The sequence below is a fragment of the Duganella sp. Root198D2 genome (assembly GCF_001428585.1).
GTDB lineage: Bacteria > Pseudomonadota > Gammaproteobacteria > Burkholderiales > Burkholderiaceae_D > Rugamonas.
In genome coordinates this window covers 1-56,761 of sequence record NZ_LMIC01000016.1, presented here as the reverse complement: position 1 = coordinate 56,761, position 56,761 = coordinate 1, and the positions used below count along the sequence as shown (strand labels likewise).

Annotated in this window: 56 protein-coding genes and 1 pseudogene (1 of these 57 cut by a window edge); 42 read left to right on the top strand and 15 right to left on the bottom strand. The window is 62.8% G+C overall.

The window, feature by feature from the left end:
- The 5 genes in view from ptsP to ASE26_RS16095 are tightly spaced (at most 41 nt apart) and all read left to right on the top strand, a layout consistent with a single transcriptional unit that may run on beyond the window.
- Positions 1–275, top strand: partial view of a phosphoenolpyruvate--protein phosphotransferase gene (ptsP, locus tag ASE26_RS16115; RefSeq protein ID WP_055928670.1) — the 3' end only. It extends 1,474 nt beyond the left edge of the window; the window shows 275 of its 1,749 coding nt (coding positions 1,475–1,749); its start codon lies off the left edge, out of view; it ends in the stop codon at positions 273–275.
- Between the two features lie 41 nt (positions 276–316).
- Positions 317–1,474, top strand: a complete 1,158-nt coding sequence (locus tag ASE26_RS16110) for a homoserine O-acetyltransferase (protein WP_082591385.1) — start codon at positions 317–319, stop codon at positions 1,472–1,474.
- Positions 1,471–2,082, top strand: coding sequence for a methionine biosynthesis protein MetW (metW, locus tag ASE26_RS16105; protein WP_055928621.1), 612 nt, complete (start codon positions 1,471–1,473; stop codon positions 2,080–2,082). The genes ASE26_RS16110 and metW overlap by 4 nt, the downstream gene beginning before the upstream one ends.
- A gap of 19 nt (positions 2,083–2,101) precedes the next feature.
- Positions 2,102–2,989 carry a M48 family metallopeptidase gene (locus ASE26_RS16100; RefSeq protein WP_055928618.1) on the top strand — a complete coding sequence of 296 codons (888 nt, stop codon included), beginning with the start codon at positions 2,102–2,104 and terminating at the stop codon, positions 2,987–2,989.
- Between the two features lies 1 nt (position 2,990).
- On the top strand, positions 2,991–3,899 hold the full coding sequence (locus ASE26_RS16095) for a pseudouridine synthase (protein ID WP_055928615.1): 909 nt from the start codon (positions 2,991–2,993) through the stop codon (positions 3,897–3,899).
- Positions 3,900–4,084: 185 nt separating this feature from the next.
- On the opposite strand, the gene ASE26_RS16090 is transcribed toward ASE26_RS16095, so the two are convergent.
- Complete coding sequence (locus ASE26_RS16090) at positions 4,085–4,786, bottom strand: hypothetical protein (RefSeq protein WP_055928612.1); 702 nt, start codon at positions 4,784–4,786, stop codon at positions 4,085–4,087.
- 71 nt (positions 4,787–4,857) lie between these two features.
- Positions 4,858–5,259 carry a hypothetical protein gene (locus tag ASE26_RS16085; protein ID WP_055928609.1) on the bottom strand — a complete coding sequence of 134 codons (402 nt, stop codon included), beginning with the start codon at positions 5,257–5,259 and terminating at the stop codon, positions 4,858–4,860.
- A gap of 205 nt (positions 5,260–5,464) precedes the next feature.
- Between ASE26_RS16085 and ASE26_RS30670 the strand changes: the two genes are divergently transcribed.
- The 5 genes from ASE26_RS30670 to ASE26_RS16070 all read left to right on the top strand — a co-directional run bounded on the left by ASE26_RS30670 (position 5,465) and on the right by ASE26_RS16070 (position 13,146).
- Positions 5,465–5,611, top strand: a complete 147-nt coding sequence (locus tag ASE26_RS30670; RefSeq protein WP_156397943.1) for a hypothetical protein — start codon at positions 5,465–5,467, stop codon at positions 5,609–5,611.
- Between the two features lie 71 nt (positions 5,612–5,682).
- Positions 5,683–5,829 carry a hypothetical protein gene (locus ASE26_RS30665; protein WP_156397942.1) on the top strand — a complete coding sequence of 49 codons (147 nt, stop codon included), beginning with the start codon at positions 5,683–5,685 and terminating at the stop codon, positions 5,827–5,829.
- Positions 5,830–5,907: 78 nt separating this feature from the next.
- Positions 5,908–8,598: a class III lanthionine synthetase LanKC gene (gene lanKC, locus ASE26_RS16080; protein ID WP_057246545.1), complete on the top strand. Its 2,691-nt coding sequence runs from the start codon at positions 5,908–5,910 to the stop codon at positions 8,596–8,598.
- A gap of 50 nt (positions 8,599–8,648) precedes the next feature.
- Positions 8,649–10,340 (top strand): ABC transporter ATP-binding protein, encoded by a 1,692-nt coding sequence (locus ASE26_RS16075; protein ID WP_055928603.1) that lies wholly within the window; start codon positions 8,649–8,651, stop codon positions 10,338–10,340.
- Between the two features lie 16 nt (positions 10,341–10,356).
- Positions 10,357–13,146, top strand: a complete 2,790-nt coding sequence (locus ASE26_RS16070; RefSeq protein ID WP_057246548.1) for a pitrilysin family protein — start codon at positions 10,357–10,359, stop codon at positions 13,144–13,146.
- Here the strand turns inward: ASE26_RS16070 and ASE26_RS16065 are convergent.
- The gene (locus ASE26_RS16065; protein WP_055928600.1) at positions 13,099–13,671 is read right to left on the bottom strand and encodes an acyl-homoserine-lactone synthase; all 573 of its coding nucleotides are present in this window, start codon (positions 13,669–13,671) and stop codon (positions 13,099–13,101) included. The two genes, ASE26_RS16070 and ASE26_RS16065, sit on opposite strands and share 48 nt — an antisense overlap.
- Positions 13,672–13,859: 188 nt before the next feature.
- Between ASE26_RS16065 and ASE26_RS16060 the strand changes: the two genes are divergently transcribed.
- Positions 13,860–14,579: a LuxR family transcriptional regulator gene (locus ASE26_RS16060; RefSeq protein WP_229207109.1), complete on the top strand. Its 720-nt coding sequence runs from the start codon at positions 13,860–13,862 to the stop codon at positions 14,577–14,579.
- Positions 14,580–14,645: 66 nt separating this feature from the next.
- Here ASE26_RS16060 and ASE26_RS32065 read toward each other — a convergent pair.
- A pseudogene (locus tag ASE26_RS32065) lies at positions 14,646–14,819 on the bottom strand (XRE family transcriptional regulator); the annotation flags it as partial.
- 138 nt (positions 14,820–14,957) lie between these two features.
- Here ASE26_RS32065 and ASE26_RS16055 point away from each other — a divergent pair.
- Complete coding sequence (locus tag ASE26_RS16055; RefSeq protein WP_055928596.1) at positions 14,958–15,548, top strand: acyl-homoserine-lactone synthase; 591 nt, start codon at positions 14,958–14,960, stop codon at positions 15,546–15,548.
- A 69-nt stretch (positions 15,549–15,617) separates the two neighbouring features.
- Positions 15,618–17,822 carry a TonB-dependent siderophore receptor gene (locus ASE26_RS16050; RefSeq protein WP_057246544.1) on the top strand — a complete coding sequence of 735 codons (2,205 nt, stop codon included), beginning with the start codon at positions 15,618–15,620 and terminating at the stop codon, positions 17,820–17,822.
- Positions 17,823–17,840: 18 nt separating this feature from the next.
- Here ASE26_RS16050 and ASE26_RS16045 read toward each other — a convergent pair whose 3' ends face one another.
- Complete coding sequence (locus ASE26_RS16045; protein WP_055928590.1) at positions 17,841–18,611, bottom strand: exodeoxyribonuclease III; 771 nt, start codon at positions 18,609–18,611, stop codon at positions 17,841–17,843.
- 48 nt (positions 18,612–18,659) lie between these two features.
- Here ASE26_RS16045 and pyrE point away from each other — a divergent pair, with 48 nt between their 5' ends.
- The 3 genes from pyrE to ASE26_RS16030 all read left to right on the top strand — a co-directional run bounded on the left by pyrE (position 18,660) and on the right by ASE26_RS16030 (position 20,670).
- Positions 18,660–19,316, top strand: a complete 657-nt coding sequence (pyrE, locus tag ASE26_RS16040; protein ID WP_055928587.1) for an orotate phosphoribosyltransferase — start codon at positions 18,660–18,662, stop codon at positions 19,314–19,316.
- 72 nt (positions 19,317–19,388) lie between these two features.
- Positions 19,389–19,763, top strand: coding sequence for a hypothetical protein (locus ASE26_RS16035; protein WP_055928585.1), 375 nt, complete (start codon positions 19,389–19,391; stop codon positions 19,761–19,763).
- A 4-nt stretch (positions 19,764–19,767) separates the two neighbouring features.
- Positions 19,768–20,670, top strand: coding sequence for an alpha/beta fold hydrolase (locus tag ASE26_RS16030; RefSeq protein ID WP_055928582.1), 903 nt, complete (start codon positions 19,768–19,770; stop codon positions 20,668–20,670).
- Between the two features lie 42 nt (positions 20,671–20,712).
- Here ASE26_RS16030 and gatB read toward each other — a convergent pair whose 3' ends face one another.
- The 3 genes from gatB to gatC all read right to left on the bottom strand — a co-directional run bounded on the left by gatB (position 20,713) and on the right by gatC (position 24,120).
- Complete coding sequence (gatB, locus tag ASE26_RS16025) at positions 20,713–22,173, bottom strand: Asp-tRNA(Asn)/Glu-tRNA(Gln) amidotransferase subunit GatB (RefSeq protein WP_055928579.1); 1,461 nt, start codon at positions 22,171–22,173, stop codon at positions 20,713–20,715.
- Positions 22,174–22,331: 158 nt separating this feature from the next.
- On the bottom strand, positions 22,332–23,807 hold the full coding sequence (gatA, locus tag ASE26_RS16020; protein WP_057246543.1) for an Asp-tRNA(Asn)/Glu-tRNA(Gln) amidotransferase subunit GatA: 1,476 nt from the start codon (positions 23,805–23,807) through the stop codon (positions 22,332–22,334).
- Between the two features lie 13 nt (positions 23,808–23,820).
- Complete coding sequence (gene gatC / locus ASE26_RS16015) at positions 23,821–24,120, bottom strand: Asp-tRNA(Asn)/Glu-tRNA(Gln) amidotransferase subunit GatC (RefSeq protein WP_055928573.1); 300 nt, start codon at positions 24,118–24,120, stop codon at positions 23,821–23,823.
- Positions 24,121–24,362: 242 nt separating this feature from the next.
- Here gatC and ASE26_RS16010 point away from each other — a divergent pair, with 242 nt between their 5' ends.
- Genes ASE26_RS16010 through ASE26_RS15985 form a run of 6 tightly spaced genes read left to right on the top strand, consistent with a single transcriptional unit; the run spans position 24,363 to position 31,128 of the window.
- Entirely contained in the window at positions 24,363–25,406 is a 1,044-nt protein-coding gene (locus ASE26_RS16010; protein ID WP_028102363.1) for a rod shape-determining protein, read from the top strand.
- Between the two features lie 46 nt (positions 25,407–25,452).
- On the top strand, positions 25,453–26,421 hold the full coding sequence (gene mreC / locus ASE26_RS16005) for a rod shape-determining protein MreC (protein WP_055928662.1): 969 nt from the start codon (positions 25,453–25,455) through the stop codon (positions 26,419–26,421).
- Complete coding sequence (gene mreD / locus ASE26_RS16000; protein WP_055928570.1) at positions 26,418–26,930, top strand: rod shape-determining protein MreD; 513 nt, start codon at positions 26,418–26,420, stop codon at positions 26,928–26,930. Before mreC ends, mreD begins: the two co-directional genes overlap by 4 nt.
- Positions 26,931–26,932: 2 nt before the next feature.
- Positions 26,933–29,008 carry a penicillin-binding protein 2 gene (gene mrdA, locus ASE26_RS15995; protein WP_055928565.1) on the top strand — a complete coding sequence of 692 codons (2,076 nt, stop codon included), beginning with the start codon at positions 26,933–26,935 and terminating at the stop codon, positions 29,006–29,008.
- A gap of 9 nt (positions 29,009–29,017) precedes the next feature.
- Positions 29,018–30,133 carry a rod shape-determining protein RodA gene (gene rodA, locus ASE26_RS15990; RefSeq protein WP_055928562.1) on the top strand — a complete coding sequence of 372 codons (1,116 nt, stop codon included), beginning with the start codon at positions 29,018–29,020 and terminating at the stop codon, positions 30,131–30,133.
- Positions 30,130–31,128 (top strand): septal ring lytic transglycosylase RlpA family protein, encoded by a 999-nt coding sequence (locus ASE26_RS15985; RefSeq protein ID WP_057246542.1) that lies wholly within the window; start codon positions 30,130–30,132, stop codon positions 31,126–31,128. Before rodA ends, ASE26_RS15985 begins: the two co-directional genes overlap by 4 nt.
- On the opposite strand, the gene ASE26_RS15980 is transcribed toward ASE26_RS15985, so the two are convergent.
- The 7 genes from ASE26_RS15980 to argS are packed head-to-tail and all read right to left on the bottom strand — an operon-like array spanning position 31,115 to position 37,288.
- Positions 31,115–31,807 (bottom strand): SPOR domain-containing protein, encoded by a 693-nt coding sequence (locus ASE26_RS15980; protein ID WP_057246541.1) that lies wholly within the window; start codon positions 31,805–31,807, stop codon positions 31,115–31,117. The two genes, ASE26_RS15985 and ASE26_RS15980, sit on opposite strands and share 14 nt — an antisense overlap.
- Before the next feature lie 16 nt (positions 31,808–31,823).
- The gene (locus ASE26_RS15975; protein WP_055928555.1) at positions 31,824–32,603 is read right to left on the bottom strand and encodes a type III pantothenate kinase; all 780 of its coding nucleotides are present in this window, start codon (positions 32,601–32,603) and stop codon (positions 31,824–31,826) included.
- Complete coding sequence (locus ASE26_RS15970) at positions 32,600–33,412, bottom strand: biotin--[acetyl-CoA-carboxylase] ligase (RefSeq protein ID WP_057246540.1); 813 nt, start codon at positions 33,410–33,412, stop codon at positions 32,600–32,602. The genes ASE26_RS15975 and ASE26_RS15970 overlap by 4 nt, the downstream gene beginning before the upstream one ends.
- Positions 33,409–34,182 (bottom strand): SDR family oxidoreductase, encoded by a 774-nt coding sequence (locus tag ASE26_RS15965; RefSeq protein WP_057246539.1) that lies wholly within the window; start codon positions 34,180–34,182, stop codon positions 33,409–33,411. Before ASE26_RS15965 ends, ASE26_RS15970 begins: the two co-directional genes overlap by 4 nt.
- 4 nt (positions 34,183–34,186) lie before the next feature.
- Positions 34,187–34,855 carry a thiol:disulfide interchange protein DsbA/DsbL gene (locus tag ASE26_RS15960; RefSeq protein ID WP_055928546.1) on the bottom strand — a complete coding sequence of 223 codons (669 nt, stop codon included), beginning with the start codon at positions 34,853–34,855 and terminating at the stop codon, positions 34,187–34,189.
- Positions 34,856–34,869: 14 nt separating this feature from the next.
- The gene (locus tag ASE26_RS15955) at positions 34,870–35,571 is read right to left on the bottom strand and encodes an SPOR domain-containing protein (RefSeq protein ID WP_055928543.1); all 702 of its coding nucleotides are present in this window, start codon (positions 35,569–35,571) and stop codon (positions 34,870–34,872) included.
- A gap of 7 nt (positions 35,572–35,578) precedes the next feature.
- Positions 35,579–37,288: an arginine--tRNA ligase gene (gene argS / locus ASE26_RS15950; RefSeq protein ID WP_055928539.1), complete on the bottom strand. Its 1,710-nt coding sequence runs from the start codon at positions 37,286–37,288 to the stop codon at positions 35,579–35,581.
- 673 nt (positions 37,289–37,961) lie between these two features.
- Here argS and rsmB point away from each other — a divergent pair.
- From rsmB to ASE26_RS15855, 20 genes are all read left to right on the top strand, one after another.
- Complete coding sequence (rsmB, locus tag ASE26_RS15945) at positions 37,962–39,287, top strand: 16S rRNA (cytosine(967)-C(5))-methyltransferase RsmB (protein WP_057246547.1); 1,326 nt, start codon at positions 37,962–37,964, stop codon at positions 39,285–39,287.
- A gap of 64 nt (positions 39,288–39,351) precedes the next feature.
- The gene (locus ASE26_RS15940) at positions 39,352–39,885 is read left to right on the top strand and encodes a DUF4390 domain-containing protein (RefSeq protein WP_229207108.1); all 534 of its coding nucleotides are present in this window, start codon (positions 39,352–39,354) and stop codon (positions 39,883–39,885) included.
- Positions 39,886–42,171: an ATP-binding protein gene (locus tag ASE26_RS15935; protein WP_055928533.1), complete on the top strand. Its 2,286-nt coding sequence runs from the start codon at positions 39,886–39,888 to the stop codon at positions 42,169–42,171.
- 100 nt (positions 42,172–42,271) lie between these two features.
- The gene (locus tag ASE26_RS15930; RefSeq protein ID WP_055928530.1) at positions 42,272–42,985 is read left to right on the top strand and encodes a response regulator; all 714 of its coding nucleotides are present in this window, start codon (positions 42,272–42,274) and stop codon (positions 42,983–42,985) included.
- Positions 42,986–43,235: 250 nt separating this feature from the next.
- Entirely contained in the window at positions 43,236–43,364 is a 129-nt protein-coding gene (locus tag ASE26_RS32005; protein WP_307143689.1) for a hypothetical protein, read from the top strand.
- A 54-nt stretch (positions 43,365–43,418) separates the two neighbouring features.
- The gene (locus ASE26_RS15920; protein WP_055928525.1) at positions 43,419–43,676 is read left to right on the top strand and encodes a DUF3567 domain-containing protein; all 258 of its coding nucleotides are present in this window, start codon (positions 43,419–43,421) and stop codon (positions 43,674–43,676) included.
- 119 nt (positions 43,677–43,795) lie between these two features.
- Positions 43,796–44,455: a suppressor of fused domain protein gene (locus ASE26_RS15915; protein ID WP_055928520.1), complete on the top strand. Its 660-nt coding sequence runs from the start codon at positions 43,796–43,798 to the stop codon at positions 44,453–44,455.
- A gap of 172 nt (positions 44,456–44,627) precedes the next feature.
- On the top strand, positions 44,628–44,816 hold the full coding sequence (locus tag ASE26_RS30655; protein ID WP_156409951.1) for a hypothetical protein: 189 nt from the start codon (positions 44,628–44,630) through the stop codon (positions 44,814–44,816).
- A gap of 49 nt (positions 44,817–44,865) precedes the next feature.
- Positions 44,866–45,255 (top strand): VOC family protein, encoded by a 390-nt coding sequence (locus ASE26_RS15910; RefSeq protein WP_055928518.1) that lies wholly within the window; start codon positions 44,866–44,868, stop codon positions 45,253–45,255.
- A gap of 6 nt (positions 45,256–45,261) precedes the next feature.
- Positions 45,262–45,657, top strand: coding sequence for a hypothetical protein (locus tag ASE26_RS15905; protein WP_055928515.1), 396 nt, complete (start codon positions 45,262–45,264; stop codon positions 45,655–45,657).
- Positions 45,650–46,114 carry a hypothetical protein gene (locus tag ASE26_RS15900; RefSeq protein WP_055928512.1) on the top strand — a complete coding sequence of 155 codons (465 nt, stop codon included), beginning with the start codon at positions 45,650–45,652 and terminating at the stop codon, positions 46,112–46,114. The genes ASE26_RS15905 and ASE26_RS15900 overlap by 8 nt, the downstream gene beginning before the upstream one ends.
- A 181-nt stretch (positions 46,115–46,295) precedes the next feature.
- Entirely contained in the window at positions 46,296–46,679 is a 384-nt protein-coding gene (locus ASE26_RS15895; RefSeq protein ID WP_055928509.1) for a VOC family protein, read from the top strand.
- Between the two features lie 175 nt (positions 46,680–46,854).
- Entirely contained in the window at positions 46,855–47,268 is a 414-nt protein-coding gene (locus ASE26_RS15890) for a hypothetical protein (RefSeq protein ID WP_055928506.1), read from the top strand.
- Between the two features lie 9 nt (positions 47,269–47,277).
- Positions 47,278–48,063, top strand: a complete 786-nt coding sequence (locus ASE26_RS15885) for a class II glutamine amidotransferase (RefSeq protein ID WP_055928502.1) — start codon at positions 47,278–47,280, stop codon at positions 48,061–48,063.
- Positions 48,064–48,117: 54 nt separating this feature from the next.
- Positions 48,118–49,401, top strand: coding sequence for an EAL and HDOD domain-containing protein (locus tag ASE26_RS15880; RefSeq protein WP_055928500.1), 1,284 nt, complete (start codon positions 48,118–48,120; stop codon positions 49,399–49,401).
- Positions 49,402–49,481: 80 nt separating this feature from the next.
- A complete protein-coding gene (locus ASE26_RS15875) occupies positions 49,482–50,402 on the top strand; it encodes an ABC transporter ATP-binding protein (RefSeq protein WP_229207107.1) in 921 nt (306 codons plus the stop codon).
- Positions 50,403–50,411: 9 nt separating this feature from the next.
- Entirely contained in the window at positions 50,412–51,692 is a 1,281-nt protein-coding gene (locus ASE26_RS15870) for an ABC transporter permease (protein ID WP_055928494.1), read from the top strand.
- A 580-nt stretch (positions 51,693–52,272) separates the two neighbouring features.
- The gene (locus tag ASE26_RS15865; protein ID WP_082507230.1) at positions 52,273–54,708 is read left to right on the top strand and encodes an RHS repeat domain-containing protein; all 2,436 of its coding nucleotides are present in this window, start codon (positions 52,273–52,275) and stop codon (positions 54,706–54,708) included.
- A complete protein-coding gene (locus ASE26_RS15860; protein WP_055928488.1) occupies positions 54,705–56,090 on the top strand; it encodes an RHS repeat protein in 1,386 nt (461 codons plus the stop codon). Before ASE26_RS15865 ends, ASE26_RS15860 begins: the two co-directional genes overlap by 4 nt.
- Before the next feature lie 15 nt (positions 56,091–56,105).
- Positions 56,106–56,761 (top strand): RHS repeat-associated core domain-containing protein (locus tag ASE26_RS15855; RefSeq protein ID WP_304438640.1); only part of this gene is annotated, 656 nt, incomplete at its 3' end.

Sequence of the window (56,761 nt, the reverse complement as noted above, 5' to 3'; positions counted from 1 at the left end):
TCTTGCAACTGATTGCGATGACCATTGCCGCCGGCCACAAAGCCGGCATCGAGGTCGCTGTGTGCGGCGAGATGGCGGGCGACGCCAAGATGACGCGCCTGCTGCTGGGCATGGGCTTGCGCGAATTCTCGATGCACCCGTCGCAGCTGCTGTCGGTCAAGCAGGAAATCCTGAACAGCGACCTGGGACTGATTGCGCCGCAGATGCGCAAGATCATGCGCGGCATGGACCCTGAAACGATTGCCGACGCAGTCAACGCCCTGCAAGCCCTGTAACACCAACTCTCGCATCAACACTTAACTACAGCCGGATTCACATGCCTTCGATTGGAATCGTCTCGCCGCAGACAATGCATTTTGCGGAACCCCTTCAGCTGCAGAGCGGAGCGTCCCTGCGCGACTACATGCTGATGTACGAGACCTATGGCACGCTGAATGCGGACAAATCGAACGCGGTTCTGGTGTGCCACGCGCTGAACGCTTCGCACCACGTGGCCGGTTACTACGCCGACAATCCGAAGAACGTGGGCTGGTGGGACAATATGGTCGGTCCGGGCAAGGCACTCGATACCGACAAGTTCTTCGTCATCGGCGTCAACAACCTGGGCTCCTGCTTCGGTTCGACCGGCCCGATGCACATCAATCCGGAAACCGGCAAGCAATACGGTGCCGCATTCCCGGTGGTGACGGTGGAAGACTGGGTGGCGGCACAGGCGCGCCTGGCTGACCAGCTGGGCATCCGGCAGTTCGCCGCGGTGATGGGCGGCTCGCTGGGCGGCATGCAGGCCCTGGCCTGGTCCATCATGCACCCCGAACGCCTGCGCCACTGCCTGGTGATCGCCTCCACGCCGAAACTGTCGGCGCAGAACATCGCCTTCAACGACGTGGCGCGCCAGGCCATCCTGTCCGACCCGGACTATCATGGCGGCGATTTCTACGAACACAGCGTGGTGCCGAAGAACGGCCTGAAAGTGGCGCGCATGATCGGCCATATCACCTACCTGTCGGACGACGACATGGCCGAGAAATTCGGCCGCAAGCTGCGCGATATTGCAGCCAGCGGCGGCGACTACAAATTCGGCTTCGGCATCGACTTCGAGATCGAATCCTACCTGCGCTACCAGGGCGACAAGTTTGCGGAATATTTCGACGCCAACACCTACCTGCTGATCACCAAGGCGCTCGACTACTTCGACCCGGCGCGCAAGTTCGACGGCGACCTGACCAAGGCCCTGGCCGGTACCAAGGCCAGGTTCTTCCTCGCATCCTTCACTACGGACTGGCGCTTCTCGCCGGAGCGCAGCCGCGAGATCGTGCAGGCCTTGCTGGCCAACCGGCGCGAGGTGACTTACGCCGAAATCGACGCACCGCACGGCCACGACGCCTTCCTGCTGGAAGATGCGCGCTATATGAACATGGTGCGCGCCTACTACGAGCAAGTGTGGAAAGAAACGAACAAGGAACAAGCAGCATGACTTTCGATGACCTGAGCAGCGCCCGTCCCGACCTGGCCTTCATTGCACACTGGGTGCGCGAAGGCGCCCATGTGCTCGACGTGGGTTGCGGCGACGGCGTGATGATGGATTACCTGCAGAGCGGCAAGCGCTGCACCGGCTACGGCCTGGAGCTGGCGGACGAACAGGTGCTGGCCTCGACCCGGCGCGGCGTGCGCGTGATCCAGCAGGACTTCGAGAACGGCCTGGGTATCTTCGGCGACAACTCCTTCGACACGGTGTTGTGCCTGTCCTCGCTGCAGATGATGAAGCATGTGGAAGTCCTGCTGCGCGACATCGTGCGCGTGGGCCGTGAAGCCATCGTGTCCTTCCCCAATTTCGCCTACTGGCCGCACCGCGTGGCGTTGCTGCAAGGGCGCATGCCGGTTTCCAAGTCGCTGCCATACCAATGGCACGACACGCCGAACGTGCGCTGCGCCACCATCTACGACTTCCAGGAACTGGCGGAGGAGGTGGGGCTGGAAGTGATCGAATGCGTGGCGCTGGCCGAGGGCAAGACGGTCTCGCTACTGCCTAACCTGCGCGGCGATCTGGCCGTGTTCCGTTTGCGGAAAAAGCAATCCAGTTAAGCTGTGTTATCTTAAAGCCATGAAGAAGTTCAAGCTCACCCTTATTGCGCTGGCGCTGGCCGCCGGCGCCGCGTCGGCCCAGCAGGCGCCGATGAATCCCAAAGCTGACGGCATCCCTGTCACCAAGCTTTCGCGCCTGCGCGTCTTTGCCGATGAGCAGGAAATGGACCAGCAGTCCAAGCTGCAATACGCCCAACTGCTGAATGAAGCCAAGCAGAAAGAAGCGCTGGTGCCAGAGTCCGACCCGCAGGTCAAGCGCCTGCGCGCCATTGCGGCCCGCATCGTGCCCAACGCCCAGCGCTGGAACCCCGCCGCTGCCAACTGGCAATGGGAAGTCAACCTGCTCAACTCCGACCAGGTCAATGCTTTCTGCATGCCGGGCGGCCGCATTGCTTTCTATACCGGCATCCTGGCGAAGCTGAACCTGACCGACGATGAAGTCGCCATGGTGATGGGCCACGAAATTGCCCACGCCCTGCGCGAACACGCCCGCAAGCGCGCCGTGCAGTCGACCGCCGTGTCGCTGGCCAGCAAACTGGGTGGCGCCGTGCTGTCGTCCTACCTCGGCATCGACCCGCGCATTACCGATGCCGGCGCCAATGTGGCCGGCCAGTTGACCGTGATGAAATTCTCGCGCGGCGATGAAACCGAATCCGACCTGGTCGGCATCGACCTGGCCGCGCGCGCCGGCTTCGATCCGCGCGCCGGGGTCGCGCTGTGGCAGAAGATGGGCGCCGTCAATGCGCGGCAGCCGATGGAGTTCCTGTCGACCCACCCAAGCGGCAATTCCCGTATCCAGGATATGCAGAAGCAGATGCCGCTGGTGTTGCCGGTCTATGCCCGCCAGCGCGGCCTCGACGTGAACAAGCTGCCGCCTTACCAGACTTCGCCCCTGCCGAAGTCCTGAGATGTCGCGCCCGAAGCACGCCTCGGGCGCGCCGCCATTGCCAATGCGCGATGGCGTGACGCCCAGCTACCTTTGGCTGCCGGAGGGCGACTGGCCGGACATGATCACCTTCATGTCCGCCAACTATCCTGCCGTGCCGGAAGCCCAATGGCGTGAGCGCATGGCGCGCGGCGACGTGGTGGACGGCATGGGCGTACCGGTGCAACCGGAGTCGCGTTTTGTGCGCGGCGCCCGCATCTGGTACTACCGCGAGCTGGAGCACGAGTTCCCGATTCCGTTTGAAGAAGAAGTGCTGCACCAGGACGAGCATATCGTCGTGGTCGACAAGCCGCACTTCCTGCCGACCATTCCGTCCGGCCGCTTTGTCAAAGAGACTTTGCTGGTGCGCGTGCGGCGCAAGCTGGGCATGGAAGACCTGGTGCCGATCCATCGACTCGACCGCGAGACGGCGGGGCTGGTGATCTTCTCCTGCAATGCCGAAAGTCGCGGCGACTACCAGTCGCTGTTCCAGAAGCGCCTGGTGCAGAAGGAGTATGAGGCGCTGGCCGCTCCGTTGCCGGGCCGCGAATTTCCTTTCGTGTACCGCAGCCGCATGGTGGAGGGCGACAAGTTCTTCACCATGAAGGAAGAGCCGGGCGAGCCGAATTCGGAAACCATGATCGACGTGATCGAACAGCGCGGTGCGCACGTGCTGTACCGCCTTTGGCCGCACACCGGCCGCCAGCACCAGTTGCGCGTGCACCTGTCGTCGCTCGGCATCCCGATCGTCAATGATGTGTTTTACCCGGTCGCCCTGCCGTGCAAACAGGACGACGTGTCGTCGCCGCTCAAGCTGCTGGCCAAGGCCATCGGCTTCCCCGATCCGTTGACGGGCGAATGGCGCTATTTCGAGAGCCGGCGCACGCTTTGAGCCAATTCCTTGCCTTCCTGCGACAGGAAGGGCGCTAGCTTGGCATAGCTGATCTCAATACCCTTGACTTCCTCATTCCAGGAATTGGGCTGCCGGTCCAGGCGCCGTGGATCGGCAGTACGTCGCCGGCATGGGCAATGCCGGCGAACAGGAGGGCCACGCCTGCCAGTTTTTGCATGAAGGTTTTAGCCGAACATGTAGCGGACCAGCAGTCCGATAGGGAACCACATGCCGAACTGGATTGCGAGGGCGATGAACAAGGCCTGGTTGGAAGGGCGCAGGCCTCCGGCGGCGCCTTCCGATATCACGCGCGTCATCGCCGCATGGGACACTTCGCGCAGCGTCATGCCGGTGGTGGCGACTTCGGTAATGGTTTCCGCCAGCGGGATGCGCGAGGTCAGGCTGGCGAGCAGCCATGGCAATGGTTTTGGCAGGCCGGATTGCAGGTTCAGGAAGCTGCGCCAGCCGCCGAGGAATTTTTCCGACAGCGGGCGGCCTGGTTCGTAATTGACGCTGCGCAGGAAGGTTTCCAGGATGCCTGCGCCCAGCTTGGCGATCAGGCCCGACTGGCTTTCCACAATGCGCGCCAGGATGCCCTGCAGGCCAATCTTATAGGCCGTCATGCCGGTCAGGACGACGGCGAGCATGAAGGGAGCGGCGACAAAGGCAGCATAGATCATGGCCGAGCCGTGGCCGCCACCGAGTTCGCTGCGGAACAACAGCGTAACGCCCAGCGCATTGACGACCAGCGCTGCAATCACTGCCAGCACGGTGCGTACGATGCCGGCACCGGCACCGCGGGTGATGTCGCCTGCCAGTTGCTTGGCGAGGGCGATTTTGTCGATGCCGCTGTTTTCTTCGTTTGACGGGGTCAGGACTTGGTTCATGGCCAGCGCAATAGTTGTTTACGGTTTGGCATTTTAAACAACTAAGGCGTATGTGGGCGATTTTAATTGCGTCAGTGCGCCGGCGCCGACTTGGGGCTGTAGCTGGAGCCTGGCGGGGCCCAGAACAGCGGGCCTTTCGGCGAGATTTGCAGGTTGTCGCTCAAGCCCTGCTTTTTCAGTTCGCGGCGCAGGCCTTCCACGCCGTCATCGCTCTCGATGATGAAGGCTTCGTCTATCACGTCGCCGTAATGGCGGTTGGTGGTTTCGATCGCCAGCTCGACCAGGTCGCCGTCGGCTTCGATGCTCCACAGGTGCACATCCTCGTCTTCGGCGAAAGTCTTGAAGCGCCAGGTGCCTTTGTCGGTCTGCACGAACTGGATGGTGTCGAATTGCTCGTCGGTGGCTTCCGACTCTTCGTCGTTGATAAAGCTGCTCTTGATGGTCAGCAGGAAGAGGACCAGTACGTTTTTCATGTTGTTTGCCGTGGTTATGCAGGGAATACGCCATTGTAAGGGACTGGCGCGCGTCCGCGCGTCTACCTGCCCTGCGGTCCCGCTGTCAACCCCATATTCCTGCTAGTTATCCGCAGTGCGGTACTTCCATACACTTCATTTCGTCGACACACACAACGTAGCGACGGCAGCAAAACAAACCACACTAACTTTTTGGAGAAATAAGATGACCCGTATCCTGAACCTGCAAGCCATGACCTCCTACCGTCCAGTCGACGAAGAAGCTAACAGCACCTCCAGCGGCAACGGCTGCGCCTGCTCGACCGCCAGCGCCGCCCTTTGCTTCATGGGCGACGAAGTGGTTGCCATCTAAGGCAGCTTCAAGCCACCAGCAGGCAGCGGCGCGGCCAATGCGCCGCTGCCTGCGCACTCCAGGAGAGAACCATGTCCCGCATCCTGAATCTCCAGGGCCTGTCGCTCAGGTTCGGCCTCGACGAAGAAACCAGCAGCACCAGTAGCAATGCGTGCTGCGCCTGCTCGACCCCAAGCGAATGCGCTTGCTTCATGGGCGAAGAATTCATCGCACTCTAGGCGCCGCCCGGCACAGCGGCACGCTGGCGCCGCCGCAGTCTCCCCCTTCCCAATCATCTACAGCTCGGTAGGCACACCATGTCAGAATTCGTAATCAAGGACAAATTCATTTATTCGCTGGCGGACAAGAAATACTATGAAACGCTGACTCGCTACCAGGCCCAGCACGACGATTTCTGCGTCGGCCTGAAACGCCGCCTGCCGCAAGACTGGGTGATGCAGCGCCACGAGCTGTGGATGCACTGCATGCCGCCGCAATACCAGTATCCTGACCAGGGTTGGAAAATCCACCTGTCGGCCACGCCGGCGCATGCCCCCGCCATCCTGAATACCGCCGCCGCCATCCTGATCAAGGAAAACGTGCCGTTCAAGTTCGTGGCGGACAAAATGCTGCTGAGCCTGTCGCTGGGCAAGCGCTGGTCGCGCGGCGCCGCAGGCAAATTCATGGCCATCTACCCGAAAGATGCCGAGCAGTGCGAGCGCCTGCTGGAAGCGCTGCACCAGGCCACGATCGGCTTCCATGGCCCCTACATCCTGTCCGACCGCCGCTACAAGGAAAGCAAGGTGGTGTACTACCGCTACGGCGGCTTGCGCAGCACGCGCCGTATCGGCACCGACGGCAGCAAGACCCACGTCATCCTCGACCAGGACGGCAACTACGTACAGGACGAACGCACGCCGTTCTTCAACCTGCCGGCCGGGGTGGTCGATCCGTTCCAGCCGGAGCAGCAGCTGCAGGATGACGGCGAAGACGGCACGCTGAAACAGGGCCGCTACAAGATCGAATCCGTGCTGGCCTTCAGCAACTCGGGCGGCGTCTACCTGGCGACTGACCGCGACAGTGGCCAGCGCGTTGTCATCAAGGAAGCGCGTCCCTTCACCAATGTCTCGACGCGCGGCCTGGACGCGGTGCAACTGCTGAAAAAGGAACATCGCGTCCTGAGCTGCCTGGACGGACTCGATATCGCGCCGCAGACGGTGGACTTCTTCTTTGACTGGGAGCACGCCTACCTGGTCGAAACCTATCTCGATGGAGCGCGCGATTTCCGCAGCTATATGGGTTCGGTGTCGCTGAGCCTGCGCACCCGGCCCGAGCCGGATGCCGCGCAGAAGTTCTTCACGCGGTTTTGCGAAGTGTTCGGCCAGCTGACTGCGATCCTGCAGGAACTGCACCGCCGCCACATCGTGTTCGGTGACCTGTCGATGGCCAATGTGATGGTCACGAGGGAGCCGGACAGCGACGCCATCAAGGTGCGCCTGATCGACTTCGAGGGCGCCCACGAAGCCCAGGTCGACCTGGCCGCCCACTTGTTTACGCCCGGCTTCTCGCCCGATGAATTCGGTGCGCGCGGCGTCACGTCGATGGATGACGACCTGTATGCGCTGGGGGCGCTGATGATGGCCGGCCTGTTCCCCATGAATATGCTGCTGACCCTCGACCGCAAGGCGCATCAGCGCTTCCTCGACGCCATGAGCGCCGACTTCGGCTTGCCCGCGCGCCTGCGCCAGGTGATCGAAGGACTGATGTCGCCGCGCGAGCTGCGCCCCGCACTGGAAGAGGTAGCGCTGGCGCTGGCCGAACCGTACCGCCTGCCTGCGCCGCAGATCCGCAGCGATGCCTTCACCACCACAGGCGGCATTGCGATGCTGCAGCGCATGATGGACTATATCGATTCGACTGCCGACTTCGCGCGCTACGACCGCTTGTTCCCGGCCGACCCTGAAGTGTTCTCCACCAATCCGCTCAGCCTGGCGCACGGCGCCTGCGGCGTCGCCCTGGTGCAGCAGCGCGTGCGCGGCAGCGTGGCGCCGGAGGTGCTGGCCTGGATTAAACGCATCCCGCTCAAGCGCGATGCCTATTCGCCCGGTCTGTACAGCGGCCTGAGCGGCATTGCCTGGTTCTGGCTGGAGCTGGGCGAAGAAGAACGGGCGCGCAGCACGCTGGCGCTGGCGCAGGACCATCCTTATCTCAAGCAGAGCGCCGACGTCTACCACGGCGCCGCCGGCTGGGGCATGACGCAGCTGCGCTTCTTCCAGCATTTCCGCGAAGAGCAGTACCTGGCGGCGGCAGTGGGCGCCGGCGAGCAGCTGCTGCAAAGCCGCGAAACCATGGCGCCCGGCCAGTGCGCCTGGCGCACCCCATTGGGCCTGTCGGCCAGCTACGCCCATGGCGCGGCCGGCATCAGCGCCTTCCTGCTCTACCTGCACCTGGCGACCGGGCGCCAGGATTTCCTGCTGGCCGGCGAGGAAGCGCTGGCATGGGTCATGGCTGGCGGCGTTGCCAACGAGGACGGCGGCTTGAGCTGGCTGGCGCGCGACAGCACGCCTTCGCTGACGCCGTACTGGCGCTGGGGCAGCTCGGGCATTGCGCGGACCTTGCTGCGTTACTGGCACGTCACCGGCAAGGAGGAATATGCCGCCACCATCGACCGCGCCATCATCGATGCCGACCGCAAGTATGCGATCTATCCCGGCTACTTCTTCGGCCTGGCCGGCATTGCCGAGCTGTTCCTGGACTTGACCCGCTTCGAGCGCTGGCGCGAGCAAGCCGAGCGCAGCGTGGCGCGCCTGTTCTCCGGCGTCATGCTGTACGCGCTGGAGGAAGAGGCCGGCACGGCCTTCCCGGGCGAATCGCTGGGCCGGATCAGTTGCGACTTCGGCACCGGCAGCGCCGGTACCGCCCTGGTACTGCACCGCCACCTGACGCGCTGCGGCCCGGCGCTGATGGTGGACAGCCTGCTGCCCGGCTGGCCTACGCTCGACCGTTAATCCTTTAACCGCGGGCCGCCGGGCGGCCTGCCAGCTTCCGGAAGACAACCATGGATATCAACACTTCAGCGCCGCCGGGCGTGATGGCTACCCTGAAACAGATGCTGCCATTCGGCCGCCGCTTTGCCGGGCGCATCCTGCTGAGCCTGCTGCTCATCCTGCTGGCGGGCGCCATCCAGCTCACCTTGCCGCTGGGCATCCGGCACCTGTTCGACCAGCTGATGGCGGCCAACGACCACTCCGGCCTGCACGTGCTGTCGGTCCTGCTGGTCGCGGTGTTCGTGCTGCGTGCCGGCCTGGCGTTCTGGGGCCAGTACCTGCTCCAGCTCACAGGCGACAAGATCACCAACGACATCCGGGTTGCCTTGCTGCGCCATTACCAGCAGCTGCCGATCGCCTACCACCACCGCAACCGCATCGGCGAATTCACCTCGCGCCTGTACAGCGATGCGCCGGAAATCCGCAATGTGGTCACCAACCTGACGGTCAACGGCACCATCAATGTCGCCCAGCTGGTGGGCGCCAGCGTGGTGATGCTGTGTATGAACTGGCGCCTGGGCCTGGTGGTGCTGGCCTTGTGCCCGGCCACCACGCTGGTGGCCAACCTGTACGGTCCGTATTTCCGCCAGGTTTCGGCACAGATCAAGGCGTCGCTGTCGGGTGCCGTGGCGTACGCCCAGGAAACCGTGTCCGGCACGCACGTCGTGCGCATTTTCGGCGCCGACGGGCGCGACGTGGCGCGCTTTGCCGACCTGATGGACGGCCACCTGGCGATGGCCGGCAAGGGCCGGCGCGCCGACGCCAGCTATATGGCCATCGTGACCCTGCTCACGGTGGTATCGACCATCGTCCTGTTCTGGTATGGCGCGACCGAGGTGCTGGCCAGCCGCATGACAGTCGGCTCGCTGGTCGCTTTCTTCCTGTATTCGCAAAGTGTGAACCAGAGCATCACCGTGCTGGCGCAGCAGTATTCCACCATCAACCAGTCGCTGGGCGCCTCGGCTAGGGTCTTCGAATTGCTGGACGAGCCGGCCGAGGTGGCCGATCCCGGGCAGGGCCTGCCATTCACCGCGCGCCGCGCAACCATTGAATTCAAGGACGTCAGTTTCCGCTACCACGACACCATCCCGGTGCTGGAAAAGGTCAGCTTCCGCGCGCTGCCGGGACAGACGGTGGCGATCCACGGCCGCAGCGGCATTGGCAAGTCTTCGCTGCTGGGGCTGCTGCCGCGCTACTACGCACCGGCGTCGGGCACCATCTACATCAACGGCATCGACATCAATGAATACGCGCTGGCCTCGCTGCGCTCGGCAATTTCGATGGTCTCGCAAGACGTGTTCCTGTTCTCCAGCTCGGTACGCGAAAACATCCGCTACGGCCGGCCCGACGCTACCGATGCCGAAGTGACGCAGGCCGCGCGCGATGCCAATGCCCACGAGTTTATCGTCGGGCTCAAGGATGGCTACGAGACGGCGGTCGGCGAACGCGGTGTGCAGCTCAGCGGAGGCCAGCGGCAGCGCATCGCCATTGCCCGCGCCCTGCTGCGCGACGCGCCGATCCTGATCCTGGACGAGGCCACGTCCGCCGTCGACGGCGAGACCGACGCCCTGATCCATGCGGCGCTGGAACGCCTGACGGCCAACCGCACCACGCTGGTGGTGGCGCACCGCATGAGCACCGTCGAGCGCGCCGACGCCGTGGTCCACCTGGAAGCGGTGGCGGCGCAGCGGGAAGCGGCTTGAAACGGAAAGGATGCGCATGAAACTGATGACCATCATCGCCCTGGCTGCCTGCCTGCAGGCGCCAGCCGGCGCCGCGGACGGCGTGCAGCGCGGCGCCACGCTGGAAGGCATTACCGAATACCGCCTTGAGAACGGCCTGCGCGTGCTGCTGGCGCCCGACCAGTCGAGGCCGACCGTGACCACCAATATCGTCTACCAGGTTGGTTCGCGCCATGAAAACTACGGCGAAACCGGCATGGCCCACTTGCTGGAACACTTGCTGTTCCGGCCGTCGCAGAAGTTCAGCGGCAAGGACGGTGCGCCCACGCCGCTGGAATTGTTGAACAGTATCGGCGCCCGCTTCAATGGCAGCACCTGGTACGACCGCACCAGCTACCACGCCACCTTCCCGGCCAGTGCCGGCAACCTGGCGCGCATGCTGGAGCTGGAGGCGGACCGCATGCGCGGCGCCGCCCTGGCCCGCGACGACCTGTGGAATCCGGCCACCGGCAAGGGCGAAATGACGGTGGTGCGCAACGAGTTCGAAATGGCGGAAAGCGACCCGCTGCGCGTGACGGGCGAGCGGGTGCGGGCCGTGGCCTACGACTGGCACAACTACGGCAAGGCGGCCATCGGCACGCGCTCGGACATCGAACAGGTCGAGGTGGAGCGCCTGCGCGCCTTTTACCAGCGCTATTACCAGCCGGACAATGCGGTGCTGGTGGTGGCCGGGCAGTTCGAGGAACAGGCGGCGCTGCGCCAGGTGCAGCAGGCGTTCGGCGCGCTGCCGCGCCCGGCGCGCGTCCTGGCGCCCACCTACACGGTGGAACCGGTGCAGGACGGCGAACGCAGCGTGACGGTGCGGCGCAGCGGCGGCGTGCAGCTGGTCAGCGCCGGCTACCATGTCGCGCCGGCCGCCCACAGCGACGGCGCCGCGCTGGAAATCCTGCTGCGCATCCTGAGCGATGCGCCGGGCGGGCGCCTGCACCAGGGCCTGGTGGCCACCGGCCTGGCCAGCAAGCTGCAGGTAGTGGACAGCGCAACGCGCGAGCCCGGCTTCCTGCAATTGGGCGCCGTGGTGGGCAAGGATGCCGCGCTCGAGCCGGCCCAGGATGCCTTGCTGCGCGTGCTGGAGGGCATGCGCGCGCAACCAGTGACCGAGGCTGAAGTGGCGCGTGCGCGCCAGCAATTGCTGAAGAGCTTCGAGCAGGCTGCCAACGATACGACGCGCCTCTCGCTGGCCCTGACCGATGCCGTGGCGGCCGGCGACTGGCGCCTGTTCTTCCTGCAGCGCGAGCGTATTGCCAAGGTCGATGCCGCGGCCGTGCAGGCGGTGGCGGAAAAATACTTCAAGCCGAGCAACCGGACGCTGGGGCGCTTCATTCCCACCGAGCAGGCAGACCGGGTGACGGTGCCCACCGATACCGGACTGGCGGCGGCGCTGCAGGACTACCATGGACGCCCGGCGTTGCGCCAGGGCGAGGCATTCGAGGCCACCCCGGCCGCCATCGAGGGCCGGCTGGAACGGCTGGCGCTGGCCAACGGCATGCAGGCGGCCCTGCTTGCCAAGACCACCAAGGGCGGGGCGGTGCATGCCGTGTTCAAACTGCGCCTCGGCAGCCAGGCCAGCCTGCAGGACAGGGCGGAAGTGGGCCCGATGGCGGCAGCCCTGCTGGCCATGGGAACCCAGTCCAGGTCGCGCCAGCAGTTGCGCGACGCGCTGGACGCACTGCAGGCCAGTGTCAGCTTCCAGGGCGGTGTCGACAGCGTCACCGTGTCCGTGCAAACCGTGCGCGAAGCGCTGCCGGCTGTGCTGGAGCTGGTGGCCGAGCAGTTGCAGAAGCCGGCTTATCCGGAGCAGGAATTCCTGCAATACCGGCGCGAGCGCGTGGCGCGCACGGAACAGGCGGCGGGCGAGCCGCAGGCGCTGGCCGGCAATGCCGTCCAGCGCCTGCTCAATCCCTTCCCGCCCGGCCACCCGCTGCATGTGCCGGCCTTGCCGGACAGCGCGGCCGCGCAGCAGGCTGTCACGCTGCAACAGGTGCGCGACTTCCACCGGCAGCACTATGGCGCGCAAGATGCGAGCGTGGCCGTGGTGGGCGACTTTGACGCGGCGCACCTGAAAGCCCGGTTGGCGGCACTGTTCGGCAACTGGCGTGCGGCCCAGCCTTATGTGCGGATGGCGCGTGCCTACCAGGCCGCGCCCGGCGCCCGGGTCCAGGTCGAGACCCCGGACAAGGCCAACAGCGTGCTGCTGGCGGCTTACCCGCTGGCCATGCGCGACGACGATGCGGCGTTCCCGGCCCTGTTAATGGCCAACTACATGCTGGGTGGCGGCGCCATGCGCAGCCGCCTGGCGGACCGTATCCGCCAGCAGGACGGCCTGTCCTACGCGGTCAATGCGCAATTGATGGTGCCGGCCCGCGACAGCGCCGGGCTGTGGCTGGCAACGGCCATGAGTGCGCCGCACAACAGCGCAAAAGTGGAGGCGGCCTTGCTGGAAGAACTCGGGCGCGCCGCGCAGCAAGGCTTCACGCAGGCCGAGCTGGACGCAGCCAAGCGCGCCTGGGGCCAGGCGCGCCAGGTGGCGCGCAATGCCGACGCCGGCCTGGCCGGCATGCTGTCGGAATACCTGGCGCTGGGCCGCACCATGGAGTTCGACCGGGCGCTGGAGGCGCGCGTGGCCGCGCTCACCGTGGCCGAAGTCAACCAGGCGGCAGCGCGGCTGCCGGGGGCGGGGGCGGGGCTGGCGCTGGTGAAGGCGGGCGACTTCCGTCCCTCAATGCTGGCGCAGCGCGTGCAGGGAAGCGCCGACGTCCACCCATAAAGCCACTGCCGTTTCCACCCCGACCTGGTGCGGCGGGGCGAAGCGGCGCACCGCCACTCCGGCCTGGCGCAGCATGCGCTCGACAGCGGTGGTGGTCACCGTCACGTATTGCGCAATGCCGTGGCGCTGGCCGAACTCCACCACTTCGCGGATCGACTGCAGCGTGTGGCTGGAAAAGCCGAAGCCGGCCGCGCCTTCGCCTTCCATCACAAAACGGCTCAGCTCCCAGACCTGGGGATCGCTCGGCGCCGCCTGCCCGCCCAGCAATTGGGCAAATACATCCTTGAGCATGTAGGGGCCGTCGGTCGGCAGCAGGCGCCAGCAGCCGCACAGCATGCCGTCTTCTTCGCGCAACAGCATGTAGTGCGGATCGATGGCGTCAAAGCCATCGATCTCCATCCCCCCCAATACCGAAACATCCCAGCCGCGGCGTTCGCGGAAAGCGCGGGCACGCATCTGGTGCATGGCAACCAGGGTCGCTTTGGGGAAGGCCCGGCGGGCGGCGATTTCGATTTGCAGCGGCATCTTTGGCTCCTGTGGTTGAAGTGACAGGACGATTCTTATGCGTCGTGCATGGGCCGGGAACTAGCAGATCTGCTAGGGAAGACCGTTTGTTGACAAAAAACTACATTGATGATTGAATGTTGGTAATTGCTTAAATAATAATCTCTATTTTCAATCAGCAAGCTGGGTGCAGATCAAAGGGAGGCAAGGTGCTGAAACAGGACCAACTGCACACGTTGATGGAGGCGCAAAGCGACACCGAGTGGGCGCAGGCGCTGGCCGCGCTGGCGGCCCAACTGGGGTTCGAATATTCGCTGTTCGGTGTCGTGCCCAACAGGGCGCAGCCGCTGGAGTCGGCATTCCTGGTGAGCAATTACCCAAGCGAGTGGCGCGCCGCCTATGACAAGCTGCACCTGCATGCCGTGGACCCGACGGTCAGCCATTGCCTTGGCAGCAGCCTGCCGATCATCTGGCAGCCAGCCAGCTTCCAGGGCGAGCGCCAGCAGCAGTTTTACGAGCAGGCGGCAAGTTACGGCTTGCGCGCAGGCGTCACCCTGCCGGTGCACGGGCGCTCGGGTGAATTCGGCATGCTCAGTTTCGTCAGCGACCAGTTGCAGCCCAAGGCTGGCGCCGGCCAGCTCGAACTGCTGGCCAGCGTGGCTTTGGTGCGCGATTACGCCCAGGAGTCGGCGCGCAAATTCAGCCCTGGCAAAAGCACGGCGCCGGCAGTCAAGCTGACCGCGCGCGAACTCGAATGCCTGAAGTGGGTAGCGGCCGGCAAGTCGTCGTGGGAAGTGTCACGCATCCTGGGCCGCTCGGAAGCCACCGTCAATTTCCACCTGGCGAACATCATGCGCAAGTTCGATGTCAGCACGCGCCAGCAAGCCATCGTCAAATCCATCGCGGCCGGCCTGGTCGCACCCGAATAGGCCGGGGTGCCGGCGTGCGGCCGCCAGGTCGACATCGCTGATGTGCATGTCCAGGTAGAGGGCCAGCAGGATTGCCAGCGGCGCCGGCACCCAGCTGCCCTGTTCGATGCGGCTGCCTTGCGACTGGGTGACGCCAAACTGGGCCCAGAACTCGCTTTGCGTTTCGCGCCGGGAAAGGCGTAGCCAGCGCAGTTGTTCACTGGCGGCACGCCGCGCCAGCTGCGCAGGAATTCGGCTCATGATTCTGTGTTCCTGAAAGGGGCGGGGACCAAGCTTAGCATCGGCGCCTGGAGCGTCGAGCTAGCAGATCTGCTAGTTTGCGCCGTATGCATGGCGCATAACAATGAAGGCTCTTCGACCCCACTACAAGGAGCCATCATGCAGCTGAACATCGAAATCGCGGAACGCAACGCCTTCCTGCAGTCCGACCTGTTTGCCATGCACCGCCTGCGCGCCAAGGTGTTCAGCGAGCGCATGGGATGGAAGGTGCCGGTGCTGAGCGGCATGGAAATCGACGGCTACGATGCGATGGATCCTTACTACATGATGATGCGGGAAGAGGGCGGGCTGCTGCGCGGCTGCTGGCGCCTGCTGCCCACGACCGGCCCCTATATGCTGAAGGACACCTTCCCCGAGTTCCTGCACGGCCAGCCGGCGCCGGAAGATCCGCGCATCTGGGAGTTGAGCCGGTTCGCCGTCGAAGCGGAAGGCGTGTCCAGCTTCGGCTTTTCGGCAATGACCATGCAGTCGATCGCCGAAATCATCCGCTACGGCCACCAGCACGGGGTTGCCCAGTATGTCACCGTGACGGCCACCGCGATCGAACGCATGCTGCGCCGCGCCGGCCTGGTGACGCGCCGCATGGGCGCTCCGCTGCACATGGGGCGCGAAAGCGCCGTGGCGATCTACGTCGATATCGAAGCTTCCATGCAATCGCTGGGCCTGGCTCGCACGAGCTTGCTGAACTAGCAGATCTGCCAGTGACGCCGGCGCCGGCGTCGCCAATACACTGGCGCGACCAATCTTAGGTACCGGACCATGAAGAATTTCGACAAGACGCCCGTCGCCGCGGCAGTGGGCATGGCCGTGCTGTGCCAGCTGGGCAATGCCGCCGGACAGGATATGCCGGTCGGCGCCGACCCCAACTCGCGCTCGGCCTACGACAACAAGATGTACCGGGTGGAAGTCAAGAGCCGGCCGCAAAGCGATCTCGACCTGAGGCGCAATGCGGCTGTGGCCAGGCAGACCTACGGCCGCGAGGAAATCGACAAATTCGGCGACAGCAACCTGAACGATGTGGTGCGCCGCCTGCCGGGCGTGGATGTCCAGAACGGCGCGCCGCGCCTGCGCGGGCTGGGCGCCGGGTATACCCAGATCCTGCTCAACGGCGAGCCGGCGCCCAACGGCTTCTCTCTGGAACAGCTCAATCCGGCCCTGGTGGAACGCATTGAAATCCAGAAGGCCGCTACGGCTGACCAGAGCGCCCAGGCCATGGCCGGCAGCATCAATATCGTGCTGCGCAGCGTGCCGAAAAAGGTGCAGCAAAGCGTACGCCTTGGACTGGCCTACGGCGCCGAGCACCCTACACCCAGCGCCAGCGCCCTGTACAGCGCACGGGCCGGCGACCTGTCCTATTCACTGCCGGTGTCGGGCTATGAGTACCATGGCCGGGCCGACATGCGGGCCAGCCGGGTGGTGCCGCAGGGCACAGGCGACGCAGGATTCGCGCGCCAACTGGCCGCCCATGACATGTGGGGCCACAGCTTCAACACCGCGCCGCAAATGAACTGGCGCATCGACGAAGAGCAGGCCCTGAACCTGCAAGCTTTCCTGCAGCGCGCCGACTGGCACAGCAAGGTCCAGTTCGACAACCTGGCCGCCAGTTCGCCGGAGCTGTTCGAAGACTCCAGCCGCAACGCCGGCAGCGCCAGCAACCGCCGGCTCAGTGCGCAGTGGCAGCGGCGCTTTGCGGCCGAACGCAAGCTTGAATTGAAATTCAGCGCTGGCGAGGCAGTCAACAATTTCGACAACCAGACCATTCGCGCCGGCCAGCCCTACCGCCGCAGCGTAGGGGAAAGCCGCGACCGCAGCTTTACCCACTCGGGCAAGATTGGCCAGCTGGTGGGCGAGCAGCACCGGCTGTCGGCCGGCTGGGAACTCGAAACCAGGCGCCGCGACGACGCGCGCAGCATCACGGTGCTTGGCGCCGACCAGCTGCCGGGCATCGATGGCTTGCCATTGTCGGCCCGCATCGAGCGGCAGGCCTGGTACCTGCAGGATGAATGGGAATTGTCGGAGCAGTGGCTGCTGTACGGCGGCCTGCGGCGCGAGGCCATCACCCTGCGCAGCGATACGCTGGAGCAGCCGGTGCGCAACCACAGCCAGGTGCTGTCGCCGCTGCTGCATATCAACTTCAAGCCGGACGCCAAGGGGCGGGATGTGCTGCGCGCCAGCATTACGCGCAGCTACAAGGCGCCAGACCTGTATGCGATGCTTGCCCGGCCAACGCTGAACAGCATCTATCCGCTGCCCAGCCAGGGCAATGATTCGGTGGCGGCCGACCGGGTCGGCAACCCCTTGCTGCGGCCGGAACTGGCAAGCGGCCTGGACCTGGCGTATGAACACTATTTCAGTGGCGGCGGCCTGTTCAGCATTGGCCTGTTCCATCGCCGCGTGAAAGACCTGATACGCAATGTCACCACGCTGGAACACCCAGCCTGGGCCAGCGTGCCGCGTTGGGTCAGCCGGCCCGAGAACCTGTCGCGCGCCAGCAGCAGCGGCATCGAACTGGAACTGAAGGGGAGTGCGGCGCAGTTGCTGCCCGGCTGGGTCGATCCGAAAACGCGGCTGGAACTGCGCAGCAGCCTGAATTTTTATACGAGCAAGGTGGATGCGGTGCCGTTACCCAACAGCCGGCTGGATGGCCAGCAGCCCTGGTCCGGCACCGTCGGTTTCGACTACCGGGCACGCAACTGGCCGTTGGCGGTCGGGGCCAACCTGTCTTATACGCCGGGCTACCTGACGCAGCAAACCATGTCGCAGGCGCTGGACCTGGGCCACAGCCGCGCCATCGACCTGTATGCGCAATGGAGCCTGACCCCGCAAGCGAGTTTGCGCCTGGGCGCCACCAATGCAGCGGCACAATGGTCGGAGCGAACCACCAGTTCGGACGATGGCACAAGGCTCCAGGTGGGGCGCAAATCGCGCCCCAGCTACACCTTTGCGTTCGAGCTCAAGCTGTAGCGGCCAGCGCGCCGCGCATCAGGCGTGGTATTCGATGATCAGCGGCGCGTGGTCGGAGAATTTTTCATCCTTGTAGACCGACACGGTGTGCGCCCTGGAAGCGATGCCCGGGGTGGCGACGTGGTAGTCGATACGCCAGCCCACGTTCTTCGCGTAAGCCTGGCCGCGGTTGGACCACCAGGTGTACTGCTCCGGGCGCTGGTCGAGGCCGCGGTGCACATCGACGTAGCCGACTTCGTCGAACAGCCTGCTCATCCAGGCGCGTTCTTCCGGCAGGAAGCCGGAGTTCTTCAGGTTGCCCTTCCAGTTTTTCAGGTCGATCTCTTTGTGGGCGATGTTCCAGTCGCCGCAGATGACGAACTCGCGGCCTTCGGCGCGCAGCTGCTGCAGGTGCGGCAGGAACAACTCCATGAAGCGGAACTTGGCCAGCTGGCGTTCTTCCGACGACGAGCCGGAAGGGCAGTACACCGAGATCACGGTCAGGTTGCCGAAATCGGCGCGCACGTAGCGGCCTTCGGCATCGAATTCCGGGCTGCCGAAACCGATCTCCACCCGGTCAGGTGCGACCTTGCTGTAGATGCCGGTACCGGAATAGCCTTTCTTTTCCGCGTAATGGAAGTGGCCGTGGTAGCCGTGCGGGTTGAGGAATTCCCCGGTCATGTCCGGTGCCTGCGCCTTCAGTTCCTGCACGCAGATGATGTCGGCGTCGATCGTGCCCATCCAGTTGAAAAAGCCCTTCTTGGCGGCGGAGCGGATACCGTTCAGGTTTGCGGAAATGATTTTTGGCATAGGTGTTCCGGTTAAAATATCGGCACTTTGAACAGAGATGGGTGCACTATGAGCAATTTGAGGCAAGAGTTTATCGCGTTTTCCGTACAGGCGGGAGTGCTGAAATTCGGCGAGTTTACGACCAAAGCAGGGCGCCAATCGCCCTATTTCTTCAATGCTGGCCTGTTCCATGACGGCGCGACGTTGGCCAGGCTGGCCGACTTCTACGCCCAGACCCTGCTCGACTCCGGCGTCGAATTCGACATGCTGTTTGGCCCGGCCTACAAAGGCATCACGCTGGCTTCCGCGACCTCGATGGCGCTGGCAGGCAAAGGCCGCAACACTTCTTTCGCCTATAACCGCAAGGAAGCCAAGGACCACGGCGAAGGCGGCACCCTGGTAGGCGCCAAGCTGACTGGTAAAGTTGTCATTATTGATGATGTGATCTCGGCCGGCACCTCGGTGCGCGAATCCGTGGAGATGATCCGCAACGCCGGCGCCGAACCGTGCGCAGTACTGATCGCCCTGGATCGCATGGAGCGCGGCGGCAAGGATGGCCAGATGTCCGAGCTGTCGGCGGTGCAGGAGGTGAGCAAGAACTACGGCATCCCGGTGATTTCGATCGGCAACCTGTCCGACCTGTTTACCTACCTGTCGGCCGACCCGTCGCTTGCACAGCACAAGGACGCGGTAGCCGCTTACCGCAGCAAATACGGGGTGGAGTAAACCGCGCTGGCGCTGGCCGGGCGTTGTGCTAGACTGTGATTGCTTCCTTACAACATTAGATCGAGGAAAGTAATGAACATCGCAACGCTCAAGGTGTACGGCGACGAAGCTGCGGTCGCGGACGTGCGGGACGGGCTTCCCAGCGAGCCTGAAAGCGACTGGAGGAAGGGTGACACCAGCCCGACCGGCCGCACCCGCCTTGACCATGGCTTCTATGCCACGCTGGGTACCGATCCCGATCCGGACGCCTTGATGCGCAAGGTGCGCGCCTACCTGCACGAGTGCCAGGCGCGCGGTATCACCTTCGATGTTGCGCCGATCCAGGCCGAACTGCGCGTTGCCTTCTCTCCCGCCGCGCCCAGCCAGCGCGCATCCACTCTCGATTTCACGCTGGCCGACCTCTCGCTGATGCTGGAGATGGGCATTGCGCTGAGCATTTCCTCGTGACCGCATGAACCGATTTTCCGAAGACCGCTTCGCCACATTCAAGGGGCGCAGCGGCGCCGAACGCAAGATCCATATCTGGGAACCTGAGAAGCCGGCGGCTGGGGTGCTGCTGGCCATCCACGGCGGGCTGGCGCATGCGGGCGATTATGTGACGCCGGCGCTGTATTTCAAACAGCACCGCTTTGCGACCGTGGCGTTCGACCTGTGCGGGCATGAGAATGCCCGCCGTGTGGATATTCCGGATTTCCGCATCTTCGTTGAAGAGGTGGAGTTGTTCCTGCATTGGACCAAGCAGCATTATCCGGGCGTGCCGGTGTTCGTCATGGGGCATTCGATGGGGGCCCTGATTGCGACGCGCTTCGGGCTAGAAGTGCTGGAGCGCGATCCGCTGGTGAAGGGCTTTGTGCTGTCGTCGCCGTATTACGTGAATGCGATCAAGGTGCCGGTGCTGCTGGAGAAATTGTCCGGCGTGCTGGCGGCGTTGGCGCCGACCATGAAGGTGCCGATGGCGTCACTGACCGATGTGCTGACGCATGATGCTGCGATTACGGCGCGTCATCATCGCGATGAGGCGGATGATGTGCGGGCGCGCGAGTGTACGGTGCGGTTTGGCGTGGCCTTACAAGGCGCGCAAAAAGGGCTGGCGGAGAAGATGCCGACCTGGCGCTGGCCGTTATACGCGGTGGTGGCGGGGGATGACAAACTTGCCGACCCGAAGGCTACCCTGGATCTGCTGGCGATGGTTGATCCAAAGCTGCTGGAGTGCCATGTGCAGCATGAGAACTATCACGAGAATTTCAATGAGGTGAACCGGGAGGAGATCTTTGCGGATATCTTGCGCTGGATGTGCGCGCACCTTTCAAAACCGGTAGACCTGGGTCAGGCACAAGTGCCTGACCCCGCATGATCTTCGGCCGCGGGCCGCGCTGCAGACCCCGGTTTACCGGTTTTAGGAAGCCAGCTTCTGCTTCAGCAGCTCGGTCAGCTGCGCCGGATTAGCCTTGCCCTTCGATGCCTTCATCGCCTGACCGATCAGCGCGTTGATTGCCGCTTCCTTGCCTGCGCGGTACTGCTCAACAGACTTCTCGTTGTTGGCGATGACTTCGTTGACGATGGCTTCCAGCGCGCCGGTGTCGGAAATCTGCTTCAGGCCTTTCTGCTCGATGATCACATCGACCAGGTTCGGGTCTTCCGACTTGGCTTCCCACATTGCGCCGAATACTTCCTTGGCGATCTTGTTGGAGATCGTGCCGTCGGCAATGCGCTTCAGCATGCCGGCCAGTTGTACCGGCAGCACCGGCGCGTCGGCGATTTCCACGCCTTCACGGTTCAAGGTCGACGACACATCGCCCATCAGCCAATTGGCGGCGGCTTTGGCGTTTTCCTTGCCCGCAGCCGCAACCACGGCTTCGAAATAGAGCGCCATGCCTTTGGAGGCGGTCAGGATCAGCGAATCGTATTCCGGCAGCTTGTATTCTTCCACGAAGCGCGTGCGCATCACGGCCGGCAGCTCCGGCATCGAGCCTTTCACGCGCTCGATCCAGTCGGCGCCGATGGTCAGCGGCGGCAGGTCCGGATCAGGGAAGTAGCGGTAATCCTGCGCGTCTTCCTTCTCGCGCATCAGGCGCGTTTCCTTCTTGTCCGGATCGTACAGGCGGGTCGCCTGCACCACCTTGCCGCCGTCTTCGAGCAGCTCGATCTGGCGCGCCACTTCAACGTGCACGGCTTCCTCGATGAAGCGGAAGGAGTTCAGGTTCTTCAGTTCGCAGCGCGTGCCGAATTCCTGCTGGCCCTTCGGGCGCACGGAAACGTTGATGTCGCAGCGGAAGGAGCCTTCCTGCATATTGCCGTCGCAGATACCCAGCCACATCACCAGGCCGTGCAGGGCCTTGCAGTAAGCCACAGCTTCGGCAGCGGAGCGGATTTCGGGCTCGGACACGATTTCCAGCAGCGGGGTGCCGGCACGATTCAGGTCGATGCCCGACATGCCGTGGTAATCCTCGTGCAGCGATTTGCCTGCGTCTTCCTCGAGGTGGGCGCGGGTCAGGTTCACGGTCTTGGTGACGAACTTGCCGTCCTTCTCGTAACCGAAGGTCAGCTGGCCGCCTTGCACCACCGGATCTTCGAACTGCGAGATCTGGTAGCCCTTCGGCAGGTCAGGATAGAAGTAATTCTTGCGGGCGAAAATCGACTGCGGCGCGACTTTCGCGCCCACGGCCAGGCCGAAGCGGATCGCGCGTTCAACCGCAGCCTTGTTCATCACCGGCAGAACGCCTGGCAGCGCCAGGTCAACCGGGCTGGCCTGGGTGTTTGGTTCGGCGCCGAACTTGGTCGGCGAGCCGCTGAAAATTTTGGAGTCGGTAGTGAGCTGTACGTGGTTCTCAATACCAATGACGACTTCCCATTCCATATTCTTCTCTCTTTCAAGGTCGGTGCCAGGTCTGACATTTGGACATCCGAGCAGTTTGTTTGATTTATCTCAATACGCGATTTTGTCTGGTTTTGCGTATTGAGATTTGTCAAAGAGCCTGCGTCGATGTCCGAATGACAGACCTGGCACCGAATTTATCAGATGCCGCTCGGTGCGCGCTTGTGCCAGTCGGTCGCTTGCTGGAACTTGTGGGCCACATTCAGCAGCTTCGCTTCAGCGAAGTAGTTGCCGATGATTTGCAGGCCGACCGGGCGCTTGGCGTTCTTCTCGCCATCGCCGAAACCGCAAGGGATGGACATGCCAGGCAGGCCGGCCAGGCTGGTGGACAGGGTGAAGATGTCGGCCAGGTAGTTCGCTACCGGATCGTCGGCCTTCGAACCCAGGTCCCAGGCCACGGTTGGCGCTACTGGGCCCATGATCACGTCGCACTGGCTGCCCAGCACATTGGCGAAGTCCTGCGTGATCTTGCGGCGGATCTTCTGCGCTTTCAGGTAGTAGGCGTCGTAGTAGCCGTGGCACAGGATGTAGGTGCCGACCATGATGCGGCGCTGTACTTCCGGACCGAAGCCTTCGGCTCGGCTCTTCTTGTACATGTCCTGCAGGTCCTTGTAGCCCTCGGCGCGGTGGCCGTAGCGCACGCCGTCAAAGCGCGACAGGTTGGACGATGCTTCGGCCGGAGCGATCATGTAGTAGGCCGGGATCGACAGCGCGGTGTTCGGCAGCGAAATGTCGACCAGGGTGGCGCCCAGTTCCACGAACTTGGCCAGCGCGGCGCGCACTGCTTTTTCGACGTCGGCAGCCAGGCCTTCGCCGAAGTATTCCTTCGGCACGCCGATGCGCAGGCCGGCCAGCGGCTTGCCCAGGTCGCGGGTGAAGTCTTCGGCAGCGTTGCCTTGCTCGGTGGTCAGGCTGGTCGAATCGCGTTCGTCGAAACCGGTCATGGCGGACAGCAGCAGCGCGCAATCTTCCGCGGTCTGCGCCATCGGGCCGGCCTGGTCCAGCGAGGAGGCGAAGGCGATCATGCCGAAGCGCGAGGCGCGGCCGTAGGTCGGCTTGATGCCGGTGATGCCGCAGAACGCAGCCGGCTGGCGGATCGAGCCGCCGGTGTCGGTGCCGGTCACGCCTGGGGCCAGGCGGGCAGCTACCGCAGCCGCGGAACCGCCGGACGAGCCACCGGGAACGGCAGACTTGTCCCAAGGGTTTTTCACGGCGCCGAAAGCCGAGTTCTCATTCGAGGAACCCATGGCGAATTCGTCGCAATTCAGTTTGCCGAGGGTGACCATGCCGGCGTCCAGGAACTTCTGCACCACGGTGGCGTCGAACGGGCTGGTGTAGTTGGCCAGCATTTTCGAGCCGGCGGTCGAGCGCCAGCCTTTGGTGACGAAGATGTCCTTGTGCGCGATCGGCACGCCGGTCAGGGGCGTGGCCGTGCCGTTGGCGATGCGCTTGTCGGCGTCGGCCGCCTGGGTCAGCGTCAGCGCGCGGTCCACGTGCAGGAAGGCGTTCAGGTCGCTCTTTTCAATCCGGTCCAGGAAGTGGCTCGCCAGTTGGACGGCGCTGACTTCCTTCTTTTGCAGCAGATCGGACAGCTCTTTGATTGTTTTGGTATGCATTCTCTGTTCTCGCTTATTCGATCACTTTTGGCACCAGATACAGGCCATCTTCGGTCTTTGGTGCCACTTGCTGGTATTCCTCGCGGCGATTCGGCTCGGTGGCCACGTCTTCGCGCAAGCGCAGTGCGACCTGCATGGCATTGGCCAGCGGGTGCGACAGCGGGGCGACACCCTCGGTGTCCACGGCCTGCATCTGCTCGGCCAGCGCGAAAATGCCATTCAGCTTGTCCAGCATATTGGCCGAATGGGCTTGGTCCATCTCCAACTGGGCCAGCTTGGCGATGCGTTCAACGTCGTTCAGGGTCAGGGACATGGAAATTGTCAGAAGTGTAATTTATTGGATCGGTTGCCTATCACCAGTTAAATCGCGGCGAACACCGCATAAATCAACGGTTGCGTGCTCGCACAATAGAGTGGATTTAGGGCAAATAAGCTGTAGATTATAAGGTACAATCGCGGGTTAATGCGCTGCTGGTGCTGAACACCCGCCCGGCCGCATTTGACCGGATACCTCATATATAACGAATTTTGCGCATTGCGCCCTACAGGACACTCATGTTTGGTTTTTTACGTCGCTATATTTCGTCTGACCTGGCCATCGACCTGGGTACGGCAAACACCCTGATTTACGTACGCGGTTCCGGCATCGTGCTGGACGAGCCTTCGGTCGTGGCGATCCGCCAGGAAGGTGGCCCAAACGGCAAGAAAACGATCCAGGCCGTTGGTAAAGAAGCAAAGCAGATGCTGGGTAAAGTACCTGGCAACATCGAGGCGATCCGCCCGATGAAAGACGGCGTGATCGCCGACTTCACCGTCACCGAGCAGATGCTGAAGCAGTTCATCCGCATGGTGCACGACTCGAAATTCTTCCGCCCGTCGCCGCGCATCATCATTTGCGTGCCTTGCGGTTCGACCCAGGTGGAACGCCGTGCAATCCGTGAATCGGCGCTGGGCGCCGGCGCATCGCAGGTGTACCTGATCGAAGAACCAATGGCAGCGGCGATCGGCGCCGGCCTGCCGGTGTCCGACGCGACCGGCTCCATGGTGGTCGACATCGGCGGCGGCACCACCGAAGTGGGCATCATCTCGCTGGGCGGCATGGTGTACAAGGGCTCCGTGCGCGTGGGCGGCGACAAGTTCGACGAAGCGATCGTCAACTACATCCGCCGCAACTACGGCATGCTGATCGGCGAACAGACCGCTGAAGCGATCAAGAAGGCTATCGGTTCCGCCTTCCCTGGCTCCGAAGTCAAGGAAATGGAAGTCAAGGGCCGCAACCTGTCGGAAGGCATCCCGCGCTCGTTCACCATCTCTTCGAATGAGATCCTGGAAGCGCTGACCGACCCGCTGAACAACATCGTCTCCGCCGTCAAGAACGCGCTGGAACAGACCCCGCCGGAACTGGGTGCAGACATCGCCGAAAAAGGCATGATGCTGACCGGCGGCGGCGCGCTGCTGCGCGACCTGGACCGCCTGCTGATGGAAGAAACCGGGCTGCCGGTGCTGGTGGCAGAAGACCCGCTGACCTGCGTGGTGCGCGGCTCCGGCCTGGCGCTGGAGCGCATGGACCAGCTGGGATCCATCTTCTCCTACGAGTAAAGTTGAGAAAAAGGGCAGCGGAAGCTGCCCTTCTTAATTGGAAGACATGGAATACAGTCCACCGCCACTGTTCAAGCAAGGCGCGTCCGCCCGTTTCAAGATGATGGTGTTCGCGTGCATTTCGATTGCGCTGCTGCTGGCCGATTCGCGCGTCAATGCGCTGACGGCAGTCCGGCAGGGCGTCGGCTTCGTCCTCTATCCCTTGCAGAAAATCGCACTGCTGCCGCGCGATGCCATGTACGGCATGGGCGACTATTTCTCCACGCTGTCGAAGCTGGAGAAGCAGGTCAGCGTGCTGCAGCAGCAGCAGATCGCCGCCTCGCAGGCCTTGCAGCAGGCGCAGCTCTACCAGGCTGAAAACAACCAGCTGCGCAAGCTGCTCGATGCGCAGCAGCGCGTGCCGGGCAAGTCGCAATTGGCTGAAATCCTGTACGAAGCACGCGATGTGTTCACGCGCAAGGTGATCCTGAACCGCGGCACCCAGCATGGTGTGGCAGCCGGCTTGCCGGTGATCGACAACCAGGGCGTGGTGGGGCAGGTGACGCGGGTGTTCCCGTTCACTTCCGAAGTCACGCTGCTGACCGATAAGGAGCAGGCGATTCCGGTGCAGGTGCTGCGCAACGGCTTGCGTTCCGTGGCCGTCGGCCGCGGCCAGTCGGGCAACCTGGACCTGCGCTTCATGGCGCCGACGGCTGATGTGGTGGTCGGCGACATCCTGATTACTTCCGGTATCGACGGCGTGTACCCGGCCGGCCTGGCCGTGGCGCGCGTGGTGCAGGTGGAGAGCAATGCCAGCGGCGCCTTCGGCCGCGTGGTCTGCGCGCCGCTGGCAGGTACCGAACGCAATACCGCGCTGCTGATCCTGATGTCGCTGCCGGACATACCGCCGCGACCTCCGGAGGAAGAGCCGGTTTCCAAGCCGTCGAAGAAAAAGGATAAGGAAAAGACCAAGGCGGAAACTGCACAGGCGCCGGCTCCGGCAGCCGCGCAAGCACCGAAAGAGGCGACCCGATGAACCGTCCACAATACATCCTGCTGCCGGTCAGCCCGCTGTTCATTTTTTTCAGCCTGTTCTGCGCGGTGCTGCTCAATATGCTGCCCTGGGGCCGCTTTTTCGCGGCGCCGGACTTCGTGGCGCTGACGCTGGTCTTCTGGGGCGTGCACCAGCCGCGCAAGGTCGGCATCGGCACCGCCTTCTTTCTCGGCCTGCTGATGGACGTGCATGACGCATCGCTGCTGGGCGAAAATGCGCTGGCCTACACGCTGCTGTCCTATTTCGCCATCATGCTGCACCGCCGCATCCTGTGGTTCCGGGTGACCACGCAAATCCTGCACGTGGTGCCGCTGCTGTTGCTGGCGCAAACCGTGCAAATGGTGGTGCGCTTCATCGTGGCCGGAAAATTCCCCGGCTGGTTCTTCTTCATTGAAAGCGTGGTTGCTGCACTGTTGTGGCCACTGGCCACCATGCTGCTGCTGGCGCCGCAGCGCCGCGCAGTGGATAAAGACCACACCCGCCCGATCTGAGCATGACCGAGTTCAAGAATACAGAGCAAGACCTGCACCGCTTCCGGGTGCGACTGTCCGTACTGGGCGGGCTGGTGTTCTTTTGCTTCTCGCTGCTGCTGGCCCGCTTCATCTGGCTGCAGGTCATCAAGCATAACGACTACATCGCCAAGGCCGAGGATAACCGCATTGCGGTGGTGCCGATCGTGCCGAGCCGCGGCCTGATCCTCGACCGCAACGGCGTGGTGCTGGCGCGCAACTATTCCGCGATCACGCTGGAAATCACGCCGTCCAAGCTGGCCGCGCCGATGGAAGACGTGATCGACGAACTGGCCAAGCTGGTCGACATCACCAGCAAGGACCGCCGCCGCTTCAAGAAACTGATGGAAGAATCCAAAAGCTTCGCCAGCGTCCCCCTGCGCAGCCGCCTGACCGACGAGGAAGTGGCGCGTTTCGCTGCCAACCGCTTCCGCTTCCCCGGCGTCGACATCCAGGCGCGCCTGTTCCGCCAGTATCCGCTGGGCGAGGTGGCTTCGCACGTGGTCGGCTACATCGGCCGTATCAACCAGGCCGAGTCGAAGGCGCTGGAAGGAAGCGAGAATGAAGCCAATTACAACGGCACCGAACATATCGGCAAGGAAGGCCTGGAGAAGAGCTACGAGCGGCAACTGCACGGCGTCACCGGCTACGAGGAGGTGGAACGCACCGCCGGCGGACGCGCCATTCGCACGCTGTCGCGCACACCGGCCACACCGGGCTCCAACCTGATCCTGTCGATCGACATCGAGCTGCAGAAGATCGCAGAGGACGCTTTCGGCGAATACCGCGGCGCACTGGTGGCGATTGAGCCGAGCACCGGCGACGTGCTGGCGTATGTGTCGCGCCCGGGCTACGACCCCAACCTGTTCGTGGATGGCATCGATGCGCAAAGCTGGAATGAACTGAATACCTCGCTGGACAAGCCGCTGATGAACCGGCCGCTGTCCGGTACCTATGCGCCGGGCTCCACCTTCAAGCCGTTCATGGCGCTGGCCGCGCTGGAAACCGGCAAGCGCACCACCGGCCAGGCGATTGCCGACCCGGGCTTCTTCTACCTCGGCACCCACAAGTTCCGCGACGACGTGGTGGGCGGCCATGGCATGGTCGACATGCGCAAATCCATTGTCGTGTCGTGCAATACCTATTACTACATGCTGGGCCGCGACATGGGCATCGATTTGATCCATGACTTCATGGCGCCATTCGGTTTCGGCCAGCTGACCGGCATCGACCTGGAAAACGAGAAAAAGGGCGTGCTCCCTTCGCAGGAATGGAAGCGCCAGCGCTTCAAGAAGAATCCGGCGGCCGGCAAATGGGTCGGCGGCGATACGATTTCGGTGTCCAACGGTTCCGGCTACAACAACTACACACCGCTGCAGGTGGCGCACGCGGTGGCCAACCTGGCCAACAACGGCGTGGTGATGAAGCCGCACCTGGTCAAGATCCTGGAAGACGGCGGCACGCGCAAGCGCACCCTGACCGTGGCGAAGGAAAGCTACCGCATCCCGCTCAAGCAGGGCAACATCGACTTCATCAAGGATGCGATGGTGGGCGTGACCACCGAGCCCGGTGCGACTGGCTACCGCGCTTTCCTGAATGCCGGCTATACCGTGGGCGGCAAGACCGGTACTGCGCAGGTGGTGGCGATCAAGGCCAATGAGAAGTACAACGCGGCGCGCCTTGACGAGCGCCTGCGCGACAACGCCTGGTTCACCGCCTTTGCCCCGGCCGACAAACCGAAGATCGTGCTGGCGCTGATCGTGGAGAACGCCGGTTTCGGCGGCGCCGTGGCGGCGCCGATTGCACGTAAAGTGCTGGACTACTGGCTGCTTGGCAAGCGCCCGACCGAAAAGGAAACGACGCCGGTGCCGAAGGAGGATGCGGTCACGGTTCCGGTGGAAGACTTGCCTGAGGAAGACGTGGACGCGGCTGCCGAGCGCCGCGCACAGCAACTGGGCCCGGGGGCAGCGCCGGCGCAGCCGGCACCAGCACCGGCACCGCAGGCGCCAGCGCCGGCAGACCAGAAGCCGCCGGCCAGCCCGCCGCGCAAGAGAGAATAAGGAGGCAGCATGCCAATCAATGAAAGGCGCTCGCTGTGGCGGCGCATGCGCCCATATGTGACGGTATTCGATGGCCCGCTGATGCTGGTCATCGTAATGCTGCTGGCAACCAGCCTGGTTGCGCTGTATTCGGCCAGTATCGGCATTCCCGGCAAGATCGAGGACCAGTTGCGCAATATCGCCATGTCCTTCCTGGTGATGTGGTTCGTGGCCAATATCTCGCCGCAGAACATGATGCGCATTGCGCTGCCTGCCTACGTGGTGACGGTGTCGCTGCTGGTGGCGGTGGCGCTGTTCGGCACCATCAAGCTGGGAGCCCGGCGCTGGCTTAACCTGGGTTTTGCACAGATCCAGCCTTCCGAATTTGCCAAGATCGCAGTACCCCTGATGCTGGCCTGGTACTTCCAGCAGCGCCATGGGCATATGCGCTGGCATGCCTATGCACTGGGCGCACTGCTGCTGCTGGTGCCGGTGTTCCTGATTGCGCGCCAGCCCGACCTGGGCACGGCGCTGCTGGTGGTGGCTGCTGGCGCCTGCGTCATTTTCCTGGCCGGCCTGGCATGGAAAGCCATCCTGGCGTTGCTGCTGATGGGCGCGGCCTGCCTGCCGGTTGCCTGGTCGATGATGCACGACTACCAGCGCGAGCGGATCATGACCCTGATCGACCCGACCTCCGATCCGCTGGGCAAAGGCTTCCACATCCTGCAGTCGACCATTGCGATCGGCTCCGGCGGCGTGACCGGCAAAGGCTGGACGCAGGGCACCCAGGCCCACCTGGAATTCATCCCCGAGCGCACCACCGACTTCATCTTCGCCGTGTTTTCGGAGGAGTTCGGCCTGGTCGGCAACCTGGTCCTGATGTTCCTCTACCTGCTGCTGATCGGCCGCGGGCTGATGATCGCATCGGGCGCACCGAACCTGTTCACGCGCCTGCTGGCGGGCGCGATCACGATGATTTTCTTCACCTATGCCTTCGTCAACATGGGCATGGTGAGCGGTATCCTTCCGGTAGTGGGCGTGCCACTGCCGTTCATAAGCTACGGCGGCACTGCGCTGCTGACACTGGGTTTGGCGTCGGGCATCCTGATGTCGATCCAGCGACATAGAAAGCTGGTGCAAACTTGAAGAAGCACGCAATCCGACTCCTGCCGCTTGCGGCAGCCGCCCTGCTGGCCGCTTGCGGCACCACGCAGACCGATTCAACTTCGCGCAAGCCGCCTTCGCCGGTGACGGCCAGGCCGCAGCCGGGCATTCCGGTGCTGCCGGCTGCGGGCTCCGGACGCGGCGCCTACTACCAGGACGATGGCCCGGGCGACAAGCCGCCGGCGGGGCTGATCGAGACGCCGGACGCCGAGGTGCGCAACGATCCCCTCGCACCTTACTCCAACCGCCCTTACGTGGTGTTCGGCAAGAGCTACAAGCCTATACCGCTCGGTTCGGATTTCAAGCAGCGCGGAACGGGTACCTGGTATGGCAAGAAATTCCATGGCCAGCGTACCTCGTCCGGCGAGATCTACGATATGTACAAGATGACCGCGGCGCACCCGACGCTGCCGATTCCGTCATACGCGCGGGTGACCAATATCTCTAACGGCAATTCGGTGGTGGTGCGCATCAATGACCGCGGGCCGTTCCATTCGACCCGCATCATCGATGTTTCCTATACCGCGGCGCTGAAGCTTGGCCTGCTGGTCAATGGCACCAGCCAGCTGGAGGTGGTGCACCTGCCGCCGGCCGAGATCGAACGCATGATCGCAGCGCGGAAAGCCGGCGGCAGCGCACCGGCTACGGCTGCTGCGGCCCCGGCGCCGCAAAGCATGCCGAAGGCGGCGCCGATGCTGGCCTCTTCCGATGGCGACGAGGCCAAGCCGGTGTTGCTGGGCGGCGCAGGCGAGCAAGGCTTTTACCTGCAACTGGGTTCCTATGCGCGTGAAGACGGCGCGGACGGCTTGCGCAAACGACTGGAGGCCAGCGACGCCGGCCTGAAAATGGACATGGAGCAGGCGGGCAAATTCTATCGCCTGTTTGCCGGCCCGTATGCCAGCCGCGAAGATGCGCTGGCAGCCGGCAAAGCGCTGCCTTCCAGCCTGAAACTGAAGCCGATCGTTATCGAGCGTTAGAGCAGGAACGGGTTTCCTGTTCCGGGAACCTGGCGGCGATCTTGGCGATGCGTGACTTGGCGTCTTCGCTGATGTCGTGGAACTGGAAGTACACCTGCTTGCTGCTGGCGTAGCGCGGCGCCACGCGCGCACTCTGCACGCCTTGCTTGACCAGCGCTGCCAGTTGCGCCTGCGCCGCCGCTTCCGTGCGGAATACGCCCAGCGAGATGCCCCATTTCAACGGCGAGCTGTCGTTCAGGATGAAGAAGTTGGTGACACCGAGCTCGCGCAGTTCGTCGGCCTTCTTTTCGGCGGCGGCGCGGGTGGCCTGCGGCGGGATATGCACGATGTAGCTCGACACTTCCTGTTCCGACACATTGCGGCGCTGCTGGCGGTCGCCCAGTTCCAGCGGGGCCAGGCGGTTCTCAAACTTGCGGGCATCGTCCAGCACGAAGTTGCCGACTTCCAGGCAGACGGTGGCTGCCGGCTCGTCGCGCGGCACCGGCGGCGGCGGGGCCACCGCGGCTACGGCGCTTTCCGCCTTGCTGGCGCTGACCAGCAGCAGCTTGTCGGCGTTTTGCTGCTTCTGCAGGCGCGCAGGTTCGCGCTCATTGCCGCTGAATTGGCCGAGATAGCCTTCGCCGTACGCAAACAGCGCGGCATTGGCGACCAGCAGCAGGGCGAAAATCAGTTTCAGCACGGGCACTCCATACGGGTCAGGCGCTGCGCAGGGCAGCGTGCAGTCCTATCATCACAATGTTTTCGACATGGCGGTGCGGCACGGGAACCGCGGGCGCGACGTAAGGCGCGGCGCCGCCGGAAATAATACATTCTACGGCCTGATGCAACTCAAATGCGCGTTCAATCGCACCGGCTTGCGCGGCCAGGCAGCCGGACAGGATGGCGTCATCGGTGTTGTCGGCGAAGCCTTCCGGCAGCTTGCCGGGCTTGATTTGCGGCAGCTGGGCGGTATTTCTGGCCAGCGAGGTGGCCATCAGGCCCAGGCCCGGCAGGATCATGCCGCCCAGGAAAGTGCCGTCGGCCGTGATCGCGTCAATGGTGGTTGCGGTGCCGCAGTTGGCGACCACGATCGCCTTGCCCGGGCATAGCGCGTGAGCGCCGATGGCGGCGGCGAAACGGTCGCAGCCCAGTTGCGCGGGATTGCGGTAGGCGTTGCGGACGCCGGCGCGCTGCGCGATCGAGGCGAACCATTCGATCGCTGGCGGCTGGATCCGCAGCTGCGGCGCGGCCAGCCAGCCGGCCAGCATATCGCGTACGGACTGGCCGGCTACGTTGGCTACCAGCACGCGGCCGATGGCCGGCACGGCGCCGGCGCTCGCTGCGGCCAGGGCGGAGGAGAGCGCCGGCGGGAAGTCGGCAGCCTCTGCGTGCATGTGCGCGCCTTGTGCCAGCCAGTCGCCAAGGCCGGCTGCGGGCGCTGCGAGGGCCCATTTGATGCGGGTATTGCCGGCATCGATCAGCAAGTCGTAGGTCATGGCGCGAGCCTCAGCGAAACGTCGCCCGACAGCACGGCCACGCGGCCGGCAGGGGTGTCGAGCAGCAAGCGGCCATGCTGGTCCACGCCGGCGGCCAGGCCTTCCTGCTGGACTTCGCCCTGGTCGAGCAAGCGCACCGGCTGCCCGCGCCACGCCTGCAGCGCGTTCCAGCGCTCGGTGAAGGCGGCAAAGCCGGTATCGTCGAATTCCGCCAGCACGGCGCACAGCCGGCTAAGCAATTGCGCCAGCAAGGCGTTGCGGTCCATCTGCGCCAGCCACGGAGCGGAGGATACTTCGCGGCCGATGGCCGCTTCCATCTCGTCCGGCATCAGCAGGTTCATGCCGCAGCCGATGACGGCCCAGATGGTGCCGTCCGGCGCCGCCTGCGTTTCGACCAGGATGCCGGCCAGCTTGGCGCCATCCTTCAGCATATCGTTCGGCCATTTGAGCTGGACCGGCACGCCCAGTCCGTTCACGGTTTCGGCCAGCGCTACGCCGACTGCCAGCGGCAGACCCACCATGCGATGCAGCGGGGCGCGGAACGGCCAGGCGACGGAGAAAGTCAGCGAAGCGCCGGGCGCGGAAAGCCAACTGCGGCCGGCGCGGCCCCGTCCCGCGGTCTGGCGCTCGGCCACGCGCAGCACCGGTCCGCGCAGCGCATCGGGAGCAGCATGCGCAGCGCAAGGCACGCGTGCCAGCAAGTCGGCGTTGGTGGAACCGGTTTCGTCCACCACTTCAATGGCGACGTGCGATGCGCTGTCGGCAAGCAGCGTGCGCATCGCCGCTGCGGCGAGAGGTGCTGCATTCATATCGTGCCCTTGCGCGCCTTATGCGGCGCCTTGGCAAAAGCCCGGTCGTACAGCCAGTTCGGCAGGACGCGCAGCAAACGAGCGATCATGCCTGCGCCGAACGGAATAACGCGATAGCTGTCGCCCCGTTCAATGCTGCGCGCCGCGGCCGCGGCGAAATCTGCCGGCTGCATCAGAAATGGCATGGGATATTTGTTCTGCTGCGTCATCGGCGTGTCGATATAGCCCGGCGCGATAGTGACAACCTTGATGGCGCTGGCGCGCAATTCGACGCGCAGCGATTCGCAATACACCCGCACCGCCGCCTTGGAAGCGCTGTAGGCGCCGCCGCCCGGCAAACCGCGCACGCCGGCGACGCTGGCTATGCCGACCAGGCGCGCCGGCGATCGCTGTGCGCGCATGGCCGCCACGAAGGGCGCAAATGTCGCCACGGTGGCCGTGACGTTGGTGGCGATGATGGATTCGAACACCGGCAAGTCTTCCGCCAGTTCGGTGATGGTGCCGTGCGAGATGCCCGCGTTGGCGATGACGATATCGCAGCCGCCGGCATGGGCGAGGAAATCTTGGGCGGCGCTGCGCAGCGCCGCATGGTCGGTAACGTCGGCCGCGTAGCAGCGGTGGCGCTCCGGATTGGGCAGGGTGGCGGCAAGCGCCTGCAGCGCGCCGGCGCGGCGGCCCAGCAGGCCGAGAGTGCAGCCCTGGGCAGCATAGTGCGCTGCCAGTGCTGCCCCGATGCCGCTGGAGGCGCCAGTGATGAAAACGCGCTTCAAAGCCTTACTTCTTCTCCGCCTTTGCCTTGGACACCAGGAAGTCCAGCACGGTCAGCGCGTTGGCATGCTGCTGGGCCTCGTCCGGCACCGGCTTGACGTTCTTGTTTGCTTCGGCAGGGGAGGTCATGTACTTGCCGTCAACGATCAGCATCGGCCAATAGTCGACGCGGTAATCGCCCATCAAGCGTTCCGTGCGGCGCACTTTGGCGGCCACGCCGAAGCTGTTATAGGCTTCGGTGAATTTGGTCTTGTCGATGCCGTTGCTGGCGGCCCAGTCGATCACCGCGGTGTCATTGCGCAGGGAGTTGCCCTGTTCATGCATGGCAGCGAACACTTTCGCGTGGTTCTGTTCCACCAGGCCCAGGGCTTCCAGTGCGAAGAACAGCTTCTGCTGCGGCAGCACGGACGGGCCGCGGCCCACGTGGATGCGCTTGAAGACCACGTTGTCGCCCTGTTTCCTGGCCCAGGCTGCCATGGCGGGTTCGAGCGCATAGCAGTGCGGGCAGTAATAGGCGAAGAATTCGATGACTTCGACCTTCTTGCCGGTATCGACATTTTGCGGCTCGGGCAGCACTACATAGTCGGTGCCCGCAACCGGGGCGGCTGGCGAAGCAAGGGCACCAAAGGCTACGCCGCACAGGACCACGGCCAGGATCTGCTTAAACAGTTTCATCGCTCAGACTTCCCTTATTTTTGATTACGGACGACGGCAACATCGATGCCGTTTTCAGACAGCTTGGCGCGCGCCTTGTTCATGGCCTCCACCTGGGTGAAAGGACCCATGCGCACGCGGTGCAGCACGCCGGCATCGGTGGCGCGGTCGGACACCGTAGCCTCGAAGCCCAGCAGGGCCAGTTTGGCGCGGGTGTTCTCGGCGTCGCCGACTTCGCGGAAGGCGCCGGCCTGCAGGTAGTACACGAACTTGTCTTCGCCAGGCAGGGCAGGCGCCGGGGCGGCTGCCTGCGCCGGCGGCGCTGCGCTGTTGACCGGCGGCGGGGCCGCAGGCGAGGTGGCGGCCGGCGTCGGCGCCGGAGCAGGGGCGGGCGCCTTGGCCGGAGCCTGGCCCTGCGCCTGGATGTTGTCCACCACTTTCTGCAATGCGTCGGCGGGAGCCTGTTTCTGGCTGTCGCGCTCGAATTCGCTGTTCGCCTTTTTCACGGCCTCCTTGTTGCCGTACATCGGCTTGTTCGGATCGGCGATCTGGCCCGATGCTTCATCGGTCGCCTTGCCGTTCTTCGGCGCCTTGTCGGTAAACGGCGTCTGGCCCTTGGTGATACTCAGGGCCACGACGACGGCGATGACCAGGCCGATGACCAGGCCGATGATGAAGCCAACTAAGGTGTTGCCTTGTTGCTGACGCGGAGAAAAGCGAAGGGAACGAAAAGCCATGTGGACCTTACATTTGGTTAGGAGCGGAAACGCCGATCAGTGCCAGGCCGTTGCGCAGCACCTGGCGGGTAGCAACCATCAGGGCCACGCGGGCCAGCTTGGTCGCTTCGTCTTCCACCAGCACTTTTTCGGCAAAGTAGAACGAGTGCAGTGCGGCGGCCAGGTCGCGCAGGTAGAACGCTACCTGGTGCGGACCGAGTTCGGCCTGGGCACGGGCCAGCACCTCGGGGTACTGGGCCAGGGCGGCCAGCAGGGTTGCTTCGGTCGGCGCGGTCAGCGGCGACAGGTCGACGTTGGCCACGGAAGCCTCGTCGCCGCCCCAGTTTGCCAGCATGCGGCAGATACGCGCGTGGGCGTATTGCACGTAATAGACCGGATTCTCGTCGGAAGTCTTGAGCGCGACGTCGACGTCGAACACGAATTCGGTGTCGGCTTTACGCGAGATGAGGAAGAAGCGCACGGCATCGCGGCCCTTGGTGATGTCGCCGCCGCCGGACCATTCGATCAGGTCGCGCACGGTGACGTAGGAACCGGCGCGCTTGGAGATCTTCACCTCGGCGCCGTCTTTCATCACAGTGACCATCTTGTGCAGCACGTAGTCAGGGAAGCCTTGCGGTACGCCCAGGCCGACCGCCTGCAGGCCGGCGCGTACGCGGGCGATGGTGCCGTGGTGGTCGGAACCCTGGATATTGATGGCCTGGGTGAAGCCGCGCTGGAACTTGACGATGTGGTAGGCGACGTCCGGCACGAAGTAGGTGTAGCCGCCGTCGGTCTTGCGCATGACGCGGTCCTTGTCGTCGCCGTAGTCGGTGGTGCGCAGCCACAGCGCGCCGCCGTCTTCGTAGGTGTGGCCGTTGGCGACCAGCGCTGCAACAGCCTTTTCCACCTTGCCGTCGGAGTACAGCGAGGATTCCAGGTAGTAGTTGTCGAACTTCACGCCGAAGGCTTGCAGGTCGATGTCCTGCTCGTTACGCAGGTAGGTCACCGCGAAGGCGCGGATGTTGTCGATGTCTTCCACGTCGCCGGAGCCGGTCACCGGCTGGCCGTCGGAGGCGGAAACGGTTTTCCGGGCCAGGAAGTCGGCAGCGATGTCGGCGATGTAGTCGCCGTTATAGGCCGATTCAGGCCATTCCGCGTCGCCCGGCTTGAAGCCTTTGGCGCGGCACTGGACCGAATTGGCCAGGGTCTGGATCTGCACGCCGGCGTCGTTGTAATAGAACTCGCGGGTGACCTTGGCGCCTTGCGCTTCGAACAGCGAGGACAGCGCGTCGCCCAGGGCAGCCTGGCGGCCGTGGCCAACGTGCAGCGGCCCTGTCGGGTTGGCGGAGACGAATTCGATGATGACGTTCTTGCCGGCCAGGGATTCGCTCTGGCCGAAGGCGGCGCCTTGCTGCAGCACCGATTTGACTACGGACTGCTTGGCGGCGTCGGTCACACGCAGGTTGATGAAGCCCGGGCCGGCGATTTCGGCGCCAGCCACCAGCGCCTTGCCGGCTGGGGATTCCTGCAGGGCGGCGACGATTTTCTGCGCCAGTTCGCGCGGATTCATCTTCAGCTGCTTGGCCAGCTGCATGGCGATATTGCAGGCGACGTCGCCGTGCGAGGCATCGCGCGGGCGCTCCAGCACCACGTTGGCTTTAACGTCGGAACCTTCCAGGATCGGCGCGAGGGCGGCCTGGAACAGGGAAATGATCTCTTGCTTTTGTTGGGCGAGCATGTGAATAGCCGGGAACGTCTGAAAGAGGAACATTATACTTGTTTGCAAGAACGGGTAAATCAGGGGGAAACAAGGGGTTAGGGCGCTTAACCCGGGTACAATCTTGGTTTTCACAGATTTACCGCGATGAACGGCCTCCAGGGCCGTGCCGCCGGCTGGCGGGCGCGATGACAGGATTGCAATGACTAAGAAAGAGCGCCCAACCTTATCCATCAAACCAAAGGCTAAGCCGGCTGCGACGGCTGCCAAGGCGCCGCGCGCGCCAGGGGTTGGCGGCCAGCGCTCCGCCGGATCGGATCGTCCTCGCGCTGCGGGCCCGCGTCCAGCCGGCCCAGCGCGCAGCGAACCTGCCCCACGCACCAACGGCCCGCGCCCAAGCGGCGAGGGCGCCCAGCGCCCCGGGCCGCGAGCGGAGCGTGAAACGCGTGGCGAAGGCCGCAGTGAAGGCCGGGGCGAGCGCGAACAGCGCGGTTTCGGCCGCCGCGAAGGCGCGGATTTTCGCAATGATTCGCGCTCGGACAGCGGCCAGCGCGGCTTCGGCCGGGCGGCTGGCGGAGAAGGCGCCGCTCCGGGCTCGCCTTGGGCGGCCAGCAAGCCAGCGGCCCGCGGGACCGATACGCCGGCGCCGCGCGCCCCAGCCAGACCAGCCTTCCGCGACAGCCACCACCGCGACCTGCAACCGCGCGTACAGACCGATTTCCAGTCCGAGCTGAAACAGGACTCGCTGGCCTTCGCGATCCTGGGCGCCGCTAGCGCCGCAGTGCAAGTCCAGCAAGGCACCGCACTGCCGCAGGCACTGGCAGGCGTATTCGCAAGCAATAGCGTCACCCCGCAAGCCCGCGGCGCAATCCAGGATATCGCCTACCGCGCCATGCGCCAGCTGGCCTTGAGCGAAATCCTGATCGGCCTGATGGCGCCCAAAGCCCCGGACCCGCTGGTCCAGGCACTGCTCTCCGTCGCCCTGCCGCTGATGCACCCGGCTGACGGCAGCCCGGCCCCGTACGAAGCTTTCACGGTAGTCGACCAGGCAGTCACGGCCGCCGGCTCGCACCCGGACACCGCGCGCGCAAAAAACATGGTCAACGCCCTGCTGCGCCGCTTCCTGCGCGAGAAAGAAGAGCTGCTGGACGAAGCCATGCAGCAGCCGGAGGCTAGATACAATTACCCGCAGTGGTGGATCGACTCCGTCAGCACGGCCTACCCGAAGGAATGGGAGCAGGTGCTGGCCGCAGGTAACAAGGCCCCGCCGCTGACGCTGCGCGTGAACACCCGCCGCACTTCGCTGGCCGACTACCTGGCGCGCCTGGCGGCGGAAGGCATCGAAGCCAACCAGGTCGGCGATTTCGCCGTGCGCCTGGCCAGGCCGGTGCCGGTGTTGCAGATTCCAGGCTTCGAGCAGGGCGACGTGTCCGTGCAGGACGCCGGCGCCCAATTGGCGGCGCCGTTGTTGGATGTGCAAGCCGGCATGCGCGTGCTGGACGCCTGCGCCGCCCCGGGCGGCAAGACCTGCCACATCCTCGAACTGGCCGATGTCAATTTGACAGCATTGGACGCCGATCCGAAGCGACTGCAGCGCGTCCAGGAAAACCTCGACCGCCTCCAGTTGCAGGCAACATTGCAGCCGGCAGAGGCGCAGAGCGACGCCTGGTGGGACGGCCAGCAGTTCGACCGCATCCTGGCCGACGTGCCTTGCACCGCCTCCGGCATCGTGCGCCGCCACCCGGATATCCGCTGGTTGCGACGCAAGAGCGACACCCGTCAACTTGCAACACTTTCGTCGCAAATTCTCGACAATCTTTGGAAAATGCTCGCCCCCAATGGTAAATTGCTGTTCGTGACATGTTCGTTGTGGCCGCAGGAGTCCGAGGCGCAGGCGGCCGCTTTCGCGGTGCGCAACCGCGCCACCCGCCTCGATGCGCCGGGCCAATTGCTGCCCCTGGGCGGCGCCGAGCAGGATCACGATGGTTTGTTCTACGCATTGTTCCGGAAAGATGCGTAACCCTTTAACGAGCACCAGGCAAGTGATCCAAAGATTTCTTCGACTCCTTTGCTGGCAGTTGCTGTTGACGCTTGCGTGTGCGTTGCCGCACGCTGCCCACGCCTCCGACGAGACGGTGGAGATCACGCGCGCCTATATCGAGGCGGCGGAAGAAGGGTACCGCCTGTCCTCGGCATATTCGTTCGAGTTGAGCCACGGCCTGGAAGAGGCCGTGCAATCGGGCGTCTCGCTGCACTTCACCACGGAAATCAGTTTTACCCGCCCGCGCTGGTACTGGTTCGACGAAAAAGCCGTTACCGCCAAGCGCACCCACAAGCTGTGGTACGACGTGCTGATACGCCAGTACTACGTCAAGATCATCGGTTCCGTCGCCCAGCCTTTCCAGACGCTGGACGAAGCCCTGTTTTTCATCCGCCGTCCCACCCGCTGGGTAGTCGCTCCGCGCGGCACCCTGAAAGTGGGCGAAACATATAACGTTACCCTGCGCATGGGCATGGACAAGGATTACCTGCCCAAGCCGATCCAGGTCAACGCCTTCAACAACAGCGAGTGGCGACTCTCGTCCAGCAAAAAAACCTTCCAGTACAGGGCTGAGTAAGTGACGTCGGCCCTCAGGTACTTGTTTGTCGTCGCGGGAGCGATCTGCAGCATATTGCTGTTCCTGCTCGCGTCGGCCTCCGATAACTCCGGCTTGTTCGACCGCTATTACGGCTGGCTGCTTGGCCTGAACGCGTCGGTCGCGGTGGCGCTGGTGCTGCTGGTCGGGGTCTCCCTGTTCCGCCTCTATGCGCGCTACAAGAGCGGCAAGTTCGGTTCGCGCCTGATGACGCGGCTGGTGGTGCTGTTTGCCGCTATCGGCGTCTTGCCCGGCCTGGTGATCTTCCTGGTGTCGGTGCAGTTCGTGTCGCACTCCATCGATTCCTGGTTCAACGTGCGCGTGGAAGAAGCGCTGGACGCCGGCCTTGACCTGGGCCGCTCGGCGCTCGATGAATCGCTGGCCGAACTGGAAGCGCAGGCGCGCGGCACCGTGCGCCAACTGGCCGAAGACCCGTTTTATGCTGCGCCGGCCACGCTGGCGCGTTTCGTGCGCCGCCATCCTGGTACCCAGAGCGCCATCATCGTCGATGCCGACGGCGGCCTGATCGTGTCTGCCATGGGCGAGCGCCGCATCAACCTGTCGGCCGACCTGCCTTCCGCGGCCATGTTGAACAAGGCCAAGGAAGACCCGTCCTATGCCGCCTACGAGGGCGGCGGCGAGCTGCGCGACGACCGCATCGGCGCTCCGCAGCCGGCGCCGCTCGACGCCAACAGCGTGCTGCGCCTGCGCGTGCTGATGGCGATCCCCGACGGGGTGCAGCCGTCTGGCGCCCACCTGGCGCCGCGCTACCTGCAGATCATCCAGGCCGTGCCGCAAAAGCTGGCCAGCAACGGCGAAATGCTGCGTACCGCCTTCTCGGAATACAAGGAACGCTTCGTAGCCCGCGTCGGCCTGCGCAAGATGTATATTGAAACGCTGACACTGACGCTGTTGCTGGCGGTGTTCGGCGCCATCGCGGCGGCCTTCCTGATCGCCAACGACCTGGCGCAGCCGCTGCTGCTGCTGGCAGAAGGTACCCGCGCGGTGGCGGAGGGCGACCTGTCGCCGCGCCCGATCGTGGCCAGCTCGGACGAACTGGGCACGCTGACGCAATCCTTCAACACCATGACGCGCCAGTTGTCGGAAGCGCGCAGCGCCGTGGAACGCAATCGAATCGCGCTGCAGAACGCCAAGGCCCACCTGGAGTCGGTGCTGGCCAATATGTCCGCCGGGGTGATGGTGCTGGACTCCGAATTCCGCCTGGTCACCTGCAACGACTCTGTCGAGCGCATCCTGCAGCATGCCGGCGTGACGTTGATCGGTCAGCCGCTGTCCGAAGTGGAAGGCATTCAGGAATTCGCCGCCGCCATCATCAGCGCGTTCTCGGCACAGAGCGCGCAGACGGCAGCCGGCCGCAACGTGGCGCGCCTGCACTGGCAGCGCCAGATCGAGATTCCGCGCAAGCCCGGCAGCCCCGAGGACAATGAACAGATCCTGCTGACGCGCGGCTCGCGCCTGCCGCTGGAAACCGGCACCGGCTACATCGTCGTGTTCGACGATATCACCGACGTGATCTCGGCCCAGCGCTCGATCGCCTGGGGCGAAGTAGCGCGCCGCCTGGCCCATGAAATCAAGAACCCGCTGACGCCTATCCAGCTGTCGGCCGAACGCCTGCAGATGAAGCTTGAATCCAAGCTGGCCGGCCCCGATGTGGAACTGCTCAACAAGGCCTCCACCACCATCGTCAACCAGGTCTCCGCCATGAAACGCATGGTCGACGACTTCCGCGATTACGCCCGCACCCCGCCTGCCGTGCTGCAGCCGCTCGAGCTGAATTCCCTGGTCGAGGACATCCTGCATTTGTACGTGAGCGGGGAGGGCAACGACATCATCCACGCCAGTCTGGCGCCGGCCCTGCCCATGATCCTGGGCGACGACACACAATTGCGCCAGGTAATCCACAACCTGCTGCAAAATGCGCAGGACGCGCTGCAGGAGCATCCTCCTGCGGACGCCGAGCCGCGCATCGACGTGGTCACCGAGGGCATCATCTACCAGAGTGCGGATGGCGGCACGCGTATTGCAGTGCGCCTCTCAATCTCGGACAATGGCCCCGGTTTCGCACCGAAAATCCTGGCCAATGCGTTCGAACCGTATGTGACGTCGAAGGCGAAGGGCACTGGCCTGGGCCTGGCGATGGTGAAAAAAATTATCGAGGAACACGGGGGCCGGATCGATATCCAGAACCGTGACGATAGTAGTGGTGCGTCGGTGCTGATTTTGCTGTTAAAGTTGGCGTCGGTGTAGTTGGCATAATATTGTTGGACTAATAAAATCATTGTCGCGCCGACAGGTATAGAATGCCTGCGTAGAGAGCGATAAAAATGAGGGAAGGGGCAAGGGATACATGGCAAACATTCTCGTAGTTGATGATGAAATGGGCATCCGGGAGCTGCTCTCGGAAATCCTGGGTGACGAAGGTCATGCGGTCACGCTGGCGGAAAACGCCCAGCAGGCGCGCCAGGCTCGCGCCGGCGGCACGCCCGATCTGGTCTTGCTCGACATCTGGATGCCGGACACGGACGGCGTTACGCTGCTGAAGGAATGGCAGCGAGATGGCTTGCTGACCATGCCGGTCATCATGATGTCCGGTCACGCGACCATTGATACAGCAGTGGAGGCGACCCGCATCGGCGCCATGAATTTCCTGGAAAAGCCGATTGCGATGCAAAAGCTGCTGAAGGCCGTGCAGGCTGGCCTGAGCCGGGCGCAGGAAGCCGTGCGCGCGCCGGTGATGGCGACCCGTCCGGTGATGCCGGCGCCGGTCGAAGAGAGCAGCTTCGGCCAGGTGCAGGTGACGCAACAGCCGGTAACCCACAACCTGGGCATGGCGCGTGCGGTCAACGGTGACAATCCGATCTTCAACCTGTCGTTCGACCTGCCGCTGCGCGAAGCACGCGACGCGTTCGAGCGCATGTACTTCGAACACCACCTCGGCCGCGAAGGCGGCAGCATGACCCGGGTGGCCGAGAAGACCGGACTGGAACGGACCCACTTGTACCGCAAGCTGAAGCAACTGGGTGTCGAGCCCGGCAAGCTGTCGAAGAAGAATCAGGCTTGACGGATCAAGCTTGGTCCTGACGACCCTGGTAACAGGCGCAACGGCCGCAACGCGTGAGCGCGCGATTGCGGCCGTTTTGTTGCCTGGCGCACCAACGGCCATCATCCTTGAAGGATTGGCCCTCGCTAATTCTCCATTGGTGTATGATGAAAGTGACCCGACGGTATGGCAGCCGCAGGTACATCGCATCGCCCCCGGCTGCTTATGCTGCGCCGGTAATCTTGTCTTACGTGTTACATTGAATCGTCTCTTGCGCCGTCCCCCGGCGCAGCTCTTTATCAGCCTGGCCGATGCCACTCACGTGGATAGCCTGCGCGCCATGCTTGCCACGGCACCTTACGACGCCCTTCTGCGCCTGGAGCCGGTACTGAACGCTTGAAAATGGCCAGGACAGCCCCATCTCGGTTTGGAAACGAAACGTGAAGGAAGCCACATGAACCTCATTTACAACAGCGAGCAATACAGTGTTGTCGAATTTGGCGCGGACCGCAGCCTGGAAGCCTTGCGCTTCGGCGGCTACGAGATTGTCGACAAAGGCGGTAAGCGCGAAATCTTCATTGCCGGGGTCATGGCGCAGAACTTCCGCCGCGACGTTAACGAATTGATTGCCAGTGAGCCCACCATCGAGGAGATCGATGATTTCCTGGGAAACTATGAAGCACTGATGAGTCAGCCAGTGCTGTTGCACTAAGTCTTTTGCATCCTTCCGTGGAGCGCTCCTTTGCTCCACCATGGGCAGCCATGTCAGCGCTGCCCGTTTTCCTTAGTCCCCTGGTGTAGAATTTAGCAAAACGCTAACTCGAGGCGCCATTGGACCTTACCGAATACAAAACTCGATTTTCCGGCCGCGACGATGCGGCTCCTGGCTGGGACGCTATCGAAGATTCCCTCAAGCGGCTCTATGGAGAGCAGGAGCCCTGGCATTGGGGCACGGTCATCAAAGGCTTCCTGGGTGGGCCGGACCCCATCGACGGGGTTAGCGCATATCAAAGCAATGCCTCCGGAACTCCGCACTTCCACTTTTGCAGCTTCGGCTTCACTTCGCTCTATTACGACGAGCAATCGGTGGGCAAGGATTTCAGCCGCTTCGGTTTCGAACTGACCTTCCGGCTGGCAAACAAAGGCGAGACCCAGGACCAGCTTGTCTGGGTTTGCAGCCTTATCCAGAACCTTGGCCGCTATATTTTCCAGTCGGGCAAATGGTTCGAGGAATATCACTGGATACCGGCCAATGGTCCGATTTACCTGGACTCCGACACCGACCTTGTGGGTCTGGTCTGCGTGCTCGATCCTGAGCTGCAGCCTATCGATACACCGCATGGCCGTGTCGAATTCCTGCAGCTGGTGGGCATCACAAGCGCCGAACTTGAGGACATCAAGGCCAATCGGCGCACCAGCAAGGCAGTGGCGGACTCGTTAAGGGAAGGCAACCCATTGCTGATTACCGACCTGGGGCGGCGCAGCACCTAATGCCCTCCAATCCACGACCTGTCTTCTGTAGTGAAGCATGTGAAAAGGCGGAGCTCGTTCGCTCGGTTGGTGAATGCCCCGAGTGCAGGCAAACCTGGACGGGTAGAGCTGCTGACGGGACCGACCATTACCGCAACAATGCCTGGGCCACTGCAACTGGGCGGAGGCGTTATTGAAGCTGCCGCGATGGGCGGCGCGAGATGCGTTTCCGCCGCTTTCACCACGCGTGGCGATCGCTAATGCTGAAGCGGTGGTTAAGGACCTTCTCAAAGAAGCTGGTTCGTTTGATCCCAAGTTTTCTAAATGCTCCCTGCGGAAGTTAGATGAAGAGGCATGGTATTACGAGATTCAATTATGTTGACCGATTCGAGTTCTATCGCTGGTCGGACTAGTTAATTCCAGGAGCTCAAATGCCAGCCATAGGCTTTGGCCATTACAACCTGCGCGCATCGCGAGCGTTGCTCGATGAGTTGCGCGACTTTTATTGCGATGTGGTCGGGCTGACGATCGGCCACCGGCCACCGTTTCGCAGCTTTGGCTATTGGCTGTACGCTGGCGAACACGCTGTGTTGCACTTGTCCGAGGCCGGGCCGGATGAAATCCGGCCAGCGCTGCCAACAGGCACGTTTGACCATGCGGCCTTTCGTTGCACTGATCGCGCGGCGTACGAAAGCAAGCTTGCTGCGCGCGGCATCAAGTACCGGTTTGCCGTTGTTCCGGCAACGCAGCAGCTTCAGATTTTCCTTACCGATCCGGCGGGGAATGGCATTGAACTTAACTTCGAAAACGAAGATGCCTGAGGCTCCATGACGCAAACTTACTATGACCCGGATGCGGAGCCGAATCCGCGTGAATGGCTTGCTTTACCGGGCCGGGATCGGTTTCGTGTCGTTCAAAATTACCATATTGCGAAGAGACTGAAGCTGCGCAATTCGAAGATTCATGCGTATCTCCATGTCGCGGTTGAGGACCAGCTGGCGTCGGGGTACGGTCCGAGCAAACGCGCGGTAAAACGACTGATGGCGGAAGGGCAGTCGCGGCACGACGCAGTGCATGCCATTGGTATGGTCATTTCGAAATTCATGTATCACAGTGCTGAATGGCGCGCAGATGATCAGCATGCCGCATCCCAAGCTCGAATGGGCGAAGCAATCGAATCCCTGCGTGGCAATACCGGGTCCTTAGGTGAAGACGATGCCTGAGATGCAGGGATTTCGGATTAAAGAGCGCCTGCAAGACCAGCTGGGACCGCATGTGATGTCGTATTTTCCGAATCATCCAATCGAACATGAGGCCCTTTGGATTGGTGCGGTATTTGAGAACCTGCGCCTGGCTGTTGCGCGAGGTGACCCGGACGCACTCGACATGGCCATCGAATTGATCGACCAGGATCCGATGTGGCTGCCCTTCGGTAAGCTAATCAAAAGCGACCTTGCGCGCGCCCTGAGAAAGAACGCAGGCCAGGTCTTGCCAGTTGATCGCGCCAGAATCATTGCAACGTTTGTTCGTTTGCTTAAGGAGGCCTATACGCCAAGGGAGCTCGAAGACTATGCCAAACTAATAAAGAAGTTTCCAAAGGCCGAGTATTCCGGCCTGGTCGCTTCGGTTAAGCCGCTGTGCGACAAGGCGCGTACTATGCAGGAGTATCTGATTTCGTAGCTCAGTTGGCGGTGCAGAACGCTGTAGAGGCGGTACTCACGCTGCGGGACATTCCATTCCAGTTGGATCATGGATGCGCAGCTCTGCCTAGAAAAATACCTGCTGGGCGATACGATGAGCGTTCTTGATCGCTATCGATCGGCCGCCGACCTACATGCGTTGGAGATTCTAAGGAGGTTTCATGAAGCGGACATGGACAATCATCGGCGTAGCCGACGTCGCCCATAGCTTCAACTGGTATCAAACCCTGTTCGGGCAGCCGAAGACCGCACCGGCCCATGAATTCTTCGGGCAGGTACTGGACGGAGACGGAACGGTCCTGCTCTGTCTTCACCAATGGGGCTCGCATGATCATCCCACGCTGGCAAGTCCCGGCGATTCGCAGCCCGGTAATGGGTTGTTGCTGTTCTTCCGCGTCGATGACTTTGACGATGCATTGGCCAGGGCGCGCGCCCTTGTGGCGAAGCTTGAGGAAGAGCCAAGCGTTAATCCCAGCACCGGAACGAGGGAGTTTGCACTTCGCGACCTGGATGGCTATTACGTGATGGTGAGCGCATGTGACTGAAGACCAGGCTGACGGCGAGGCTCGGGATTGAGCATCCGGTCCTGCTGGCGCCAATGGGTGCATGTCCGGCTGGAGGCTGCGGGCAGCATGGGCGTCGGTTGCGGCTTCGCGCCGCCGGCTGCGGAGATCATCAACTGGATGGTCGCAGAGGCTTGCGCTTATTGGAAAGGGGCCAATGGAGCAGGCGCTGATCAATCCGAATCGATATCTTCTTGTTGCCGTTTCAGTTGGCGCATATGCATCAAGTCTGCTAATGCCCGCATTGCTCTGCCGATCCAATAGCATGATGGGATTCCAGGTTCTGTTCATGGGCTGGCTCGGCATCATAGGTTTGCAGCCCGCGTGGTTTGCAAACATTCTTTACTTCCTCATGATTTATCGCGTAGCGCGCGGGACAAACAACCGCAACCTGTTGATGCCAGGCGCAGCTTCGTTCCTGGCAAGCGCTGGCCTGGCCGGCGGACCGGGTTGCGGCCCCGATATCGGAAACCTGTCCCTCGGATTGAGTGCCGGCGGCTATCTATGGATTGCCGCAATTCTTGTGGTATCGGCCTACTATGCGGCCAACCGCCCGGCGCCCGCATGGTAAAGTTGAGGGATGTGCCAACTTCTCGCAATGAACTGCAATGTCCCGACCGACATTGTGTTCAGTTTCACCGGCTTCGCCCTGCGCGGCGGGCAGACCGATACCCACCATGACGGCTGGGGCATTGCCTTTTTCGAAGGCGCCGGCGTGCGCCATTTTGTCGACCACCAGGCCGCGATCCATTCCCCGATTGCGGAGCTGATCAAGAACTATCCGATCAAGTCGAAGAACGTGATCGCGCATATCCGCAAGGCCACGCAGGGCGAGGTCATGCTGGAGAACTGTCACCCCTTCGTGCGCGAGCTGTGGGGCCGTTACTGGGTGTTCGCCCACAACGGCGACCTGAAGGAATTTGCGCCCGTGCTGCACGGGCCTTTCCGCCCGGTCGGCACCACCGACAGCGAGCAGGCTTTCTGCCTGATCATGCAGGAGTTGAGCGAGCGCTTTGGCGACACCTGCCCGCCGTTGCCGATGCTGCGCGCGCAGATCGAGAAGACCGTGCGCAGCATTGCCGCCCATGGGACTTTCAACATGATGCTCTCCGACGGCCGCGCGATGTTCGCGCATTGCTCGACCCATTTGCATTACATCGTGCGCAAATATCCGTTCGATACGGCCAATCTGTCCGATGAAGATGTGAGCGTGGACTTCTCGCAGGTCACCACGCCGAATGACCGCGTAGCAGTGATCGTGACCCAGCCATTAACTACCAATGAGCAATGGACCGCCTTTGCACCAGGCGAGATGAAATGCTTTGTGGATGGCCTGCCGCAAAAGCGGGACTTCGAGAAAATTTAACAGACACCGGCAAGAATTGATGCCAAAATGTCAGGACACGTCAGGAATTTCCCTATGATCGACCTTTCCAGCAACGATGCGGCCTCCCAGAGCCTGAAAGTTCGCGAATTTTATCTGGGCCGGCAGCCGATCTTGGACCGGAACCAGGCCTTGTTCGGATATGAGTTGCTTTTTCGCAACGCTCCGGTTGGCCCGGCCAATATCAACACTTCCGCCCTGTCCGCTACTGCAGCGGTAGTGGCGCATGCGGCGCAACTGGGCATGGAACGTACTATCGGCGACGCCATCGGCTTCGTCAACGTCGATGCGGACGCGATCCTGAGCGATATCTTCGGCTTCCTGCCGCGCGAAAAGCTGGTACTGGAAGTTAGCGCTGCCAGCACGCTGGCGCCGGCCGTGCTGTCGCGCATGTCGGAACTGGTCAGCCACGGTTTCCGCTTTTCGCTGGACGACATCAATCCCGATTCGCCGCAACTGCCTGCGCTGATTCCGATGGTGGAATACATCAAGCTGTCGATGCGCGACATGCCGCTCGATGGCCTGGTCAAGCTGGCGCCGCGCTTCAAGCAGGACGGCAAGAAGCTGGTGGCCTGCAAGGTTGAGAACCGCGACGAATTCAAGAATTGCCTGGACCTGGGCTGCGATTACTTCCAGGGCTATTACTTCGCCAAGCCGGTCATCATGAGCGGCAAGAAGCTGTCACCGTCGCAAATGGCGGTGATGGAACTGATGACCCTGGTGAGCTCGGATGCTGATAACACTGAGATCGAACGTGCCATCAAGAAGGATGTGTCGCTGGCGCTGAACCTGCTGCGCCTGGTAAATACGCCGGCTGTTGGCGCGCGCCAGCGCATCGACTCCCTGAGCCAGGCGGTGCATATCCTGGGCCGCCGACAGTTGCAGCGCTGGCTGCAGATCATGCTGTACGCGGAACCGGGCAAACGCGGCCATTCGATGACGCCTTTGCTGATGCTGGCCACCACGCGCGGCCGCCTGCTGGAACTATTGGCCACCAAGCTGCGCCCGGCGCACCGGCATGTAGCCGATATCGCATTCACGGTCGGCATCATGTCGCTGATGGATACGCTGTTCGGCATTCCGATGCAGGAAATCCTGGCCCAGATCCCGATGGGCGACGAAGTCGGCGAAGCGCTGATGTTCCGCGGCGGTTTCTTCGGCGACTTGCTCAAGCTGGCCGAGTGCATCGAGCGCCTGGAGGACATGGACACCCGCATCCTGCCGGCCCTGGCAGACCTCGCGATTTCGACCGAGGAACTGGTGGAGCTGGAAATGTCGGCATTCGAATGGAGTGACAACGTGGTGCGATACGCCCTGTAGAGGCGTGCGCACCGATAGCGGCGCCGCAGTAGCGGCGCCGTTTTTTTTCTGGAGGACGAAGAGTGTTAAGTGTCACGGGGTTGAGCAAGTCTTTTGGGGAGCGGCGCGCGGTCGATGGCGTTTCGTTCCAGGTGCAGCCTGGGCAGACCGTGGGCCTGCTGGGGCCTAACGGCGCGGGCAAGTCGACGACAGTCAGCATGATCTGTGGACTGATCAAGGCGGACGCGGGCAGCGTCACGCTGGATGGCGAGCCGGTAGTGCAGGGCGCCAGTGCGGCCAAGCAGAAACTGGGTTTGGTGCCGCAAGACCTGGCCCTGTATGAAGAGCTGCCGGCGATTGAAAACCTCAAGTTGTTCGGCGCGCTGTACGGCCTGAAGGGCGCGGCGCTTGCCAGACGTGCGGAGGAAGTGCTGGCGCTGGTGGGCCTGTCCGACCGCGCCAAAGACAAGCCATCCACCTTCTCGGGCGGCATGAAGCGTCGCCTGAATATCGGCGCGGCGCTGCTGCATGATCCGCAACTGCTGATCCTCGACGAGCCGACGGTGGGCGTCGACCCGCAAAGCCGCAACGCCATCTTCGATACGCTGGAAGCGTTGAAGGCGCAGGGACGTTCGCTGATCTACACCAGCCATTACATGGAAGAAGTCGAGCGCCTGGCTGACCATATCGTGATCATCGACCACGGCAAGGTGCTGGCGGATGCGGCGCCGTCGGAGTTGTATCGACGTCTGCCGGCGCAAGCTGCGCTACAGGTGGAGCTGGCGGGCGCCGATATCCTGCCGGCCGAATTGCTGGTCGCTTCGCTGGCCGGCTTGCCGGGTGTTGCAGGCGTGCGCCGCGATGGTGTCGTGCTGGACATCAGCCTGCACGGAGCGGCCCACGCCGCGCCCGTGCTGCGCTGGCTGGACGAGCAGGGCCACGCGCTGGCCCATTTCTCGACCGCCCGCACCAAGCTGGAAGATATCTTCCTTTCCCTGACCGGCCGCACCCTGCGCGACTAAGGAATTCCGATGACAGCAATTATTGCAATGATCCGCAAGGACCTGATCCTGTATTTGAGCGACAAACGTGCGCTGATGCTTAACCTGCTGATGCCGATCGTGCTGGCAGCTTTCTTTGGCTCGCTGTTCGGCGGCTCGGGTAGCGGCAATAACAGCAAGATTGAAATCGGCCTGGTGCAGCAGGACAGCAGCGTGATCGGCCGCAAGATCGGCGATTCGCTGAAGGCCGATGCCAACCTGTCGGTCAAGGAGATGAGCCAGCAGGAAGCACAGGATAAAGTCCGCGCGGGCAAGCTGATGGTGGCAGTAGTCATTCCGGCCGGCTTTGGCGATGCGGCTGGCAAATCCCTGTTCCAGCCTGACAGCAAGCCGGAGCTGCCGGTGTATTACGACCCTTCGCAATCGACCGTGCTGGCGATGGTGAAGGGCTTGCTGACGCAGCACGTCATGCAGGGTGTGACGGGAGAAGTGATGGGCGGTGGCGCCTCGGGTGCCAAGTTCACCGACGACAGCTTGAAAAAGCTGGAAAGTTCTCCTGCCGGCGAGGACAAGGATGCGCTGGTTGGCCTGCTGGGGAGCCTGAAGAAATTCCAGGAGCACGAAGCGGCCAAGCCGGCGAAAGAGTCGGGCAGCGGCGTCGGCATGAGCGTGCCGTTTAACACCAAAGATGAAGCACTCAGTTCGGGGCCGAAGTACAACGGCTACGCACACGCGTTTGCGGGCATGGGTGTGCAGTTCATCCTGTTCATGGGGATTGATGTGGGCATCGGCATCCTGCTGGCGCGCCGCATGGGGATCTGGAATCGCTTGCTGGCGGCACCGATCACGATGTCGCAGGTGTTGGTGTCACGCGCGTTGTCGGGCGCCATGATTGCTGCGGGCTTGATGGTAGCGATCTTCTTCGCCGCGATGCTGATGTTCAAGGTGGAAATTACCAATCTGGCCGGTTTCGCGCTGGTGGTGGTGGCATTTGCGTTGATGACCGCGTCGTTCGGCCTGCTGATTGCGGCGTTTGGCAAAACGCCTGAGGCGGCGCGCGGACTGGCGACATTTGCGACCTTGATCCTGGTGATGCTGGGCGGGGCTTGGGTACCGACGTTCGTGTTTCCGGCCTGGATGCAGCAGTTGACCGTGGTGGTGCCGACGCGCTGGGCGGTCGATGGGCTGGATGCCATGACCTGGCGCGGCTTGGGGATGGATGTCGCGCTGCAGACGGCTGGGGTGCAGCTGGCGTTTGCAGCGTTGTTCGGGATGCTGGCGATCTGGCGCCTCCGCGCTCAAACTCGGTAAAGCGGATCTGCCAGAAGCAGCAGCTTAATGATTGGAACGTGCCTGGCCAATGAGTTGGATACTGGGGGCGTTTTAGGTTGGAAGCTTTGGCTGACCTGGCACGGTCAATGGATTTACTTTCGCTCCGGGTGGTTTCGGTCAGAAGCTGTCCATTGACCTTTAGGAATTCGAGGAACATCTAATGCAGCACGAGCTGGAGAAAAGTAAGCGGCAAATCTGAAGAAAATCCTCGCTGCGACGGGGATTTTTTTTACTCATCGAATATTCAAGTTATGCAGTTCTCCTGGTGCGATATGTTCAGGACCGTCCATCATCTCAGGGTATGTCAACCTGAGCCGTCGTATATTTTTGATGTACCGCAAAGCGCCTGGATGGCGGTGATGGTTGCGTAATGTGGCGACGGCCTGCATAGTCGTTCGACTCGGGTAGACTTCGATCCCCGCAACCTCTGAACGCGGGTTTGGCGCCGCGAGTGCAAAAATGCAGTAATGACCGCCACAGCATATGTGATAATCCGAGAGAATTATTCACTAATGTACATGATATTCTTCCGGGAATTTATTTCCTTAAGACAATAATCATGATTGCGAAGTGGATAATTGCATCGCTCGCTAGCCTATTGCTAAGTGCGAATGCCTATGCTGACTATGTTCCCGTCACTCCCGACGGTAACACAGTCATGTGGGTCGGAGATTACGGGACGAGTGAGGCACTCTTTGCCGCGTGTAACAGCCTTGCGTCGGAACTTGGTCAGGACCCGGTGCGCATCTGTGGTTCCACGCCACCCCCGCTTCATACCCACTATGGCTCTGGTTATTATCACAGATTCACGACCCCGGCGAGTCCTATGGATGTCTATTTCGCGGCGGCCGCCTGCGGCACCGATGGACGGTACATCTATGCGCCGGAAAAGTACGCATGTGAGTATATTGCGCCGGTTGGCGAGCCTGTGCCGTCCGCTCCCAAAGGGAACGGTCCGACGTGTCCAATGTGCGGGAACCCGATCGCGCCGGGTACCGGTAATAAGGTGCAGATCGAAGCAGACTTTGTTCCTGCAAACCCCGGGTTCAAGCTCGAACTGATCCGTACATACAACGGTGGGCAATTCTCCGGTGACGTGCACGCCAAAGGTGTGTTCGGCAGCCACTGGACTTCTGCACTCGACCGCAAAGTCTGGCTGCGTAACAGCACAAAGCCGATGGCGTGTTACACCCGGTCCGAAGGCATCACTTTCTGCACCTTCCCGCATCCCGACGGAAGTGGACAGTCGGCCGTGGTGACCCGCCCCGATGGAAAGCTCCATATTTTCAACCGATCTGGCAGCCAATGGATTAGTGACGACGATGTCAACGAGCGTCTGAGCGCCCAGTACGCCGCGGACGGTGTTACGCCAACCAGCTGGAATTACACGACAGCGAGCCAGGATGTCGAGAAGTACGACGCCAATGGCCGCTTGCTGTCCATCGCGTCTGCCACCGGCGCTTGGCAGCGCTACACCTATAGCACCGGCGCCAGCAATGACACGTCGGTGTCGCGTTCACCCGAAGATGCACCTGCCTGCTCAAACGTGCAAGCCGGGCCGGAAATTGCTGCAGGACTGCCCGTCTGCGTCACCGACAACTGGGGACGCCAGATGCAATTCGAATACGACGAAAAACAACGTGTCGCCAAGGCCATCGACGCTGCTGGCCAGGCATATTTGTACGAATATGACGGTGTCACGGGCGACTGTCCTACCAATAACAAAAACCCCGAAATGTGCCGGGCAGGGAATTTGACAGCGGTCACATACCCGGGGAGCCAGAAGAGAAAATATCACTATAACGAGTGGAACCTGATCAACGGCGGAACCCCCTGCAACAATGCAGTCAGCTTCGGCCCGAACTCCCGCCACCTGCCCAACGCCCTGACGGGCATCACGGATGAAAATGGTGCGCGCTACGCGACCTGGAACTGGAATTGCTACAACCAGGCGACATCGTCCGAGCACGCGGGCGGTGTAGAAAAGGTGAGCCTCTCATACACCGGGCATGCCCCGGACGGCACCAGTACCACTACGGTGACCTCCTATGTTGGCACCGCCGCGGTGCCGCAAACAGTCACCCGCAACTACCACTACAGGATCGCGCTTGGCGTAGCTTTGAGCGACGCCATCGACCAGCCATGCGAAGGCTGCGACGGCCTGCGCGAGCGTACCTTCGACGCCAACAACAATGCGACGAGCACCAAGGACTGGCAAGGGAACAAGAAGGTCTTCAGCTACGACCTGACCCGCAACATGGAAACCAGCCGCGTTGAAGGCTACGGCACCCCGCTGGCCCGCACCATCAGCACCGAGTGGCACCCGACCATGCGCCTACGCACGAAAGTCGCAGAGCCGCTGCGCATCACCAGTTACACCTACGACGCCAACGGCAACCTGTTGTCGGAATCGGTGCAGGCCACGACAGATGCCAGCGGCGCCAGCGGCTTCTCTGCCACGCCAAGCGGCACGAGCAAAACCTGGAACTTCACGTATAACGATGCAGGCCAACTCCTCACCAAGAAAGGGCCAGGCGTCGACATCACGCTCGCCTACGACAACCAGGGCAACCTGGAAACGGTAACCAACGCAGCCGGCCACGTCACCCGCTACGGCAATTACGACGTGAACGGACGGGTTGGCCAGATCACCGATCCAAACGGCATGGTGACCAGCTTCGCCTACGGCCCGCGTGGCTGGCTCGACTCGGTATCGAGTGGCAGCGAGATCACCAGCTACACCCATGACGCGGTGGGTAACCTGAAAACCGTTACCACGCCGGACGGTACCACCACGACCTACAGTTACGACGATGCACACCGTCTGACCGCTATCGCCGACAGCCTGGGCAACAAAATCACCTACACTCTCGACCTTTCCGGCAACCGGGTTGGCGAAGACAGCAAAGACGCGGGCGGCCAGCTGACCCGCAGGATCAGCCGCGTGTTCGATACGTTCAGCCGCCTGAAACAAGTTACCGGAGCAGTGCAATGATCCGCGCCACCATTTTCGCCATCGGCGCTGCACTGTGCTGCGCCGCCAGCGCACAAGTCCAGAACATGATGACCAGCTACGACTACAACACCGCCGGCTTGCTCACCAAGGTCACCGATCCGCTGAACCGCATCACGACGAATGACTACGATGTGTTTGGCCGCCGCACCGTGACGACCGATCCTCGCTCGGGCGTCACCGCATACGGTTACGACGGGCTTGACCGCCTGGTCAAGGTGACGGACGCCCGTAATTTGGCCACGACCTACACCATTGATGGCCTGGGCAACCTGGTCCAGACCAGCAGCCCCGATACCGGCAACACCGTCAACACCTACGACGACGCCGGCAACATCAAGACGCGCACCGACGCCAAGAACCAGACCACAACCTACCAGTACGATGTGCTGAACCGCGTCACCTCCGCCGCCTTCAGCGATGGCACCAGCGTCACCTACATCTACGACCAGGGTGCAAACGCAATCGGCCGCCTGAGCCAGGTGACCGATGCCAGCGGCAGCATCCAATACGGTTACGACGAGCATGGAAGGGTAGTCAGCGAAGTGCGCACCACTGGCGGCCAAGCCTACACCACCACCTACCGCTACGACCAGTACGGCCGCCCCGCCGGCCTCACTTACCCGAGCGGCCGCAGCGTCGACTACGTGCGCGACGACATGGGCCGCATCAAGGAAATCCGCAGCACCAAGGACGGCGTGGCACAGCTGTTGGCCAGCCAGGTAACCTACCAGCCTTTTGGCCCGCTGCAATCGCTGGTGTTCGGCAACGGCCAGACCTACTCGCGCAGCTATGACATCAATGGCCGCATGACGGGCTACACCCTCAATGGCCAGGTGCAAACCGTCGCCTATGATGCAGCGAGCCGCATCACCGGCGTGACCGATGGCGGCAACGCCGCCAACAACCGCAGCTACGGCTACGATGAACTCGACCGCCTCACCAGCGAGCAACGCGCCCAGCGCAGTCTTGGTTACAGCTACGACGCCGTTGGCAACCGCACGCAATACGTGAACGGCGCCGCATCCACCGCCTACACCTACGGCAGCACCAGCAACCGCCTGGCGCAGCTCACCGGCAGCCAGAACGCCAGCATCGCCACCGACGCCAACGGCAGCATCACCGGCAACGGCAGCGCCACCTTCAACTACGACGCGCGTGGGCGCATGGTGTCGGCCAACACCGCCATCGGCCTGGTGAGCTACAAGATCAACGCCCTCGGCCAGCGCGTGCAAAAGACCACGCCGACATCGGCCACCGTCTACCACTACGAAGGCAGCGGCAAGCTGATCGCCGAGAGCACCGATGGCGCGCTGACCGAATACGTCTACCTGGACGACATGCCGGTCGCGGTACTGAAATAAGACATGGAGAATCACGTGTTCAAGAAACTCTTCACCGCAGCATGGACGGCGCTGCTGCTGGCCTGCTGCCAACTGGCAGCTGCTGCCCCCACGGTCAACGTCACGGCCACCCCAAGCAATCCAACAGTGCCAGCGACCGTCACACTCGCCGTCACCGCGACGTCGGACGGTAACCCCGTGATGGCCACGCAAGTGGAATACTTCAACGGCAGCACATCGCTCGGCGCGAGCGTGCAGGCGCCCTTCACGCTGACGCTGGATAACTTGGCAGCGGGTACATATCAGATCATCGCCAAGGTCGCCACGACCGATCCCGCGAACCCAATTCTGCAATCGGCGCCGCTGGCCGTCACCGTTGCTACCCCGCCAGGCACGGCGACCGCATATTTCATCCACACCGACCAGCTCAACACCCCGCGTGCGATCACCAATGGCGGTGGTAACCTGGTGTGGCAATGGGACAGCGATCCATTCGGCAAGGATGCGGCCAATGAACAACCGGCGGGGCAGCCCGTTTTCACGTTCAATCAGCGCTTCCCTGGGCAGCAGTTTGACCGCGAGAGCAATCTGCACTACAACTACTACAGGGATTATGATCCGCAGACCGGGCGGTATGTGCAATCCGATCCGATTGGGCTCGAAGGTGGGATTAATACGTACGCGTATGTAGG

Bases quoted from the DNA above. Each gene is read 5' to 3' on its own strand.
- ASE26_RS16110 (WP_082591385.1), top strand. From the start codon at position 317: ATGCCTTCGATTGGAATCGTCTCGCCGCAGACAATGCATTTTGCGGAA.
- metW (WP_055928621.1), top strand. From the start codon at position 1,471: ATGACTTTCGATGACCTGAGCAGCGCCCGTCCCGACCTGGCCTTCATT.
- ASE26_RS16100 (WP_055928618.1), top strand. From the start codon at position 2,102: ATGAAGAAGTTCAAGCTCACCCTTATTGCGCTGGCGCTGGCCGCCGGC.
- ASE26_RS16095 (WP_055928615.1), top strand. From the start codon at position 2,991: ATGTCGCGCCCGAAGCACGCCTCGGGCGCGCCGCCATTGCCAATGCGC.
- ASE26_RS16090 (WP_055928612.1), bottom strand. From the start codon at position 4,786: ATGAACCAAGTCCTGACCCCGTCAAACGAAGAAAACAGCGGCATCGAC.
- ASE26_RS16085 (WP_055928609.1), bottom strand. From the start codon at position 5,259: ATGAAAAACGTACTGGTCCTCTTCCTGCTGACCATCAAGAGCAGCTTT.
- ASE26_RS30670 (WP_156397943.1), top strand. From the start codon at position 5,465: ATGACCCGTATCCTGAACCTGCAAGCCATGACCTCCTACCGTCCAGTC.
- ASE26_RS30665 (WP_156397942.1), top strand. From the start codon at position 5,683: ATGTCCCGCATCCTGAATCTCCAGGGCCTGTCGCTCAGGTTCGGCCTC.
- lanKC (WP_057246545.1), top strand. From the start codon at position 5,908: ATGTCAGAATTCGTAATCAAGGACAAATTCATTTATTCGCTGGCGGAC.
- ASE26_RS16075 (WP_055928603.1), top strand. From the start codon at position 8,649: ATGGATATCAACACTTCAGCGCCGCCGGGCGTGATGGCTACCCTGAAA.
- ASE26_RS16070 (WP_057246548.1), top strand. From the start codon at position 10,357: ATGAAACTGATGACCATCATCGCCCTGGCTGCCTGCCTGCAGGCGCCA.
- ASE26_RS16065 (WP_055928600.1), bottom strand. From the start codon at position 13,671: ATGCCGCTGCAAATCGAAATCGCCGCCCGCCGGGCCTTCCCCAAAGCG.
- ASE26_RS16055 (WP_055928596.1), top strand. From the start codon at position 14,958: ATGCAGCTGAACATCGAAATCGCGGAACGCAACGCCTTCCTGCAGTCC.
- ASE26_RS16050 (WP_057246544.1), top strand. From the start codon at position 15,618: ATGAAGAATTTCGACAAGACGCCCGTCGCCGCGGCAGTGGGCATGGCC.
- ASE26_RS16045 (WP_055928590.1), bottom strand. From the start codon at position 18,611: ATGCCAAAAATCATTTCCGCAAACCTGAACGGTATCCGCTCCGCCGCC.
- pyrE (WP_055928587.1), top strand. From the start codon at position 18,660: ATGAGCAATTTGAGGCAAGAGTTTATCGCGTTTTCCGTACAGGCGGGA.
- ASE26_RS16035 (WP_055928585.1), top strand. From the start codon at position 19,389: ATGAACATCGCAACGCTCAAGGTGTACGGCGACGAAGCTGCGGTCGCG.
- ASE26_RS16030 (WP_055928582.1), top strand. From the start codon at position 19,768: ATGAACCGATTTTCCGAAGACCGCTTCGCCACATTCAAGGGGCGCAGC.
- gatB (WP_055928579.1), bottom strand. From the start codon at position 22,173: ATGGAATGGGAAGTCGTCATTGGTATTGAGAACCACGTACAGCTCACT.
- gatA (WP_057246543.1), bottom strand. From the start codon at position 23,807: ATGCATACCAAAACAATCAAAGAGCTGTCCGATCTGCTGCAAAAGAAG.
- gatC (WP_055928573.1), bottom strand. From the start codon at position 24,120: ATGTCCCTGACCCTGAACGACGTTGAACGCATCGCCAAGCTGGCCCAG.
- ASE26_RS16010 (WP_028102363.1), top strand. From the start codon at position 24,363: ATGTTTGGTTTTTTACGTCGCTATATTTCGTCTGACCTGGCCATCGAC.
- mreC (WP_055928662.1), top strand. From the start codon at position 25,453: ATGGAATACAGTCCACCGCCACTGTTCAAGCAAGGCGCGTCCGCCCGT.
- mreD (WP_055928570.1), top strand. From the start codon at position 26,418: ATGAACCGTCCACAATACATCCTGCTGCCGGTCAGCCCGCTGTTCATT.
- mrdA (WP_055928565.1), top strand. From the start codon at position 26,933: ATGACCGAGTTCAAGAATACAGAGCAAGACCTGCACCGCTTCCGGGTG.
- rodA (WP_055928562.1), top strand. From the start codon at position 29,018: ATGCCAATCAATGAAAGGCGCTCGCTGTGGCGGCGCATGCGCCCATAT.
- ASE26_RS15975 (WP_055928555.1), bottom strand. From the start codon at position 32,603: ATGACCTACGACTTGCTGATCGATGCCGGCAATACCCGCATCAAATGG.
- ASE26_RS15970 (WP_057246540.1), bottom strand. From the start codon at position 33,412: ATGAATGCAGCACCTCTCGCCGCAGCGGCGATGCGCACGCTGCTTGCC.
- ASE26_RS15960 (WP_055928546.1), bottom strand. From the start codon at position 34,855: ATGAAACTGTTTAAGCAGATCCTGGCCGTGGTCCTGTGCGGCGTAGCC.
- ASE26_RS15955 (WP_055928543.1), bottom strand. From the start codon at position 35,571: ATGGCTTTTCGTTCCCTTCGCTTTTCTCCGCGTCAGCAACAAGGCAAC.
- argS (WP_055928539.1), bottom strand. From the start codon at position 37,288: ATGCTCGCCCAACAAAAGCAAGAGATCATTTCCCTGTTCCAGGCCGCC.
- ASE26_RS15930 (WP_055928530.1), top strand. From the start codon at position 42,272: ATGGCAAACATTCTCGTAGTTGATGATGAAATGGGCATCCGGGAGCTG.
- ASE26_RS15920 (WP_055928525.1), top strand. From the start codon at position 43,419: ATGAACCTCATTTACAACAGCGAGCAATACAGTGTTGTCGAATTTGGC.
- ASE26_RS15910 (WP_055928518.1), top strand. From the start codon at position 44,866: ATGCCAGCCATAGGCTTTGGCCATTACAACCTGCGCGCATCGCGAGCG.
- ASE26_RS15905 (WP_055928515.1), top strand. From the start codon at position 45,262: ATGACGCAAACTTACTATGACCCGGATGCGGAGCCGAATCCGCGTGAA.
- ASE26_RS15900 (WP_055928512.1), top strand. From the start codon at position 45,650: ATGCCTGAGATGCAGGGATTTCGGATTAAAGAGCGCCTGCAAGACCAG.
- ASE26_RS15895 (WP_055928509.1), top strand. From the start codon at position 46,296: ATGAAGCGGACATGGACAATCATCGGCGTAGCCGACGTCGCCCATAGC.
- ASE26_RS15890 (WP_055928506.1), top strand. From the start codon at position 46,855: ATGGAGCAGGCGCTGATCAATCCGAATCGATATCTTCTTGTTGCCGTT.
- ASE26_RS15885 (WP_055928502.1), top strand. From the start codon at position 47,278: ATGTGCCAACTTCTCGCAATGAACTGCAATGTCCCGACCGACATTGTG.
- ASE26_RS15880 (WP_055928500.1), top strand. From the start codon at position 48,118: ATGATCGACCTTTCCAGCAACGATGCGGCCTCCCAGAGCCTGAAAGTT.
- ASE26_RS15870 (WP_055928494.1), top strand. From the start codon at position 50,412: ATGACAGCAATTATTGCAATGATCCGCAAGGACCTGATCCTGTATTTG.
- ASE26_RS15865 (WP_082507230.1), top strand. From the start codon at position 52,273: ATGATTGCGAAGTGGATAATTGCATCGCTCGCTAGCCTATTGCTAAGT.
- ASE26_RS15860 (WP_055928488.1), top strand. From the start codon at position 54,705: ATGATCCGCGCCACCATTTTCGCCATCGGCGCTGCACTGTGCTGCGCC.